A 57671-nucleotide genomic window follows, 5' to 3' on the forward strand; every position below is an offset into this window, starting at 1 on the left:
TTTCGCTATGTGTTTATTTTATATTTTTGTGCGAAATAAAGTATGTCTCGTGCAGGTCAAGTAAATTTGACTCCACGTGTGGCTTTCGTTAAGGTTCTGCGGAACAAGTTTAAAGTATCTTGAAAAATAATATTTATGGCAAAAATCAGATTTTCGGCATTAAAGGAGATGACCGGCCGTGGACCGGTTGAAAAGATAAAGAAGCAACGGGTAACGGAGGTGTACGGGATGGATGTGTTTACGATGGAAAAGATGAGGCATTATCTGTCAGTGGAGGCGTTCCGGAAGCTGGAGAAGATTATGTTTGAGGGGGGAAGTATCGACCGTATGCTGGCCGATCAGGTGGCAGCAGCTATGAAAGCTTGGGCTGTGGAGAAGGGAGCGACACATTATACGCATTGGTTTCATCCCTTGAACGGGGCTACGGCAGAGAAACACGATAGTTTTATCGATATTCTGAAGGACGGAGATGTGATCGAGGCATTTGACGGGAAGTTGTTGGTGCAGCAGGAACCGGATGCATCGAGTTTCCCGAACGGGGGAATTCGCAATACATTCGAGGCGCGTGGATATACGGCTTGGGATCCGGGTTCTCCGGCATTTATCAATAACAGCACCCTTTGTATTCCTACGGTGTTTGTGGCCTATACAGGGGAAGCGCTGGATTATAAAACACCGATGCTGAAAGCATTGGCATGGATAGATAAAGCTGCTGTCGATATATGCCAGTATTTTGATAAAGATGTGCAAAAAGTTATTGCCACTTTGGGGTGGGAGCAGGAATATTTTTTGGTGGATGAGGCGTTGTATAATGCACGTCCTGATTTGAAGTTGTGCGGATGTACGTTAATGGGACATTCGGCAGCTAAGGATCAGCAGTTGGAAGATCATTATTTCGGTGCGATTCCCGAACGAGTGAATGCTTTTATGGATGAATTGGAGTATGAGTGTTACCGTTTGGGAATTCCGGCAAAGACCCGTCACAATGAATGTGCCCCTAATCAGTTTGAACTGGCTCCGGTTTTTGAGGAGGTAAATCTGGCTGTGGATCACAATCAGTTGTTGATGTCGACAATGAAACGGGTGGCCCGTCATTATAAATTCCGGGTGTTGTTGCATGAGAAACCCTTTAAGGGGATCAATGGTTCCGGAAAACATAATAATTGGTCTCTATTGACGGATACCGGCGTGAATTTATTGTCTCCGGGAAAGAATCCGAAATCGAATATGCAATTTCTGGTATTTTTGGTAACGACGGTTAAGGCTGTTTTAGAACACGAAGCTTTGTTTAAAGCTTGCATCGTATCGTTGGGGAATGAACGCCGACTGGGTGGAGACGAAGCTCCTCCCGTAATTATGTCGGTATTTCTCGGACAGCAGCTCGATTCTATTCTGGATGAAATCGAGACGAAGGTGAGCAGTAAGAAAATGAGTCCGGATGAGAAAACCGAACTGAAATTGAATGTGGGAAAGATTCCTGAAATTATGCGGGATAATACAGATCGTAACCGTACGTCTCCTTTTGCTTTTACGGGTAACCGTTTTGAATTCCGGGCTGTCGGGGCTTCGGCGAATTGCGGAGCTTCAATGATCGTTTTGAATGCTGCAGTTGCCGAGCAGTTGGTGGCTTTTAAGCAGGAAACGGATGCGTTGATCGATAAAGGAGTAAAGAAAGACGAGGCTATTTTTCAGACTTTGCGGAGATATATCATTGCCTGTAAAAAAATCCGGTTTGAAGGTAACGGATACAGTAAGGAATGGAAAGAAGAAGCTCAAAAGCGGGGCTTATCTGTCGAGAGCGGTTGTGTGCGTTCGTTGAGGGCTTATCTGTCGACAAAGGCGAAGAAATTATTCATAGATAACGGTATTTTTACAGAACGGGAACTGGAAGCCCGTTTTGAGATTAAAAACGAGACGTATCTGAAAAAATTACAGATCGAATCCCGGGTATTGGGTGATTTGGCTTTGAATCATATTATACCTACAGCTATTGCTTATCAAAATACATTGATCGATAACGTAAAAGGTTTGAAAGATATTTTACCCGACGTGTATGCGGAAGTCGGGCATGTTCAGTTGGAGTCGATCAAGGAGATTTCCATGCATATTAAGGAAATCAAAACGATGGTCAATGATATGACAGAAGCCCGTAAGCTTGCTAATAATACGTATGAGAATGAAGTGGAGCGTGCGGAGTCTTATTCGGAAACCGTGAAACCCTATCTGGATAAGATACGCTATCATATTGATAAATTGGAATTATTGGTGGACGATGAGATTTGGCCTTTACCGAAATACCGGGAGCTTTTATTTTCTAAATAGAACAAAAAACAGGGAGGTTACTTCCCTGTTTTTTTCAAAGTTTTGTTTTTATTTGTCTTTCCGGACATTTTTATTTATCTCCAAAAACGGTAATATACTCCTAACGGTAAAGATTTGTCGAAATGATCCGTAAAATAGAGTTCTCCGAATTGTTCTCCGGTGCATGTTCCTATCAGTTGGCGCACGGCAGTACGGGCGAGTAATGCGGACAATCCCATGGAATAGAGATTCAGTACCAGAAAGCTGTTGTGGGAGGCCAGCAATTGACCGCACAGGCTTAACAGTTCGTTAATGTTTTCTTCCAATATCCATTTTTCACCATCCGGGCCTCGTCCGTAAGCGGGAGGGTCCAGGATGATGCCCTGATATTTTTTCCCGCGTTTTACTTCTCTGCGGACAAATTTCAGGGCATCGTCTACTATCCACCGGATGCCGTCTATACCGGAAGCTTCCATATTTTCCCGCGACCAACTGATAACCGGTTTTACCGAGTCTACGTGAGTGACGTCGGCGCCTGCACTGCGGGCTGCCAAAGAAGCTCCTCCCGTATAGGCAAAGAGGTTTAATACCCGGGCATTGTTACCGATTTTGTGGATTTGTTCATATATAAAGTCCCAGTTTGCAGCTTGTTCCGGGAATATACCGACGTGTTTGAAGGAGGTCAGGCCAAGCCGCATACGGAGTTTCATTTTTCCCTGGCTGTAGTTGACAAACCATTGTTGAGGCATTTTCGGCTTGCAGATCCATTCGCCGCGTTCTTCATTACGTTTGTCTTTGCGGAAATAGGCATGTGCCCGTTGTGTCCATTCCGAATCGGATAAGGATTTGTTCCAAATGGCCTGTGGTTCCGGGCGTGCTATGATGTATTGCCCGAAGCGTTCTAATTTTTCAAAATTGCCGCTGTCGAGCAATTCGTAATCTTCCCAATTGCCGGGCGTCTGTAATTTTATATCCATACATTCAGGAATAAGAGTTCATTTCAAGTAATTGGTCGATGTGTTTACGGTCGTTCCACAATCGGGGGACCTTATTCTGGCCGCCTAGTTTCCCCTGGCCTTTTAACCAGTCGTTAAATAAATTGGGGCGGGCCATATGAATTTTCAGTCGTTCCAGAGACAATAGCCGTTTGGCTTCATAGTCGGAATTCAATTTTTGAAGCTCTGTATCGAGTATGGATGCGAATTGTTCGATGTCGGCCGGTGGGGTTTCAAATTCGATCAGCCATTCGTGTGCACCTTTTTTACCTCCATTCATAAAAATAGGGGCTGCTGTGAATTCCAGTATATGGCAGTCCGTTTTTTCGCAGGTAATCCGTAAGGCTTCCGTCGCATTGTCGATGATCAGTTCTTCGCCGAAAGCGTTAATGAACAGTTTTGTCCGTCCCGTGATTTTGAACTTATAGGGATCGGTAGAAGTAAACATGATCGTATCTCCGATCATGTATCGCCAGAGTCCTCCGTTTGTCGTAATAACCAGTGCGTAGTTGACGTCTTTTTCAATTTCTTCCAGCAGCAGAGCCTGAGGTTGTGATTTACCCAATTCACTGGTTGGTATGAATTCGTAGTATACACCGTAGTCCAGCATGAGCAAAAGAGAGGTATCGTTCGGATCGTCCTGAATGCCGAAGAAACCTTCGGAAGCGTTATAGGTTTCCAGGTATTTCATTTTCGGATTGGGAAGTAGCTTCTTATATTGTTCCCGGTAAGGGATAAAACTGATTCCGCCGTGTATAAAAAGCTCGAGGTTCGGCCACACTTCATGCAGGTTGCTTTTTCCTGTTTTTTCCAGGATTTTATTGATCAGGGTCAAAAACCAGGAAGGTACTCCCGCCAGACAGCGAACGTCCTCTTTGATTGTCGTTTCGCATATCCTTTCGAGCTTTTCCTCCCAGTTGCTCATCAGCATGATGGAGACATCCGGTGTTTTCATGAAGTTGGCCCAAAAGGGGGTGTTGGAGATCAGAATAGCAGAGAGGTCTCCGTATTGGCAGTTGCTGTTCGTCGAGCTGATCTCGCTGCTTCCGCCTAAAGCCAGTGTTTTACCTCCGAAGACCTGAGCGTCCGGATACAAGCGATTGACAATACCTATGATGTCTTTCCCTCCCCGGAAATGACAGTTTTCCAGAGAAGAAGGAGAAACGGGGATGAATTTGCTTTTAGCGTCTGTCGTACCGGAGGATTTGGCAAACCATTTGATATCTTCCGGCCACAATATATTCTGTGTGCCTTCCATGGTTTGGGCAATCAGGTCTTTGATATCCTCATAATGGACAATCGGAAGCCTTTCCCGGTATTGTTCTGCCGTCAGAATGGATTTGAAATCGTATTTCTGTCCGTATGCCGTATTGGCTGCCATCAAAAGTAATTCCCTTAATGTATTGCGTTGCGTTTCGGTCGGATTGGCTTTGAAATTGTCAATCTGATTTAAGCGCTTTTGCATGAACAGTGAGATGAGTGAATTGATAAACGCCATAAATAAATAGGTTGAGGGTTAAAAATGGTTTTTGCCCTTTCGGTTTTATTCAATCTTCAAAATTCAATTTTAATTGTGGGTCTGCTAAATTAAAACTTTTTCGGTGAAGATCAGTGATCCCGAATTGTTTTATTTTTTCCCGATGTTCCAGGGTCGGATAGCCTTTATTTTGTTTCCAGTTATACATTGGAAATTCTCTGTCCATTTTTTCCATATATTCATCCCTGTGGGTTTTGGCTAAAACCGAAGCGGCGGCAATGGACATGTATTTACCGTCTCCTTTGACGATACATAAATGAGGAATGTCCCGGTATTTTTTGAACCGGTTTCCGTCAATGATGATATGTTCCGGGCGTATGTGCAATTGATCCAGGGCTTTATGCATCGCCATGATCGATGCATTCAGGATGTTTATTTCATCGATTTCGTGATTGTTGATGGCTGCTACAGCCCAGGCTACTGCTTCTTTTTCGATGATGGGCCGGAGTTGGTTGCGCTGTTTTTCTGATAATTGTTTGGAATCATTTAACAGTTCATTATAGAAATTGTCGGGTAGAATGACTGCCGCTGCAAATACCGGCCCGGCCAGACATCCTCTTCCGGCTTCGTCACAACCGGCTTCGATGGCTTCGCCTTTGTATTTCAATTGTAACATAACTTGAGGTTTACATGATTATTTTGTCGCAGAGCGATAAAATAATTCATATTTTTGCAAAAATAATATTTTCAAATTTTAATCTCAGGTTTTCTGTCGAATTATGTTGAGTAAGGAAGAAGTAAAAGAATTGCGGATAAATTTCTGGAATGGTTTCAAACGGTATTGTGCTAAGCGCCGGGTTAACCGGCATTGGGTTTTGACGGGTGTGAAAATAAAATGTACCCAGTTGAAATTTTATGCCGACCGGGAAAAAGCTTTGGTGTTGTTTCAAATTGACCATAAAAATCCATTGAGACGCTATGAGGTGTATGAATGTTTTCTTTCTTACCGTAAGTTGATGGGAGAAAGTTGCGGGGAGGATTTAAAATGGGAGGAAGATTATGCCGGAATTGATGACCGGACTGTCAGTGCTGTTTATTTTGAGTTGGCAGGAGTGGATGTCTTGCGTGCGGAAGATTGGGAGGGGATTTATGCGTTTTTTGTGGAGAAGATGATATTGCTGGAGGAAGCCTATTGGGAATACCGGGATTTGATAAATGAACGGCTTAAGGGGAATGTGGGGAATAATTGAGGATTTATGATTTTAGATTGACGATTTCTTTTTTCCAGGGGAGGGGTGTGGGTATAATCTAAAATCGTCAATCTAAAATCTACAATTAATAGGTTTCGTTTCTTATTTAGAGTGGTTCAGCTTATAAATTAAATTGAAGTCCGACACCCAGAATTTCTTTGAATTGTACGCGGGGACCTGCACTGCCGTTTTTTTGAGTGATTTTTACGTCGTTGTCATAAATGAGGTTGGTGGTCAGGTTTGTCGAGAACCAATTGTTGATTTTCATGTTTAGAAGTACATCCCATCGGACGTCGATATTTTGCGGTTGATCCAGGTAGTTGCAATAAAGATCTACCCGGCTGTAGATCGTCATATTTTTCAGAAATTCGTATTGAACTTCGGCTTTTAGATTGGCTCCGAATTCGGAAAGAAGGTGTTTCCCTTTTTTGACACCGAATGCCCCTGCATCCGATAGCCGGTTGTTGGCGACAAAGGTGCCCCGCCAGGATGCCGGCGAAAAAGTAGCTGTAAAATAGGGTTTGGGAGTCCAGGTGACACCGGCTCCGATCATCAGATAGGCCGGAGCCATGAATTTTGAAATGAAGGAATCTCTGGAAACCTCATAGTTGTAACCTTTGGCGAATTGGGTCTGGAAGGTAAGCAATCCGCTGAGGTAAAAATTTTTGGCCATTTGGTAGCCGTAGGTGGAAGAGAGGTATATTTTATCATTCGTTTTGCGTGTGCCGTTGCTTTCAGTCCTGTTTAATCCGTAAGCCAGTTCGAGGCGATTATTTAACAGATGCCGTTCTTTTTTGAAATCAGCGGAATAATTCAGCAGGGCATCGAGTCCCAGGGCGGATTCACCCCCGGCAGACCAACTGCTTAGGCTTGCCTGCGAAAGATTGAAGGCTGTTATTCCTTTCCGTTCCCAGTAAGGGTTTTGTCCGGGCTGGGCCAAAAGTGTACAGTAATTCCCGATGAGGAAAAAAATAATATAGATACTTTTTTTCATAATTGTAATTTTTATAAGTCAGAGTTTTTTACTCCTACGAATCGGGAGGTGGGAAGGTTAGGAATAAATGCAGGACTTGTGTATGGAGGTATAAAAAAACAGAGGAGCAACTGAACGGCCCCTCTGTTTTTTTAGTCTTTGTCGATTTCTTCGGCTGGAATGGGAAGCTGATACCTGGTTTCTATGATTTCTTTATCGGAAAAGAAAAAAGAGGCTTCCCAGGCTGCGTTTTCGTCGCTGTCTGAAGCGTGAATGGCATTACGGGTTTTGCTTTCTGCAAAATATTTACGGATGGTATGTTCTGCGGCTTTTACCGGGTCGGTAGCACCGATTAGGGCTCTGAAGTCTGCAACGGCATTTTCTTTTTCGAGTACGGCTACTACAATAGGGCCGGCAGTCATAAAGAGACTCAACGTACGGAAGAACGGACGCTCTTTATGTATGTGATAAAATTTCTCGACGTCGGAACGGCTGAGGCAAACCATTTTAAGGGCCAGAATACGAAATCCCGCTTTTTCAATGATTGTCAGTATTTCTCCGGTATGTTGCTGGCCGACGGCATTGGGTTTGATAATGGTGAAAGTTCTGTTCGTCATAATTTTCAGTTTTAATTGTGTAGCTAAGATAAGTAAAATAAAGAAACCGGGTTTAATTTATGTGGATGTTATCCAGAGAATCTGGTATATAAGGAAATAATTAGAACAAATCTAAATTAGAAAAAAATGTTTTAAATAATTCATTTTTTCTGGTAATGTTTGTAAATTTGACAAAAATCGATATAGGTGTATAATATTTAACAACAAACTTATATAATAATAGGCCATGAACAAATTTATATCAATTGAAAAGGCTGTAGCACAGGTGAAAGATGGGATGACGGTTATGGTAGGCGGTTTTCTGGCTAACGGAACCCCTAACGCAATCGTTGACGCTCTGGCGAAAAGCGGAGTAAAAAATCTGACCTTGATTTGTAATGATACGGCTTTCCCGGATAAAGGGGTGGGACAATGGATTGCCAATAAGCAAGTGAAGAAATTGATCGTTTCTCATATCGGTACGAATCCGTGTACCAGTGAGCAGATGAATAGCGGTGAATTGGAAATTGAATTTGTTCCGCAGGGGACACTTGCAGAGCGGGTGCGTTGCGGAGGGGCCGGTTTAGGCGGTTTTTTGACGACGACAGGTATGGGAACGATTGTTGCGGAAGGAAAGCCGGTTGTTCAGGTCGATGGGAAAGAATATTTGTTGGAGAAACCTTTACGGGCAGATATAGCCTTGGTTGGTGCCAGTTTGGGAGATAAGAGCGGGAACCTGGTATATAAAGGTACTTCTCAGAATTTTAATCCTTTAATGGCGAGTGCTGCGGATTTGGTTATAGCGGAGATAGAGGATTTGGTAGAAGTCGGGGAATTGTTTCCGGAATTAGTGAAGACACCGGGAATTTTTGTCGACTATATTATTGAGAAGTAAAAACGCATGTACAATTTTAAGCGATAGAGAATATGGAAAAATCATTGATAAGATTGAGAATGAGTGCACACGATGCCCATTACGGCGGTAATTTGGTCGATGGTGCACGTATGTTGCAATTGTTCGGAGATGTAGCTACCGAATTGTTGATAAAGCATGACGGGGATGAGGGATTGTTTGCCGGTTATGACAATATCGAGTTTTTAGCGCCGGTGTATGCCGGAGATTATATCGAAGCTACAGGGGAAATTGTACATGTCGGAAATTCTTCCCGTAAGATGGTATTTGAAGCCCGTAAGGTAGTAATTACCCGGACGGATATATCAGAATCTGCTGCGGATTTCCTGGAAGAACCTGTCGTTGTATGTCGGGCGAGCGGTACTTGTGTCGTTCCGAAAAAATGTCAACGGAAAGGATAAATAGTTCGCTTTGTAGAGATTAAGGAAGAAATAAATTAAAGGATAAGTTATGGAAAAATTGATTATAACTGCTGCCATTTGCGGAGCTGAAGTATTGAAAGAACATAACCCGGCTGTTCCCTACACTGTGGAGGAATGTGTCCGGGAAGCCCGTTCGGCTTATGATGCCGGAGCAAGTATCATTCATTTGCATGTCAGATATGACGATGGAACACCGACACAGGATAAGGCTCGTTTCAAAGTGATTATGGATGCTATTCGGGAGGCATGTCCGGATGTGATTATTCAGCCTTCAACGGGGGGTGCTGTGGGAATGACTGACGACGAACGTTTGCAACCGACGGAGTTACATCCTGAAATGGCTACTCTGGATTGCGGAACGTTGAATTTCGGCGGGGATGAGGTGTTTATGAATACCGAGAATACGATTCGTTATTTCGGACAACGCATGATTGAGTTGGGGATTAAGCCGGAATTGGAAGTTTTTGATAAGAGTATGATAGAAATGGCTTTGCGGATGCATAAGAAAGGGTTTATCAAGGCTCCGATGCATTTTGATTTTGTGATGGGCGTGAATGGGGGAATCGGCGGTGACATCCGGGATTTCGTTTTTTTACGCCATAGTATTCCTTCTGATGCAACTTATACCGTTGCCGGGATCGGCCGGTACGAATTTCCTTTGGCGGTTTGCGCAATCGTTGACGGCGGGCATGTCAGAGTCGGTTTTGAAGACAATGTATATTTGTCGAAAGGTGTATTGGCTAAATCGAACGGGGAACTTGTCGGGAAGGTGGTGCGTTTGGCAAAAGAGTTCGGACGTGAGATTGCGACACCTGATGAAGCCCGGCAGATATTGGGCTTGAAAGCAAGAGTGTAATCATTTTTCAATTGAATTTTAACTATTAAACTTATATATTGTTATGAAAAAAGGAAATAAATACGGAACCCACAGAGTGATTGAACCGAAAGGTGTGTTGCCTCAACCGGCTAATAAGTTGGACAACAATATGGATGAAATATACGATAACGAAATATTGATTGATGTTCAGACGTTGAATATTGATTCGGCCAGTTTTACTCAGATTCACGAGCAGGCAAAGGGCGATAAAGCGAAGATTGCGGAGATTATGCTGGATATCGTAGCCAAGCAGGGAAAACACCGGAATCCGGTAACCGGTTCGGGAGGTATGTTGTTGGGAACCGTGGAAAAGATCGGAGATGCTTTGATCGGAAAAACGGATTTGAAGGTCGGAGATAAAATTGCCACTTTGGTGTCTCTGTCATTAACTCCTTTGAAAATTGATAAGATCAAAGAAATTCGCGCGGATGTGGATCAGGTGGACATCGACGGAAAAGCTATTTTGTTCGAGAGCGGTATTTATGCTAAAATTCCGGCTGATTTACCTGAGAAACTGGCTCTTTCTGCATTGGATGTGGCCGGGGCTCCTGCCCAGACGGCCAAATTGGTAAAGCCGGGAGACACCGTATTGATTATCGGTGCCGGCGGTAAATCGGGTATGTTGTGCTGTTATGAAGCTAAAAAGAGAGCCGGAGTGACCGGTAAAGTGATCGGTTTGTGTCATAGTCAAAAGAGTACGGAGCGTTTGCAAAAGCTCGGTTTCTGTGATTATGTATTCTCTGCCGATGCGACACAACCGGTTTCGGTGATGGAGAAAATCTCAGAGTTGACCAATGGAGAAATGTGTGATATTACTATTAATAATGTGAATATTACGGATACGGAAATGACCAGTATTCTTTGTACGAAAGATACCGGATTGGTTTATTTCTTCTCTATGGCGACAAGTTTCACGAAAGCAGCTTTGGGAGCAGAAGGGGTTGGTAGTGATGTAACGATGTTGATTGGTAACGGATACACCAGAGGACATGCTGAAATCACTTTACAGGAACTGCGTGAGAGTGAGGAATTGCGTAAAATTTTTACGGAATTGTATGCTTAAGAATTTAAAAGTCTGGGGTTAGAGATTGTGGCCGATAGCTTCGTGCTATCCGGATTGTTTATAATGGTTGAGCCGGAGCGGATCAGAACAAGGTAAACGGATAGTATGGTTGCTATCGGGCAATTTATTTCGGACCGGATTGGATTGAATGGAACATTATTATTAAAACAAAGTGCTATGACAAGCCGACGAAAAGAGTTTTTTCCGGAAGTAACCGATGAACAGTGGAACGACTGGCATTGGCAGGTAAAAAACAGAATAGAAACTTTGGAGCAGCTAAAGAAGTATATCCGTTTGACAAGAGAGGAAGAGGAAGGGGTACGCGAGTCGTTGAAAACGTTACGTATGGCGATTACTCCTTATTATTTGAGCTTGATTGATCCGGACAATCCGCATTGTCCGATCCGTAAGCAGTCTATTCCGACCATAGAAGAGCTACATAAATCACCGGCAGATTTGCTGGACCCCTTGCATGAGGATGGGGATTCTCCAGTACCGGGGTTGACACATCGCTATCCGGATCGGGTATTGTTTTTAATTACGGATCAATGTGCGATGTATTGCCGGCATTGTACCCGGCGGCGTTTTGCCGGGCATCATGACTGTGCTGCCCCTTCGGAGCGTATTGATAAGGGAATTGAATATATCGCGGCTCACCCGGAAGTAAGGGATGTGTTGTTGTCGGGAGGAGATGCTTTATTGGTGAGCGACGGGCGTTTGGAAGATATTATCAAGCGCTTGCGGGCAATTCCACATGTTGAAATCATCCGTATCGGGAGCCGTACTCCGGTAGTTTTACCTCAACGTATTACAGAAGGATTGGTAAATATGTTGAAAAAGTATCATCCGATTTGGTTGAATACGCATTTCAATCATCCGAACGAAATCACGGAGGAATCTTCAGCAGCGTGTGCCCGTTTGGCAGATGCCGGGATACCTTTGGGAAATCAATCGGTATTATTGCGGGGAATCAATGATTGCACTCATGTCATGAAAAGATTGGTGCAACAACTGGTACGTATTCGGGTACGACCTTATTATATTTATATATGTGATTTGTCGATGGGGATCGGACATTTCCGCACCCCGGTATCGAAAGGTATTGAAATTATCGAAAATTTGCGCGGTCATACTTCCGGTTATGCCGTACCGACATTCGTTGTGGATGCACCGGGTGGAGGCGGTAAGATTCCGGTTATGCCGACGTATATGATTTCTCAAAGTCCGAATCGGGTCGTTTTACGGAATTTTGAAGGAGTTGTGACGACTTATACGGAACCTTCCGATTACAAAGACGAATGTTATTGCGAGGAATGTGAAAAAGTCCGGAAAACGGAGGGGGTTGCGGAGTTATTGAAAGGAACAAGGTTGTCGATAGAGCCGAACGATCTGGATCGGAAGAACCGGAATTTGTTGGCGAAAGGATGATTTTTTCATTGTTGCAGTGATTCCTGACGGAGGAGAGCAGATGATGTCTTGGATAGAAGATATATTGAGATGTAAGAGTTTGTCGATTATCGGTTTGGAGAAGAATACCGGTAAGACGGAAAGCCTGAATTATATATTACAGGAATTGAAGGATTCGGGCAGGACGATTGCATTGACTTCTATCGGTATAGATGGAGAGAAGAGGGATCAGGTCTGTCAGATAGCGAAGCCGGAAATCGAACTTTACGAAGGCATGGTTTTCGTAACGACCGAGCAACATTATCGAACAAGACGGTTGGTAGCCGAGGTGCTGGATATCAGTGACCGGCGCACTTCACTGGGACGTTTGGTGACAGCCAGGGCTAAAACGGGAGGTAAAGTTTTACTTTCAGGACCGCCCGATACTGCCGGTTTGAAAGAATTGATTTCGGGAATGGGGAGATGGGAGGTCGGTCTGACAATTGTTGACGGGGCATTGTCCCGTTTCAGCCACGGTTCGCCTGCTGTTTGTGAGGGACTTGTTTTAGCTACAGGTGCAGCCGTTTCCGGAACGATACCCCAGTTGGTCAACAAGACCAAATATGTGTATGATCTGATTTCTTTAGAAGAGGTTGAGCCGCAAATCGGCCGGCAATTGGAAGAAAAGGAAAGCGGTATTTGGGCGGTTGACGGGCAGGGCGTTGTCAGAGATCTGGGAATTCCCTCGGCATTGATGTTGGAGCGGTATAAGGCAGACGTCTTCCGATATGGGAGGTGTCTGTATGTCGCCGGGATTGTAAGTGATAATTTGTTGAATTTTTTACGGACGCAAGCCTTGCCGGTAGAATTGATTATTCAGGATTTTACCCGCATGTTTGCTTTACCGGAAACTTATAATTTTTTTGTGCATAAAGGGAATCGTGTAAAGGTCCTTCGGCGTTCCAGGCTTCTGGGAGTGACGGTAAATCCAATGTCGCCTTCAGGTTTTTGCCTGAATTCCGTTCGTCTCCGGGAAGCTTTGGAAGCCGCTTTGAAAATACCGGTATACGATGTGAGAACTATGAAAAGTAAGTGATAGAGATGCAAGTAAGGGAAGCGATAAAACAAATCAGCGGATTCCGTTATCTGATTGACAGGCTGGAGCTCCGTTCCGGTGTCGGCAGGGAGAGGATATTGCATCAGCCATGGATGGAATGTTCTGAAACAATCGAAAAAGAATTGGAGAAGACGGAGCAAATTATCCGGGTAGCCGCTACAAATCCGCCTTTGACTTGTAAGTTCCGGAAGGCACTGGAGCGTGTTAAAAATATCAGAGGTACGATTAAACGTTTATCGGAAAATACGGTATTGGATGACCTGGAGCTTTTCGAAATCAAAAATTTTGCTTCGGCAGTTGTTGAGATCAGGGCATTTACAGAATATTGTCCGGTGGTAGAATTACCGGATTTGACGGCTGTTTTTGTTTTGCTCGATCCGGAAAATACCGGAATATCCCATTTCTATATTTATGATGTTTATTCTCCGGATTTAGCGGCTTTAAGGAAGGAGATCCGGCTGAAAAAATCAGCAGGGGAAGAAGAGGTGACAGAAGCTTTATATTTTAAAAGTGTGGAGATTGAAGATCGGGTCCGGGGTGAATTGACTGTAAAACTTCAGGTATATAAAGAGTCGCTGTCCAAAGCTTTGGAGGGAGTTGCTCATTTGGATGTTTTGCAGGCAAAAGCTTTGTTGGCGGTGCAATTGGACCTGTGTCGTCCGGAAGTTTGTGTTGAGGGGGGTGAAGTTTATACAGCTTATGAAGGTTTGTTTCATCCGGAAATTAAAGATAATCTGCAACGAAACGGTAAGGATTATCAGGCTGTGGACATAGTTATCCGTCCGGAGGTCACTTTAATTACCGGAGCCAATATGGCCGGTAAAACGGTTTTGTTGAAAAGTGTGGCTTTGGCCCAATGTCTGTGTCAGTTCGGATTTTATGTTCCGGCAAAATGTGCCCGGGTGGCTTCCGTGGCGGGAGTTGCCATCAGTAGCGGGGACGGGCAGGATGAGTTGAGCGGTTTATCTTCCTTTGCCGCGGAAATGTTATGTGTGGACAGGATTATCCGGGAAGTTAAAGCAGGAAGAAAAATATTGGTGTTGATAGATGAATTGGCAAGGACGACGAATCCTGCGGAAGGACGTGCTCTTGTTTGTGGGGTGGTAGAACTATTGGCGGGAGCCGGTGTTCCGGTGTTGATTACGACTCATTACAGCGGTATTGAAGGGAGATGCAGAAGATTGCGTGTCAGAGGTTTTCGGGAAGAAAAGATAGAAGGTGCTTTGACATTAGCGAATGTTACTTCGTTTATTGATTATTCATTGGTGGAAGAAGAGCGGGAAGAAGTTCCCCGGGAGGCGATTCGGATCGCCGAGATATTGAGGGTCGACGGAGAGTTGCTTGAAAAAGCAAGGCGGGTTATGGAAAAAGAAAATAGAATTAAAAAATAAGATATTCGGACTATGGAGAGTAAATTAGGACTGGATTTTAAGAAGGTCGGCCATGCCAAGGAACTGGCCAGAAAGATTGCCGACGGTGTACAAGGGTTCGTAGAGCAATATACGACTGTCGCTGTCGAAAGAACTTTATGCCGTTTGCTTGGGATAGACGGTGTGGATGCGAATACCGTACCGTTGCCGAATGTATTGGTGAGTGAATTGAAGGAAAAAGGTGTCTTGGGGCAGGGCGTGTTGTTTTTTCTGGGGAATGCAATTATTTCTACGGGTAAAGATCCGCAGGAGATAGCTGAAGCTGTGGGTGAAGGAGAGTTGGATATTACCCGTTTGCCGTTTCATTCGGCAGAGGAGATCCAAAAGGCTTTGGAACCTTATGTTGATTCGACGATTGAAAGAATCAGTAAACGGAAGCAAAAGCGGGCAGCTTATCTGGAAAATTTAGGAGAAGGCCCTAAGCCTTACTTATATGTGATTGTAGCTACCGGTAATATTTATGAAGATGTTGTTCAGGCGCAGGCAGCAGCCCGTCAGGGTGCTGATATTATAGCCGTGATCCGGACGACGGGACAAAGCTTGTTGGATTATGTTCCTTATGGAGCAACGACAGAAGGGTTCGGAGGAACGTTTGCTACGCAGGAAAATTTCCGGATTATGCGTAAAGCGCTGGATGAAGTCGGAGAAGAGGTCGGACGTTATATACGTCTTTGTAATTATTGTTCGGGTTTATGTATGCCGGAAATTGCGGCAATGGGAGCTTTGGAAGGGTTGGATGTAATGCTGAATGACGCTTTATACGGAATATTATTCCGGGATATCAATATGCAACGGACACTGGTGGATCAGTATATGTCCCGGGTTATCAACGGTTTTGCCGGCGTGATTATCAATACCGGCGAAGACAATTATCTGACGACGGCGGATGCCGTGGAACAGGCTCATACCGTATTGGCTTCGGATTTGATTAATGAGCAATTGGCTTTATTGGCCGGTTTACCGGAAGAACAGATGGGGTTGGGACATGCCTTTGAAATGGACCCGGAGTTAGAGAACGGCTTTTTGCTGGAGTTGGCACAAGCTCAGATGATCCGAGAGATTTTTCCCCGTGCTACGTTGAAATATATGCCTCCGACCAAATTTATGACGGGAAATATTTTCCGGGGACATATACAGGATGCTTTGTTCAATATGGTCGGTATATGGACTTCTCAGGGTATTCAGTTGCTGGGAATGCCGACGGAAGCCATTCATACGCCTTTTATGTCGGATCGTTATCTTTCCATAGAGAATGCCCGCTATATATTTAATAATATGCGGAATATCGGGGATGAGATCGAATATAAGAAAGACGGTATTATCCGGAAACGGGCGGCGGAGGTGCTGGATAAAGCCATTGCTCTGTTGAAGGAAATGGAGACGGAAGGATTGTTTACGGCGCTCGAGAAAGGAATTTTTGCCGATGTCAAGCGTCCGAGAAACGGCGGAAAAGGATTGGACGGCGTAACGGAAAAAGGAGGTAATTATTATAATCCGTTTGTAAAGATCATGAAACAGTGATATTTACAATTTGAGGAAGACGGATGAAGTTGTAAATCTGATACGTCTACTGGCATATTAAACTTTACGCTTCAATACTGTAATTTACTAAAATAAAGATTATTACGATATTTGAATATATCGGTTAATTATGAATGGGGTATTTATTATTAAAATATAAAATATGAGCGGAGGATTATATTCAACAGAGGTGAATGATTTCGATCAAACCCTGGACCTGAAAAAGATAAAACCCTATGGGGATACGATGAATGACGGTAAAACGCAGATTAGTTTTACCTTGCCGGTTCCGGATGGGGAGGAAGGCATTGAAGCCGCCAAACAATTGATGAAGAAGATGGGATTCGAAAATCCGTTGGTTGTATTTCATAAAGAGTTGACGAAAGGATTTACTTTTTTCAATTGTTACGGTAGTTGTACCCATACGGTGGATTATACGAATATTCATGTTCCGAAGGTGGAATCGACACGTTGGAGTATGTCCGAAACCGACGATTTTATCCGGACCCATATCGGTCGTAAAATTGTGGTTGTCGGTGCAAGCACCGGAACGGATGCCCATACGGTGGGAATTGATGCAATTATGAACATGAAGGGGTTTGCCGGACATTACGGATTGGAGCGTTACGATATGTTCGAGACGTTGAATATGGGAAGTCAGGTACCCAATGAAGAGTTTATTGCCAAAGCCATTGAGCTGGGAGCCGATGCTTTGTTGGTGTCGCAGACGGTGACGCAGAAGGACGTGCATGTTAAAAATCTCACGGAATTAGTTGAGATGCTGGAAGCCGAGGGCTTACGGAGCAAACTGCTGTTGCTTTGCGGAGGGCCTCGTATTTCTCATGAGTTGGCTAAGGAGCTGGGATATGATGCCGGTTTCGGCATGAATACTTATGCTGACGATGTGGCTTCGTTTATTGCACAGGAATTATGGAACAGATTGCAAAATAAAGAGTAATTTAAAACATACAAATTATGGAAAAAGATCAGATAAAGCAGGTCATAGCCAAGCGGGTTGCTATGGAACTGAAAGACGGAGATGTCGTTAATCTGGGAATCGGAATCCCGACACTGGTACCGAATTATTTGCCGAAGGAGGTAAATGTAATTTTGCAGACGGAAAACGGTATGCTGGGAATGGGACCGGCTCCGGCAGAAGGTGAAGAAGACCCGGAATTGACCAATGCAGGAGGAGGATATATTACGGCTTTACCCGGGGCTTCCAGTTTTGACAGTGCCACTTCTTTCGGCATTATCCGGGGAGGTCATGTGGATGTCAGTATATTGGGAGCTTTACAGGTTGACGAAAAAGGTGATTTGGCGAACTGGATGATTCCGGGAAAGAAGACGCCGGGTATGGGAGGGGCGATGGATTTACTGGTCGGAGCAAAAAAAGTGATTCTGGCTATGGAGCATACGGCGAAAGGAAATCCGAAAATCATGAAAAAATGTACGTTGCCTTTAACGGCAGCCGGACAGGTCGATTTGATTGTGACGGAGATGGGGGTGATTGAGGTAACTCCTCACGGCCTTGTATTGCGTGAAATACATCCGGAATTTACCGTAGAGCAGGTGCAGGCAGCAACGGAGGCAGAATTGATCGTTACGCCTGATTTGAAGCTGATGGCAAATTAATATGTGAGAAAGTTTGGGTGTTTTATCTTGCAAATTTTCAAATCTTCAAAATATAAACTATGGATTTTTCATTATCAAAAACAGAGATATTATTTCGGCAGATGATTCGGGAGTTTGCCGAGAAAGAGGTGAAGCCTTTGGCAGCAGAAATCGATGAGGAGGAGCGTTTTCCTTTGGAAACCGTAGAGAAAATGGCCAGGTTAGGTATTATGGGTATTCCTTTCCCCGCGGAATATGGGGGTGCCGGCGGAAATAATATATTATATACAATGGCTGTGGAAGAGTTATCCCGGGTATGTGCCACAACGGGAGTTATCGTTTCTGCTCATACTTCTTTGTGCGCAGCTCCTATTTACGAGTTCGGAACGGAAGAGCAACGGAAGAAGTATTTACCGAAGTTGTGTTCCGGAGAATGGATCGGTGCTTTCGGGCTGACAGAACCGAATGCGGGAACGGATGCCTCGGCCCAGCAGACGATGGCGGTTTTGGAAGGAGACCATTATGTGTTGAACGGGACGAAAATTTTTATTACGAATGCAGCTTATGCAAATGTATATATTGTGATGGCAATGACGGATAAGTCGTTGGGGACCAAAGGTATTTCTGCCTTTATCGTCGAACGGGATTTTCCGGGATTCTCGATCGGGAAGAAAGAGAAGAAAATGGGTATCCGGGGATCGGCTACCTGTGAGTTGATTTTCGAAAATTGCATTGTACCGAAAGAAAATCTGTTGGGAAAACCCGGCGGGGGATTCGGAATAGCCATGAAGACGCTGGATGGCGGACGTATCGGAATCGCTTCGCAAGCTTTGGGAATTGCACAAGGAGCTATGGATGAAACCGTGAAATATGTAAAAGAGCGGAAGCAGTTCGGAAAATCCATCGGAAAATTCCAGAATACCCAGTTCCAACTGGCTGATTTGGAAACGAAAATACAGGCTGCCCGTCTGTTGGTACGGATGGCTGCTTATAAGAAAGATCAGAAACAATCTTATTCTGTGGATGCTGCCCAGGCAAAACTTTTTGCTGCGGAGACGGCTATGGAAATGACCACAAAAGCCGTACAATTTCACGGCGGTTACGGATATACGCGTGAATATCCGGTGGAACGCATGATGCGGGATGCCAAGATCACAGAAATCTACGAAGGCACTTCGGAGGTTCAGCGGATGGTTATTGCAGGTGCATTGCTGAAATAGCAGGTGTTGCATGCGGTTGTTTTGAGAAATAAATAGAATAACATTAAAGAACGAAATATGAAAATAGTAGTTTGTATCAAGCAGGTTCCCGATACGACGGAGATAAAGCTGGACCCGGTAACGGGAACATTGATTCGGGATGGGGTTCCGAGCATAATGAATCCGGACGATAAGGGTGGTTTGGAGATGGCTTTACAATTGAAAGATAAATATAATGCTCATGTAACGGTGATAACTATGGGACCGCCCCAGGCCGACGATATTCTGCGGGAAGCTTTGGCTATGGGAGCAGACCGGGCGATTCATTTGAGTGACCGGAAGTTTGCCGGTGCGGATACATTGGCGACCTCCAATGCTATTGCAGGGGCTTTGCGGGTACTCGAATACGATCTGGTGATTACCGGACGTCAGGCTATAGACGGAGATACAGCACAGGTAGGGCCGCAGATTGCCGAGCACCTCGACTTACCGCAGGTGACTTATGTGGAAGCATTGAAGTATAACAACGAAGCCGTGACATTTACTATCCGTAAGTCGACGGAAGAAGGTTATGAAATGCTCGAAGTACCTGCTCCTTGTGTTATAACGGTACTGGCAACGGCAAATAAGGCCCGTTACATGTCGGTTCGTGGTATTGTAGAGTCCTATAACAGGGAGGTCGAGGTTTGGAATTATGGCAATATAAGTGTCGACGAGCAGAAGTTAGGGTTAAACGGTTCTCCGACACGTGTATTCAAGTCTTTCACGAAAGGTGCTAAAGCTGCGGGCAAGGTATTCGAAATTGAACCGGCGGAAGCGGCAGACTTGATTGTAGAGAAACTGAAAGAAAAGTTTATTATTTAATTTACGGTTTTGATTTCAGATTGAGGGTTAAAACTCACTTATTCGGCTTTGTGAATAATCTAAAATCTAAAATCTAAAATCTAAAATCTAGAAAGAATGGATAAGACTCAATATAAAGATGTATATGTTTTTGCCGAACAACGGGAAGGTGTTATTCAGAATGTAGCATTCGAGTTGTTGGGGAAAGCCCGGGAATTGGCTGATCGGTTAAATCAGAAGGTTGTTGCTATTTTGGCCGGTAGCGGAATAAAAGAAAAAGCGAAGGAGTTGATTGCTTACGGGGCAGACTCCGTTTTGTGTGTGGATGCTCCGGAATTGAAGCAATATATTACAGAACCTTACGCACAGGCGGTTACTCAGATTATCAGAGAAAGAAAACCGTCGATTTTACTAATCGGGGCAACGACCATCGGACGGGATTTGGGACCTCGTTTGTCTGCCCGTCTGGAGACAGGATTGACGGCAGATTGTACGGGTTTGGATATATCGGAAGAAGGAGATTTGTTGATGACCCGTCCGGCATTCGGGGGTAACCTGATGGCCACGATTATTTGTAAGGAGCATCGTCCGCAAATGTCGACAGTACGTCCTGGGGTGATGCGTATGGGGACAGCCAATGAAAAAAGAGAAGGGACGATTGAAGATATTACCGTACATTTTGATACTTCTAAATTTAAAGTGCGTATATTAGAGGTAGTGAAAGAGCAACGTAATCTGATTGATATTACGGAGGCTAAAGTATTGGTATCCGGTGGTCGTGGAGTTGGTAACACAGAAGGTTTTAGAATGCTTGAGGATATGGCGGGGGCAATCGGTGCTGAGGTGTCTTCTTCCAGGGCGATGGTTGACGCAGGAATTATGACACATGACAGACAGGTGGGGCAGACGGGGAAGACTGTGCGTCCGAATCTTTATTTTGCCATGGGGATATCCGGGGCTATACAGCATTTGGCCGGTATGGAAGAATCCGATTATATCATTGCTATTAATAAAGATAAGTATGCTCCGATATTTCAGGTAGCGGATTTGGGTATTGTGGGGGATGTCAGAAAGATTGTTCCGCTGTTGACTGAAAAGTTAAAGAATGAGAGAAATAAAGTTAAATAAATATGATGGAGTTTAAAACACTTCTTTTCGAGAAACAAGGTCCGGTCGGCATTTTGACGATTAATCAGCCGGAGACATTGAATGCTTTGAATACCTCTGTTTTGAAAGAATTGGGACAGGCTTTCGATAAGTTTGCGGAGGATGCGGAGCTTCGTGTAATCGTACTGACAGGAGCGGGACGTTCATTCGTTGCCGGAGCGGATATTGCTGAAATGAGCGGATTGGATGCAGAAGCGGGGAAAATTTTCGGGCAGTTGGGTGCTTCGGTGTTCCGGAAGATCGAATTGTCGGAAAAAATTGTTATCGCCGCAGTAAACGGGTATGCTTTGGGGGGAGGATGTGAGTTGGCATTAGCCTGTGATATTCGCATGGCTTCCGAAAAGGCGAAGTTTGCCCAGCCGGAGACAGGATTGGGTATTGTGCCCGGTTTTTCCGGCACGCAACGTTTGCCTCGTATCATCGGAGTGGGTAAGGCGAAGGAGTTGATATATACGGGGCGTGTTATCGATGCAGCGGAGGCTTGCCGGATCGGATTGGTCAATTCGGTGACGGAACCCGGAATGTTGCTGTCCGAAGCTGTAAAGATGGCGGAGCAAATTGCTTCCCGTTCGCCTTTGGCGGTACAGTATGCCAAGGAAGCCATAAACCGAGGGATAGAAACCGATATCGATACCGGTATAGCTATCGAAAACGGTTTGTTTGGGCTTTGTTTCGCTACGGAAGAACAGAAGCAGAAAATGAGAGCTTTTTTGAATAAGTAGATATTTACAATGGCGTATTTGTTTTAATTGTAGAGATTAAATGAATCGCGATAGTGAATTCCTTTGTGAGGTAATTTACAATTTAAAATTTGTATATAGGTTTAAGCCGATGGATTTAAGAAAAAAGAATCGGTGGAAGAATTAACTAATGGAGGTAGCCGAAAGTTATCGGATATCATTAAAACCAATAATTTATGAAAATATGTGTAATTGGAACGGGTACAATGGGGAACGGAGTTGCCCAGGTATTTGCCCAGGCAGGATTTGACGTTTTGTTGAAGGGGCGTTCTGATGCTTCTTTGGCTAAGGCTCACAAAGCGATGGAAAAAAATCTTTCCCGTATGGTAGAGAAAGGAAAACTGGAAGCAGCAGAGAAGGATGCCGTACTTTCCCGGATCCGGGATACGCAGGTGTACGACGATTGCCGGGATGCTGACCTGGTGATTGAAGCTGTAGCAGAAGATATGGAGGTGAAATGTGAGATTTTCCGTTTGTTGGACGGGATTTGCAAGCCGGATGCTATCTTGGCGACAAATACGTCTTCTCTGTCGGTGACAGAGGTGGCTGCTGTGACTTCTCGTCCGGAACAGGTTATCGGAATGCATTTTTTCAACCCGGTTCCGGCTATGAAACTGGTTGAAGTTATAAAGGGGCAGATGACTTCTCCGGAAGTACATGACCGGGTGTTTGAGATTGCCCGGCAACTTGGGAAAGTGCCGGTGAGTGTGAATGAGGCTCCGGGTTTTGTTGTAAACCGGATTCTGATACCGATGATTAATGAGGGAATCGGTATTCTGGCCGACGGAGTCGCTTCAAAGGAGGAAATAGATGAAGCTATGCAGTTGGGGGCTAATCATCCGATGGGGCCTTTAGCGCTTGCTGATTTAATAGGTTTGGATGTATGTCTGGCAATTATGGAAGTATTGCATGATGAATTCGGAGATTCCAAGTACCGGCCGCATCCACTACTCCGTAAAATGGTCCGGGCAAATTTGCTGGGACGTAAAACCGGAGTGGGCTTCTACGATTACCGAAAATAGGTTTCGATAAAGTTACTCTGTTGTCATCCTGAGTGGGCAATGCGGGTTTATTTTTAGGCTGTTTGGGACTCGCTTGTTACTTCCAGGGTGACAACAGATTTTTTTTGTGGAATTTTTCCTCATTTTTTTAATCTTTTCCCCATATTCCCCAATCGGGGTGCATGTTGTTTCTTTTATAATAATCTGATTGTTAGTTGATTGTGGTTTGTGTGCTTTTTGGTATGTAGATTGCTTCATTTTATAAATAAATGAGAAAAGATATAATTAATCACTAAAATCAGATCGTTATGAAAAAGTTTGTCATTGGAACAGTCAGCGTATGTGTCTTGTTTTTCCTTGGTGGCTGTGTAGAAAGTTCGCAAAAATATAAAGATTTACAAGGTCGTTTGGATTCTTTGAGTGTCGCTTATAATAATCAGAATGCCGAGATGGAAGGTTTATTTGCCGATTTGAACGATATTTCTGCCGGTATGCAGTCTATCCGGGAAGCCGAAAAATTGTTGACATTGGAGGCAGAAGAAAATGCCGGAGCCAGTAAGTCTAAAAAACAAATTGCTCTTTTAAAAGCCGATATTAAAGCGATTACCGAGGCTATTGCAGGTTACAAAGATCAAATTAATAAATTGGATGGCCGGAATAAACGTCAGTCTGCAGAATTTAAAAAATTGATCGCAAGTCTGAATGAAGAATTGGAAGTCCGGACGCAGAAGATTGCTGAGATTACGGCACAGCTTGCTGAAAGAGATAAGCAGTTGCTGGCAAAAACACAGGAGGTTGAAAATCTGAATAAGGATGTAGCTGATTTGAATCAGCAATCGGCTGCTCAGAAAATGACAATTACCGAACAGGATCAGGCTATCCATACGGCTCATTATTTGGTTGGCAGTCGGAAAGAGTTGAAAGATGCGAATGTGATAACCCGTCAGGGAATATTCTGTCCGCCGATCGTATCATCCCAGGTACAAAAGGCTTCTTTTAAGGATGTTGATATCCGGGAAGCAAAATCGATAGCGTTGAATGGCAAGAAAGCAAAGGTGTTGTCGGTGCATCCTGAAGATTCTTACAGCCTGGAAGCCGGTGAGGACGGTGTGTTGAATCTGGTAGTAAAAGACGAGAATGCATTTTGGGGACAAACGAAATATTTAGTAGTTATGGTTAATTAGACACATATACCTGGTTCCCGGTAGTTTCAAATTCTTTCTCCCCTTCATGGATTTGGAATTCCGGGAACATTCAGAAGGCTACCTGATTTTTCAGGTAGCTTTTTTTACGTAAAAAAAACCGGGAACATATTTCCCGGTTTTTTCAGAGTAAGGTGAGAAAAAAGGTTTGTATTTGTTTAAAAATTTGTATCCCCTTTTTTATCCGGCTTTACGGAAGTGTTTTATTTTACGCTTTCGATATTGTCCATTCCCGTACGGATGGCTTCGATATTCATAGGTATCATAGAATGGTGTCTGGCCGGTAAGGATTTTTGAAGTCCTTTTTCTACGTTTTCCAATTTAACAATCGGTTTTACTTTCAGAAAGCCTCCTAGAATAATCATGTTGAAGATTTTGGGATTTCCGCTTTCTGCAGCCAGACGGGCACCTTCTATGCGATAGATATCGATGTCTTTCCGGGTCGGGTGGTGTGTGATACCGTTCGGATCGTAAATTAATGTGCCTCCGGGTTTAACCTGGGATTCGAATTTATCCATGGATTGTTGGTTCAGGATAATAGCGGTGTCGAAACGTGTCAATACAGGAGAGCTGATGCGTTCATCGCTGATGATAACGGTGACATTGGCTGTACCTCCACGCATTTCAGGGCCGTAAGAAGGCATCCAGGATACTTCCTGATCCTGCATAATTCCGGAATAGGCCAGGATCTTTCCCATAGAAAGTACTCCTTGTCCTCCGAAGCCTGCTATAATTATTTCTTCTGTCATAAAGATAATATTTACGATTTATGATTTATGATTTACGATTCAGACCGGAAAAGTCTGAAATCGTAAATCTGAAATCTACAATGTTATTAAATGTCTTTGATGTCTCCCAACGGATATTTTTTGAACATGTGTTCGCGCATCCAGTTGTTGGCTTCTACCGGGCTTACTTTCCAGCCTGAATTACAGGTAGCTACCACTTCTACAAAAGAGGTTCCTTTGCCGAGACGTGTATTTTGAAATGCTTTTTTAATTGCATTTTTGGCTTTGCGAACGGCACCCGGAGTGTCAGCACTTTGTCTGGTGACGTAGCAGGTTCCGTCTAATTGAGCGATCAATTCCGTCAGCTTCATCGGGAATCCGTTCAATTTGACATCCCGGCCGTAAGGTGTCGTAGCCGTTACCTGTCCGATCAGGGTGGTCGGAGCCATTTGTCCACCTGTCATACCATAGATGGCATTGTTGATGAAGATGACAACGATATTATCGCCCCGGTTACAGGCATGCATGATTTCGGCACATCCGATAGAAGCCAGGTCGCCGTCTCCCTGATAAGTGAAAACATATTTTTCGGGATGCAGACGGCTGATAGCCGTAGCAACGGCCGGAGCCCGTCCGTGAGCAGCTTCTGCCCAGTCGATATCAATGTAATTGTATGCGAAAACACTGCATCCTACCGGTGAAACACCAATGGTTTTATCCTGTATTTCCAATTCTTCGATAACTTCTGCAACCAGCTTATGGACTACTCCATGAGTACATCCCGGACAGTAATGCATGACGTTGTCGGTAAGCAGAGAGGTCTTCTTATAAACAAGATTCTCCGGTTTTACTATATCCTTTATATCAATCATTGCGTTTTAATTTTAAATTTTAAATTGTAGATTTTAAATTGACAACTGTGAGAGATTACAATTTAAAATTGTCTTTCAGTGCATCGATAATTTCTTCCGGGGTCGGAACAACTCCACCCATACGTCCGTAATGTTCAACCTGTATTTTGCCGTTAACAGCCAGACGAACATCTTCTACCATTTGACCGGCACTCATCTCGACAGTCAGCATGCCCTTTACCTTTTCGCTCATTTCGGCAATGGCCTTTGTCGGGAACGGGTATAAGGTAATAGGACGTAATAATCCGACTTTAATGCCTTGTTGACGAGCCAGTTCTATTGATTTCTGACAGATACGTGCGGATGAGCCGTAAGCGATAATGAGATAATCGGCATCGTCACATAAGATTTTTTCGAATCTTACTTCATTTGCTTCGATTTTCCGGTATTTGGCCTGTAGTTTTTCGTTAAAGGTTTCTTGCCGGTGTGCATCCAATTCCAAAGAGGTGATGATATGTCCGTTCCGGTTTTTCTTTTTACCGGTCAATGCCCAGCTACCCGAAATTTTTTCGATTTCTTCGTCCGTCCATCTCGGTTTATACGGGGAAAGTTCTACTTTTTCCATCATCTGTCCGATTACACCGTCAGACAGGATCATCGCCGGATTCCGGTATTTAAAAGCCAGTTCGAATCCCAGATCGACAAAGTCATTCATTTCCTGAACAGAAGCCGGGGCTAATACAATCAGGTGATAATCACCGTGTCCACCGCCTTTGGTCGCCTGGAAATAATCGCTCTGTGCCGGTTGTATCGTTCCTAAGCCTGGGCCTCCTCTGACAACGTCTACGACCAGACAAGGCAATTCGGCTCCTGCAATATAGGTCATACCTTCCTGCATTAAGCTGACACCGGGACTGGAAGAAGAGGTCATTACTTTTTTACCGCAGGCGGCACCGCCATATACCATATTGATAGAAGCAATTTCACTTTCTGCCTGCAAAACGACCATCCCGGTTTCTTCCCATGGCTTACGTACCATGAGGGTTTCCATAACTTCCGATTGGGGGGTAATAGGATAACCAAAGTAACCGTCACAGCCACATCTGATAGCAGCTTCGGCAATTACTTCATTACCCTTCATTAATTTTACTTCAGACATTTTCAAGTAGTTTTATTTATTCTACATTCATTTTATAAACACTGATTACAGAATCGGGGCATACCAAGCCGCAGCTGGCACAACCGATACATGCTTCGGGATTTTTCATATAGGCATAATGATAGCCTTTACCGTTTACATCAGGATTGAGATCGATTACTTTCGTCGGGCAGGCTACGACGCATAGGCCGCATCCTTTACATTTTTCGTTGTCCACAACGATTGCTCCTCTGAATTTTGCCATATCTTAAAAAGTTATAAATTATATAATATTATCGTCTTTTTATTAATTATTGTAACTATTATCGGGGTATAAAATTACATTTTAAAATCAAAAGTACCAAAAAAGGTTTCTTTATTTTGTTCTCAAATTCAATATTTGCACATATTTTTTTTCTGTGTGTAAGGTTCATAACCCGATTTTTCACAATTCCTTATTTCATGTGCAATTTTAACCGCTCTAACGGTTAATGGCCGTGATCTTTTTTAAAAGCTTCCAATCTTTCTTTTAAGGTACCCATTTTGTCCAGGCCGATTTGTGAAACACAGGCTCTCAAGCCCGGCCGGTTGCTGCCACACCCTTTCAGCGGAAGAGAGGATATGCCGTAAAACAGGAGTTCTTTGGCAAGGTCACCCCCGCTAAATCCGGGATAACCTATGGTAAAATAAAATCCGTCACTTATATCTTCATTGCCGTCTTTATCATATACAATCCTGAAACCGGCTTCCTGAAAAAGTTGCTTCATTTCTTTTGCCCGGGTTTCGTATTCCCTGACTCCGGACAGAATGTTCTGTTTTCCTTCGTTGACTGCTTTTAAGATTGCTGCAACGGCATATTGGGGAGAATGGGCCGTTCCTGAAGTTTGGGTATAAATCAATTTATACACCAAGGTGTAACCTAATTCTTCCGAACCGTATCTTTTTTTCAGGTTTTCGTATTTTTTCCGGTATAAACTATCCGATATGCAGAGTAATCCCAAACGTTGTCCGGCGTAACTGAACAGTTTCGAACTGGAGATCATGAAGATGTAATTGTCCGTGTATTTGGCAACCGTCGGCTGGAAAGGAGCCTGTCCCGGATGTGAAAGATCCTTCCGGAAATCCATGGCGAAATAAGCGAGATCTTCCAGGATGATGGTATCGTATTGTTTGGATAATTCTCCGATGACCTGTAATTCTTCTTCCGTGAGACAAATCCAGGCCGGGTTATTGGGGTTGCTGTAAACGATTGCACAGATGTTCCCTTTTTTTAAATATTCTTCCAGCTTAGCACGTAGTTTTTTCCCTCTGTGTTCGTAAATGTCGAATGTAATATAAGGTTTGCCGATAACGTCCAGTTGGGTTTTTTGAACGGGAAATCCGGGATCGATAAACAGCACCGTATCTTTACCGCTTTTACATTCGGTAAGGGCCATGAATGCCGTATAAGAGGCTTGCATCGCGCCGACAGTCGGAATGATGTGTGCCGGATTGATGTCGATATCCATGAAATTTTTTACGAAACGGGCTGCTTCTTCCGAAAGTTCCGGATAACCTTCCAGCATGGGATAATATTGTGCAACCCCTATTTTCAGAGCGTTGATCTCTGCCTCGGTACCGATTTGGGCAGGCGGGAGTCCGGGTACACCCATTTCCATTCGGATAAATTGAATACTGCTCGCCTTTTCTAACAGATTGGCGACTTTTACAACATCCCGGATCGAAGCATGCTCGAGGTCCGATATACCGGCCTCAGCAAGTTTGTTTTCTACAACTTGAATGTCAATAATATTGTTTTGCATGATTAGTGAGTAGTTGCTTACATTTTGAAACAATATTAGACAATTTTCTTGAAAAAACATAACTTTTCTTCCATTTTAATTTATAAATATTATTTCTTCCTGTATTTTCTGATTTCCGGGAATTGTTCCCGTTTATTTTTTACTTTTTACTTTTTACTTTACTTTTGTACGGGTATTTTGCCTTAAGCGCAGTAAAGTATCGCGCAACTGAATTTGAGATTACGGATAAACGGGAGAAATTGCTGTTGAAGTGAGACAAAAGGTGTTTTTCTCGTTTAAAGTTTGTAAGGTGTAATTCTGATTTCGTATCGGTTGTGTAGGATGCTTTAATTTTAATAGGGAGAAAGAAACGTGAATTTAGAATTATACATAGCCCGGAGATTGCTGAAAGGCAAGGAGAATAGTACGGTGTCCGTTCCTATTGTCCGGATTGCTTTGGTCGGGATTGCTTTGGGGGTATGTGTGATGTTGCTTTCCATATTTATTATTACCGGTTTCAAAAAAGAGATTACGGATAAGCTGACCGGTTTTTCCGCTCATTTGAATGTCGTTGCTTACGGGAATTATAATTCTTACGACGCAGCGGAGAAGGTCCGGGTATCGGATACGCTTTTGTTTGAAATCGCAGAACTGCCGGAAGTAGCGACGGTTTATCCGTATGTGGCTAAGCCGGCGATATTGAAAAGCAAAAAGCAAATCCATGGGGTTGTGTTGTACGGTGTCGATTCTCTTTATCCGGGAGATTTTATCCGGAAACATGTGGTGTCCGGGGACTATCCGGATTTCAGTACGGCTAAAGCTTCCGACGAGATTTTGATATCAAAGGCCGTGGCTTCGCTATTGGAAGTGGGGGCCGGAGAGAAGATAAATGCTCATTTTGTGCAGGATCCGCCCCGGGTAAGAGTATTTACCGTGAAAGGTATTTATGACACCGGATTCGGAGAGTACGACAACATATATGTTTTTTGTGATCTCCGGCATTTGCAGCGGTTGAACGGCTGGCAGTCCGATGAAGTGTCCGGAATTGCCGTAGATTTGAAAGATATCGGTTTGTTGCCTGTGGCGGAGGAAAAAGTTTATGATTTGCTGCCTTGGGAGGATTCCGGAAATATGTGTAAGGTTACGACATTGTATGATATGGCTCCCAGTTTGTTCGATTGGCTGGGGATGCTGAATACGAATGTATGGATTATTTTAGTGCTGATTCTTGTGGTTGCCGGATTCAATATGGTATCCGGCTTGCTGATACTGATATTGGATAAAACTTTTTTGATCGGAATCTTGAAAGCTTTGGGTTATACGAATGTTAACTTACGCAAGTTGTTTTTGTATATAGCGGCAGGTTTGATCGGCAGAGGAATGATCTGGGGGAATATCCTGGCTTTCGTATTGGCCGGGATACAATATTTTTTTCAGGTAATACCTCTGGATCCGGTGGCCTATTATATGGATACGGTACCTATTCATTTTAATTTTGTGTTTGTGATTCTACTTGATATAGGGGTGTTGGTGATATCTACATTGATGCTGGTTGTTCCGACGATGTTGATATCCAGGATCAGTCCTATTCGTGCAATCCGTTTTGAGTAGTCGGAAAATGGGGATAAGGATGAACTTTAAAAAATATATTATACAGCAGTTTTATGCTCATCAAACGGGAATTTTGGGGACAATAATTTTTCATTTATTGCTTGCTATTTTTCTGTTGAGTATGGGGATTGCCCGGCTGGAGGTGCCTTTGGGTACAGAAATCGAGTTGGCGGCATCGTCTCCGCAGGAGTTGGAAAAAATACTGGAAGAGAAGCAGCAACGGGAAGAAATCCGTAAAAAAGCATCAACGGAAGAGGTACAGGCGATGTTACGCTCTATTGCGGTTAATGAGAATGTCCGCGAGAAATCGAATAAAACACCGAATGTACAGTCTTATATTGATGAAGTGATGGAGGAGTTGGAGGCGGATGAATATAGCGGTCGTTATAAGGCCCGGAAAGATGAAAATTACAAGAAAGACAGTTTGCAATATGACCGGGATAAAAAGGAACAGTTGCTGGATTCTTTAAAATCGACATTTTATTCAGGGAAAAGCAGTGTTTCTTATAATCTGCCGGAGCGTTATGCGCGTTTTTTGCCGATACCTGTGTTTAAATGCGAATTTGGAGGACGGGTTGTGGTAAAGATAGTGGTCGACCGAAAGGGGAGGGTGCAACGGGCAGAGGTGGTTGCAACAGAATCACAGCAGGACGATTGTTTGCATGATGTTGCCGTGGATGCTGCTTTGCGTTCTCGCTTTAATGAGAAACCGGGAGCTCCGGCTTTGCAAACGGGAACAATAACTTACAATTTCGTTAAGCAATAATGGAATTTTGAATGTAAGGTTTTAAATTTAAAATTATTGCATTAACTTTGCTTTATTTAAGATATGTGTTTGACTAAACCAGGGGTGGTGGTATTGATTTGCTGGAAGTCCCGGATGATTAGCATATAGGGTGTAAGATTACTAAATTCAAGTGGATTATGGGATTGTTTTCGAGAAGTAAAAAGGTTCGTACGACAGCTGATGCAGAGACATTAAGGAAGGTTTTTGACGAAGATTACGCCTTGTACCGAAAGGTGGGAGAGAGTGACGACTTGAAGCGTTTTTATGAGTTGGATGAATATGTAAACAGTCCTGTATTTAAGAATAAGCGGAAACAAATCGAACATTTAAGGTATAAGGAGAGTGAATATTACAACCGGGAAAAAGACTATAAAAAGTTGCTCAAAGCCGAGAAGCTAAAGAATTATTATCTGATTAAGGAATCTCAGGAGTTACAAGGATATTTAAAAGTAAAAGAAACCGATGAATATGCGCAATATGCCCGTTTGCGGGTGATTGTGACGACTCCGGGGTTCGATAAAAAGCTGCGGCCCGAAGAGTATATGGCTTATCGGAATATAGTTGCTCATCCGAAGGTCAAAGCCTTGATATTGTTTGAGAAAAATAAGAAGTTCAGGCATTATGCAGAAGTAAAGGCTACGACTTTACCTCAGGAGTTCGAGAAGCTTACAGCTTATATTAAATCGGATGAGTTCCGTAAAAACCGGGAGTATCTGTTGAATAAACGACGGTATGAGACAACGGATGATTATAAATTGCTGTGTGAGTATGAAGCTTTGAAGAAACGCCCGGATATTGTAAAGTATTTTTCATTGCAGTCTGATGTGCATTTTAAAAATATGTGTCGTTGGGAACCGGTGTTTGAAGATACATTCAGAGGCGGAAGTCTGAATGAGCAAAAATGGATTACCCGTTATTATGCCGGAGAACGTTTTTTAAACGATACTTATGGTGTCGGAAATGATGTTCAGTTGTTTTTACCTGAGAATATTTCATTTACTGAAAAGTCGGTGCAGCTGAATTTTAAGAAAGAGCAGATTATCGGTAAATATTGGGATGCTTCTTTGGGTATCCGGGAAAAGAAATATGAATATACTTCTGCAGCATTGAGTACGGCTTGTGCGTTCCGGCAGTGTTTCGGCCGTTTTGAAGCCAAAATAAAGCTCAATCATTCGTCGGTAGTGCAATGCTTCGGGATGCGCGGAGACCGGGATATGCCGCATATCGAGATCATGAGATCCGGGGCAAACGGCTTGCAAATGGGAAAGATTTATACTTCCAAGGGTAAGGTTGTAAATGAAATTATGCCGTTAAAAGATATACATCTGTCCAATGACTTTTATATTTTTACATTGGAGTGGACCCGTGAAAAAATGGTATGGATGGTCAATGATACGGTTGTTAAAGAAGTGCACGAAAATATCCCGGATATCCCGATGTATGTATTTTTCAGATTGGGATGTAATCAGGAACCGGGAGGAAAATGTGTGCCGTCCCGTATGGAGATTGAATGGGTACGTTTTTATAAAATGAAAGAAGAGAAAGGGGCGGATGTGAAATTAAAATGAAAAATGAGGGCAACCGCATTTTTCAGTCCATAGTCCGTTTATTTTATCCCCCGCTTTGCGTGGTGTGTAAGGAGGCTTTGGTAAGGGGAGAAAAGTATTTATGTTCGCCTTGTCTGGCCGATTTCCCTTTGGCCGATCCCGCTTATCAATCTGTAGATATCCGGTTATTGATGGAGGATGAGGTTGTTGATGTCGGGTCATTGTATGCGCTTTTCTATTATAATAAATACAATGATTATAAAAATCTGGTGTATGCGGTGAAGTATCGTTCCGGTAAGGAGCTTTGCGTATACCTGGGGCGGATGCTGGGCGGGAAGATCGGTGACCGGTCCGGCGTCCATGCTATTGTTCCCATCCCTTTGCATCCGAAAAGAGAAAAACGAAGGGGATATAATCAGGCCCGGCAGATTGCAATGGGAATGGCGGAAGCGATGAAGGTTCCTTTGTGGGATGATATCGTTTGCCGGGTTCAGGACAATGCTTCTCAAACCGGGAAGAGTGCCGGTGAACGTCAGAAAAATGTCGAGAATATTTTCCGGTTGAAGAAAACGGACGTGCTTTACGGTAAGCATCTTCTTGTCGTAGACGATGTTATTACGACCGGGGCAACAATAAAATCCTGTATACGTACATTGGCAGAGGCAGGTCATGTAAGATTCAGTTTGGCATGTTTGGCGAGGACGGAAGTCTGAGTTGTTACAAAATGAGATTTTTATACGATTAAGGCTGAATTCTTATGTGTCTGCTTGTAAAACATAGTTACAGAATCCTTATGTAGGATAATTTTTATAACTTTGTTGATTCAATGCCAATGAAGAGTCAGAGATGGGGAAGATTGCCCGTTTTTTGAAGCATAAATTTTAATATTTGTTTTATGAATAGATCTCGTTGCTTTACGGCCTGTTTGTGGGGATTGGGAATATTGTTCATCATTATTGTGATGCATTCCTGTGCGAATAAGGGATATCCCGAGGGAGGACCTAAAGATGAGACTCCTCCTCGTGTGATAGCAGAACAGCCGGCTTCGTTCAGTACAAATTTCAATAAGAAAAGTATTAATATTTATTTCGATGAATTTGTCGCTTTAAAGAGTGTCAATGAGAAATTTATTATTTCTCCGCCTCAGGCCAAGAAACCCCGGGTGCGTTTGAGAGCGAAATACATTATGGTTGAATTTCAGGATACATTGCGGCCGGAGACGACTTATAGCCTTGATTTTGCCGATGCGATAGTAGACAATAATGAAGGTAATCCGTTAGGGTATTACCGGTATGTGTTTTCTACGGGTGCAGTGATTGATACCCTGGAATTGAGCGGAAATGTCGTGAATGCGGAGACGAATGAGCCGGTTGTAAACAGTTATGTTTTTCTGTATGAGAATACCGCAGACTCTGTGCCTTTGAAGGAGATTCCCAGTTATATGGGACGTACGGACAGTTCCGGATTTTTCCGGATAACGAATTTGCGGGAAGCGGATTATAAGGTTGTGGCGGTTATGGACGAAAACCGGGATTATAAATATGCGCCGGAAGGAGAACAGGTCGCTTTTTTGGATACATTGGTACGTCCGGTTGTATTTTCTGTCAGCCGAACGGATACGCTCGGAGGGGATTCTATCGTAGAACGTTCTTATTTGGCTTACGGGCCGAATAATTTGTATATGAGGATGTTTTTAGAAACTCCGACACAGCTGTATATGGTTGATGAGGCAAGGAAACAGCGGGAGTTATTGAGTTTTGTATTCAGTGTCCCGGGGAAGAATGATTTTGCTATTCAGCTATTGGATACGGTGACTGAAGGGAAATGGTATTTTCCAGAGGTGTCCCCCGGTGGAGATACCATTAATTTATGGATAAAGGATTCGACCGTGTATAAGCGCGATACGCTGCATTTTCAACTGTCTTATTTGCGAACGGACAGTACGGGTATGCAATCGCCTTATCTGGATACTGTAAAGATGGTGTTTACGGATAAAAAGGTAAACGAGAAGGCGAAGCGAAGGAAGAAAGACGCGGAGAAACCTGTCATCGACTTTTTAAAAATGACGGCCAGTGTCGATCGGGAACAGGATGTAAATACCGGTATCTTTCTGGAATTTGATCGTCCGGTGACTCAGGATATAACAGAGCATGTTCAGTTATTGGAAAAAGTCGATACACTATATGTCCCTACCGATTTTAAAATTGTGCCGGACAGTGTCCATATACGGCGTTTCCGCCTGGAAAAGGAATGGAAACCCGAGGCGGAGTATGAACTGTTGGTCGATTCCGCTGTGATTTCCGATATTTATGGGCGGCATAACGATAAATTGGATAAGAAGTTCAAAGTCCGCCCGCTTGAATTTTACGGTAAATTGCAGCTGCATCTGGAAGGGGTAGAAGGGCAGGTTATCGTACAGCTTTATAAGCCGGATAATAAAAAGACAGAAAAAGGACAGAGAATTTTTAACGTTGTTGCTGAAAAAATCGTAGATAAATCCGGAGATCTGGTTTTTGACTTTTTGCATGAAGGGAAGTACCGGCTTCGGGCAATATTGGATGAAAACCGGAATGGGATCTGGGATCCCGGTTTGTATTTGAAGGGGAAGCAGGCGGAAGTTGTCCGCTATTTACCGACAGAAATCAGTATCAAACAAAATTTTGATATAGAACAAACCTTTGATTTGAAAAGTTCATATATCGGAGGGGAGCTGAAGGAAGAAAAAGATACGAAGAAGAAAAAATAAACAGGCATGTAAGTGGGAATAATATACTGAGTCGGGACGACCGGGAAGCAGGAAAGCGATATATGCCGGAAAAAAAGAGTGTATGAAAAGAGTGATAGCCATAATAATTGTGTTATATACATTTTTCCCTTTATCGGCACAGCAGAAATTGCCGCCGATAGAGAAACTGGTATATACCGGTTATTATAATTGGGGAATTATATGGATCAGGGCCGGATTGGTCGAGTTTACAATGGGCAAATCTGAAAAATATCCGGAAGCTGTTTTATTGAATGCTGTCGGGTATTCATTACCTTCCTGGGATTGGGTTTTTAAGTTGCGGGATACGCTGACATCTGAGTTTCATTCCGATACGTTTCTGCCTTATGAATTTTCCCGAAAAGCACATGAAGGAAATTATCATAAGACGTTTGATTACAGTTTCGATTACACGAATCAAAAAGCGTATGGTGTAATAAATAAGATCGGTAAATATATCCGTCAGGATACGATAGAGTTACTGCCGGAGACTTACGATATGCTCTCTGTGGCCTGGATGGCGCGAGGGCTTGATTTCGATAAGCTGAAGCCCAAGGATACCGTGCCGATAAAGATTTTAATCGACAGTAAGATTTACAATTTGTATATTCGTTATCTGGGAGTAGAGAAAATAAAAGTGGGAAAGAAGAAATGGGATTCTTATGTGTTTTCTCCCTTATTGGTGGAAGGAGATGTCTTTAAAGGCGGGGAAAATATGAAGATATGGGTGAGCAAGGATGAAAACCGGGTGCCTTTGATGGTTGAAGCCAAAATCCTGGTCGGTTCGGTGAAAGGAATTCTGGATTTGTCGGAGAGTAAATTCGGAGATTGAAAAATGTTTATTTTATTATTATATTAGAACTGAAAAATAATATAAATCCGCGCTTATGAAAACAACACCTTTATTGAAAATTGCCGTTATGGTAATCTTGCTGGTTACTGTCGTATCTTGTAAAGACAAAACGACCACCGGATTATCGAATCTTGCCGGAAGTATGAATGAGGTTTTAGTCGTGATGGACAAAGATCTATGGAACGGTCCGGCCGGAGATACCGTAAAAGCTTGGTTCTCGCAGGAGCAATTGGGTTTGCCGCAACCGGAACCTGTTATGGATATATTGAATTTGCCTTTGGCTTCTTTCGATAAGAATGTAAAAGGGTATAGAAATGTTTTGTTGGTTCGTATTTCTCCTAAAATAGATTCGACGGCAATTCGTTTTAAAGACAGTCCCTGGGCAAAAGGGCAAAAGTATTTTGAGATACAGGCTCCGAATGAGACTGATTTTGTGAATGTATTTGATGCGAATAAACAATCGATACTGGATGTTTTTATGAAAGCGGAGCAGGAACGTCTGATCAGTGTCTATAAAAAACAGCCGAATTCGGCCGTATACAATCTTTTTAAAGACAAATACCACATGTATGTGGCTTGTCCGGGAGATTATATTGTCAATAAAGATATTGACGGTTTTGTTTGGATTTCCCGGGAAACCCGGACCGATGGCCGGGGAATTATCTTTTTTGAAAAAGAATATAAGGATGCTTCACAATTCCATGTTCAGGCTATTGTAGATACGGTAAATGCAGAGTTAAAACGCAATATACCGGGACCGTTGGCCAATACCTATATGGCCTTGGATACAATTGCGCCGACAGAAACGAAGATATTTAATTATAACGGGGATCATTATGCCGTAATGATGAGAGGTTTGTGGACGGTTGTAAATGATTATATGGGAGGTCCTTATGTTATGAATGTTATATTGGATGCTAAAAATAACCGGATTGATTATATGATGGGATATGTTTATGCTCCCGATGATAAAAAGCGGAATCGGCTTCAGCGGGTAGAGGCTATATTGAATACGGTTAAGTTGGATTATCAGGAATCGGGAAAATGAATTAATTCCGGAAGAGGTCGTTGTTGAGATATGAGTATAAAATTTGGAATTCTTTTTATCGCATTTTGCGGGCTTCTGTGTGTAGGGATGGGACAGGAAAAAGTATTTCCCGGAATTATGGATTTCGGGAAATATGAAATGCTGTTGAAAGGTAAAAGAGTGGCTTTGGCTGCGAACCAGACTTCTGTTGTAACGACTTATGATTGGGTTGGTGAACGTAAAAACGAACCAGCCTTGTCGTCTCATACATTGGATTTTTTGCGGGCAAAGGGCGTGCATGTCGTAAAAGTGTTTTGTCCTGAACATGGTTTTCGGGGGGATGCAGATGCCGGAGAGAATATCGGAGATTATACCGATCAACGTACAGGGCTTCCGGTGGTGTCTTTGTATGGAAAGAAAAAGAAGCCGGCTCCGGAAGATTTAGCCGGTGTGGATATTGTCATTTTTGATATGCAGGATGTCGGTGTCCGTTTTTATACGTATATTTCAACGTTGCATTACCTGATGGAAGCTTGTGCAGAGAATGATTGCCGGCTTTTACTGATGGACAGGCCTAATCCGAATGCTTTTTATGTGGATGGGCCGGTGTTGGATTTGAAGTACCGTTCTTTTGTCGGGATGCATCCGGTTCCGGTGGTGTACGGAATGACGATCGGGGAGTATGCGATGATGATCAATGGAGAAGGATGGTTGAACGATGGAAAACGGTGTGATTTAACGGTGATCCGATGCAGGAATTGGAAACGGGAGATGGTAGTTGCTTTACCTTGCCGGCCTTCGCCCAATCTTCCGGATGAGGTGTCGGTACTGCTTTATCCGTCGGTATGTTTTTTTGAAGGGACGGTGGTTAGTGAGGGCAGAGGTACTGCGACGCCTTTTCAGGTATTCGGACACCCGGATTTGACGGATATGCCTTATCGTTTTATACCGGAAAGTATTCCGGGTATGAGTAAAAATCCGAAATGCCTCGGAAAAGTATGTTATGGAATGGATCTTCGGGAGGAGTTCAATGAAGTAAAGGATGGTAAAAAATTGCGTTTGGATTGGTTGATGACGGCTTATCGGAATTATACGGGTAAGGATGCTTTTTTTACTCCGTTTTTTGAAAAACTGGCAGGAACTTCCGGGTTGCGGGAGGCTATTGTTGCCGGAAAGAGTGAAACGGAGATTCGGAAAATGTGGCAGACCGGATTGGAACATTTTAAAATCGTCCGGGCAAAATATTTGTTGTATTGAATTGTGAATCGGGAAAATATCGGAGGTGTTGTGTGTTGTAGGAGCATCGGTTGATTATGCGGGCAATGGATTTCGGATTGGCATTTACAGCACATGATATATGATCTGAAATTTACCATGTAATGATTTGATTATGTCTGAGAAAAAGAAAAAATCCAGGTGGAAAAAGGGGTTAAAATGGTTTTTATGGACTGTTTTTACGCTTGTTGTGCTTTTATCGGTAGCTATAGGTGTCGTACTCAATTTTGTATTTACGCCTTCGAAGTTGACGCCTAAGGTAGAGCAATTGGCCCGGGAATATTTGAATGCGGATGTGCGTGTCGGTGAAATAGAGCTGACTTTTTTCTCAACTTTTCCGGATTTCGGGCTAAAAGTATCGGATGCTTCGGTTATTTCCTGTAAATTCCGGGATACGACCCGGTTGGCAGCGACCGAGGATTCTTTAATGGTCGTGAAGAAGTGTTTGATAACGGTGAATCCGATGGCTTTTTTGAAGAAGAACCGGATTATTGTAAAAGATTTGGTCCTGGAGCAGCCCCGGATTTATGCCTATATAGACACTGCCGGACAAGCGAATTGGGATATATTGCAGTTACCGGCAGATACGACTGATGTTGCCGAAACTGTAACGGATACTGTAAATGAGGGTTTTAATTCTGCTATCCGGCTGAAAAATATCCGCATTCAGAACGGTAGGATGGTTTTTGACGACCGGAGTACTCAGATTTATACCCGTATGAGTAATTTGGAACTGGCTTTGGACGGTTTTCTGGGGAAACACCGTTCCAGACTGAATATGGATTTTTCAGCTAAAAACATACTTTTCTGGCAAGAAGGAAAGTTGCTGGTGAGTCGTTTGAATTTCGGGGTAGAAACCGGTATGAAAATAAACAGGGATTCTTTGCTTTATACCTTGGAGAAAGCTGTTTTCGATGTCAACGGTATTCGTTTCGGTGCAGGAGGGACATTGCGGGGGGATACCGTTAACCGGACGATGGCCGTTAATTTGAAATACGGTATTCACATTCCTTCTTTGGCGACGTTGATAGAAATGATTCCGGATGCTGTGTTACAGAAGGACCGGAAAGCCGATATCCGGGGAGATGTTTTGTGTACGGGAACGGTAACCGGCGTTTATGGAAAAAAGAATGTTCCTTTATTGACTTCACAATTTAAAATTACGGACGGCTATATCGCTTATGAAGGGATGCCTTCCCGGATTGAGGAATTGAATACTGATTTTTTTGCGAGGATTGATTTACAGAGGGAGGAACCGTCCTATATAAAACTGAATAATTTTTGTATAAAGGGGGGAAAGACCGATATCGATCTGGCCGGAGACGTGGAGAATGTACTGAGGGATCCGGTGATAAAAGCAAAGTTGGATGCCAATATCGACTTTGATGATTTAACCCGGATATTTCCATTGACGGATGGAGTGACTTGTACCGGAAAAATCGGAGCTTCTTTGAAAACAAAAGTACTTTTGTCGGATGTGATGAACGGAGATTATGGCCGGATAAAAGTAGGAGGATGGTGTAAAATGAATGATGTTGCCTTATTTATACCCAAAGACAGTATTGTGATGAATGTCCGTTCGGCGGGAGTCGGTTTTGCGACAAACCGGAAGAATACGGAGGTTGTACAGGGAGTCGATTTCCTGAACGGTGTTGTCGGATATTCGGGGTTAGATATTCATGTGAAGGATAAATTGCGGGTATTGATGGATACGACTTATCTGACATTGAAGACAACTCCTTTGAAGGATACGTCGGCAATCGCTACCGTGAATTCCGGGATACACATCGGTAAAACGATTGTTATCGTACGGGATACGTTGTTATTGGGTGTGAAGCGGATGGATGCCAAAGGGAGCCTGAAGCCGACAAAACGTGACAAGTCGGTTCCGCGTATAGAAGCCGATTTCCAGGTCGATAGTTTGCGTTTGAGGGCATTGAATAATCGGTTGAATATAGCGAAAGCTGATATACATGTGGAAGCTTCGCGTAGCCGGCGGGACGACCGTATCTGGTTTCCGACCGGATATGTTGATTTTAAAGGATTACGGGCTTATACACCGTTTTTCCCGTTGCGGCTCAGGATGCCGGGGACACGTATTCACTTCAACCGGAAAGAGATCATGCTTGATTCGGCTGTGTTGAAGCTGGGAAAATCAGATGTACGGTTGACCGGGAGTATAACGAATCTGACCCGGGCATTTTTTAAAAAGGAAGACTTGTTTGCAGAATTGACGGTACAATCGAAGATGATCAATTGCAATCAGATCATGCGGGCATTGGATATGGGTACGGCTTATATGGATAAGGTAGCCGCCGGTTATAAAGAAGAGATTACAACAGAGGATGACGATATGGATAACGTAGCTGTTGTGAGTGATTCGGCTTCGTATGAAGGTGTTTCTTCTGTGTTTGTTGTACCTGCCGGGATCAATTTTGTTTTCCGGACAAATATAGAGAAAATGTTGTTCGGCAATTTATTGATGGAGAACATACACGGAGAAATGGTTATGAAGAATCAGTGTATTCAGGTTTCCGATTTGGATATGCGTTCTTCGGCGGCTAATATGGAGGCTTCTCTGATTTATAAAGCATCCGATACCTTGCGGGCTTATACGGGCTTTGCATTGAAAATGCATGAAATCCGGATTGATAGTCTGGTAGAAGTAATACCGGCTCTTGATACTTTGTTTCCTATGCTGCGCTCCTTTGAAGGAGTCGTGGATTTCAATATTGCAGCTGAGACCTGGCTTGATTCGACGATGATGGTCGAACTCCCGACTTTGCGGGCTGCGGCTTATCTGGACGGACATAATCTGGTGCTGATGGATGGTGAGACTTTTGCTGAAATATCCAAAATGCTGATGTTTAAAAATAAGAAGCGGAATTTGATCGATAGTATATCGGTTGATGTAGCGATAAAGGACGGTATTGTGGAAATATTCCCTTTCCTTTTGGAAATAGACCGTTATAAAGTGGCTGTCGGCGGGGAACATAATATCGATATGAGTTTTAAATATCATATATCACTTTTGAAATCGATTTTGCCTTTCCGGGCCGGAGTCGATATTTCCGGTACACTGGATAAGATGAAGTTCCGGATCACGAAGGCGAAGTACAAGGATATTTTTATGCCTTCCCGCAAAACGAAAGTTGATAGTACACAATTGAACCTGCGGAAGCGAATGCGTGAAATGTTGCGTGAAGGTGGCCGTAGGGAGCAGGTAGATACAATATAGAAGCAAATTCGTCACTATAGTTAGGTGCCCGGAGTTTATTCTCCGGGCACTAAATTTTTATTTTCGGTGAAGGAATGGAAAATAAATACTATCTTTGCGACGTTTTGTTCCGAGCCGTAATTCTACGGTTAGGATTAAATGGGAATCGGGTGAGAATCCCGGACAGTCCCGCTGCTGTAAGCCTATAAAGGGTCAGGCACTACTTTAGCCACTGTTTCTTTGAAATGGGAAGGCGCCTGAACCGGGGTAAGTCAGAAGACCTGCAAAACATTTTTTCAATAGCTTTCGAGGATTTGGCTGTAGGAAACATCATGTTGTGCTGCTGCACGTTTGGCATCTTGTATTTTACGGATAAAGAGACAGGGAAAAGACGGACGGTTTCCGGGTTTTCGGAAGCGTGGTTTAATCATTATAATGAATCACGATTTGGGACGTTGGGTATGTTATAGGCTTTGGTTAACAGGGATACTGGCAACGGTATGCTATAGCAGTGTATATGCTCAGCTAGATACGACCCGGATATATGAACTGCAACAAGCTGAGGTTTCGGCAGGGAAACGACCGGTAGTGGTGAAGGCGGCAACTCCTTTGCAAGTGGTGAGCGGTCAGGATATTGTGCGTTTGGGGTATCAGAATCTGGCTGATGTTGTCAAGCGGTTTAATGGGGTGACGGTCCGGGATTACGGTGGGATCGGCGGTTTGAAAACGGTTTCAGTACGTAGTTTGGGGGCTCATCACACGGGAGTGATATATGACGGCGTAGCGGTAAGCAATTGTCAGGCCGGGCAAATCGATATCGGTCGTTTTTCACTTGATAATGTGGCCCGGGTTTCGTTAGCCGTAGGACAGGAGGATGGTATTTTCCAACCGGCTAAAATGTTTGCTTCTGCCGGTGTACTGAGTATTCAAACCGAACGGCCCGTATTTGTTCATAATCGGAAATATAGCCTGCAAGCCCGGGTAAAAGGCGGTTCTTTCGGAATGGTGAATCCTTACCTTCGGTATGCCGCTAAGGTGACAGACCGGACAACTTTGTCCGTCGACGGTAATTTTCTGCGGGCAGACGGTGCATATCCTTTTACTTTGGAGAACGGCAAATTGGTCACCCGGGAGAAACGTTACAATTCGGATATTTTGTCCTGGCATACGGAAGCAAATCTTTACACGCTATTGAGAGATAGCAGCCAGTTGACGGCTAAGGCTTACTATTTTCAGTCGGAACGGGGACTGCCGGGAGGTGTGATTTATTATAATCCCTATAATAAGGAACGGTTGTGGGATCAGAATTTCTTTGCCCAGGCCGGGTATGAAAAACGTTTTAACCGGGCATGGACATTGAAAGCGGCATTGAAATACAATTATTCCTGGAATAAATACAAGGACGTCAACGTAAAATATGAGAACGGGGAACAGATCGACCGGAATCGCCAGCATGAATATTACGGGACGGTTACCGCTTTATATCAGCCCCGGAAAAATTTATCCGTTTCATGGGCTACCGATTTGTCTGTAAACAAATTGTGGAATAATCTTCCGGAATGTCCTTTCCCGACACGTTATACTTTACTGTCAGCATTGGCCGTCAAATATCAGTATCGTTTTATGTCATTGACGGCTAATTTGCTGAATACGTATACGATAGATGACGTGAAAAGCGGGAAACGACCTAAAAACCGGGAAAAACTGACTCCAGCGGTAAGTTTGTCACTACGACCTTGGGAGAGAGAGAATTTGTATTTCCGTTTTTTGTATAAGAGTACGTTCCGGGTACCTACGTTTAATGATTTGTATTACCTGCGTATGGGAAATACCGGGTTGAAACCGGAATTGGCGAAAGAGTTCAATGCCGGAATAACCTGGAACGGGAGTTTGACGGAAATTGTTCCTTATGTATCACTGACTGTCGACGGGTATTACAACCGGGTAGAGGATAAAATTGTCGCCCGGCCGACGACCTATGTATGGAAGATGATGAATCTGGGAGAAGTGGATATTACCGGTGTGGATGTCGCTTTAGCCGTAACGTTGGCTTTCAGGGAGGATATCCGGTTGCGTATATCGGGCGGTTATACCTATCAGAAAGCGATCGACGTTACCAATCCGAAAGACAAAAATTATAAGGACCAGATACCTTATACACCGAAGCATTCCGGAAACGGAGCTCTGAATCTGGAGATGCCTTGGGCGAATGTGGCTTATACCGTTATGGGAGCCGGAGAACGCTACAGTTTGCCTCAAAATATCCGGGCCAATCGTATCGATGGGTATGCAGAGCATTCGGCTTCGGTATCCCGGGAGTTTGTGTTGAAGAGTTGCCGGTTGCGCATCCAGGCTGAGTTAATCAATTTTACGGATAAGCAATACGATGTGATTCAGTTTTACCCCATGCCGGGACGATCCTATCGTTTGGGTATGACCTGGGTGTTTTAATTTTAGATTGATGATTTTAGATTGACGATTTTAGATTATACCTATAATCCTCTCCTGCAAAAAGGAGGAATCGTAAATCAAAATCGAGGTAGGTATGGATTTTAAATTGTTTGACAAACTGATTCGTTATCCGATTTGTTTAATCGTCAATCTAAGATTTTAAAGGTATGGTTTGGTTTTAATAGTATGGTTTAATTTAAATAGAAAAAAATGAAATTCAGAAGTTTATTTTTGAGTGCTTTATGCCTTTTATCCGTCAGTTGTTTTATATCCTGCAGCGATGATGACGACGATGACGATGATATTACGTCAGGAATATTGATTCTTAACGAAGGAAGTTATCAGGGAAATAATGCCAGTATTACGGCCTATAATCCGAAGACGGGAGGAATAACTGCCGATTTGTATTATGCGCTGAACGATAAAAAATTGGGGGATGCCGGTCAGGACATGATTACCTATGGAAATCGGGTGTATGTAACAGTGTACGGTTCGAGTCGTTTGGTGAAATTGGATAGCCTGGGCAGAGAATTGAAAGCGATTACGTTCTCTCCGGCTGATGGTCAGCCCCGGTATATGGCGGCAGAAGACGGAAAATTATACGTTACGCTTTGGAGCGGCCAGGTGGCCCGCATAGATACGACTGATCTGACGATTGAGAAGTATGTTACTGTTGGTGCTAATCCGGAACAGATTGTAGAAGAAAATGATAAATTGTATGTGGCCAATTCCGGTTATGGAGCCGGTACGACGGTTTCTGTCATCAATTTAGGTACTTTTACGGTTGAAAAGATAATCACGGTTGTCCTGAATCCGAATCTTATCGTCGAGGCTGCCGGTGATATTTATGTACTTTCTTATGGGAATTACGGAGATATCCCTTATGCGTTGCAGCGTCTGAACGTTGCAAACGGCACCTGTGATAATATTGCTGTTGCCACAAAAATGACAGCGCATGGCGATATAATATATTTGGTAAACTCCGTTACCGACTGGTCTGTTAAGCCTTATGTGACGACGAATAACTTTTTCACTTACAACGCGAAGACAAGGAAATTGAACGAAAACTCTTTCCTGACCCTGACCGGAGATGCTGAGTCTTTGAAAACCGAAAGTATTATGATGATGGAAATAGATCCGTATACCGGAGATATTTACATCGGTACTTCCGATTATACCAATACCGGTGATGTTTATCGTTTTTCCAGGAATGGAAAGTTGATTAAAAAATTCGGTAGTGGTGGTATTTCACCTAATAATGCCGTATTTTTCGAATGAGACGATCCGCATTTTGTCTGATATCGGTTTTTATCTTTCTGCTTGTATCTTGCGGGCAGAAAGGTAAAACACAACAGGAAGGTAAAGAAAATTGCCGGGTAGAATACGCTACGGGGTATACGGTACGTCGTGGTGCTGATTATACGGAGGTGAGCATTCGTGATCCCTGGGATACGACCAAATTATTGGCACATTATGTTCTTGTAGCCCGGGATCGTGAATTGCCGGCGGATTTACCGCCGGGGATTGTAGTACGGGTGCCTTTGGAAAGAGTCGTTGCAGCGACATCGGTACATTGCGGTTGGTTGGAAATGTTGGGTGTACGCGATGAATTAATCGGGGTTTGTGAATCGCGTTATATCGATTTGGATTTTGTGCGCCGGGGATTGGCGGAGGGTAAAATTACGGATATCGGTGAAGCTTCCGCCCCCGATGTGGAAAAATTGATTGAATTGGAGCCGGATGCTATGATTACTTCTCCTTTAAGCAATGCTCCTTATGGACGGGTGGAGAAAACCGGAATTCCACAGATCAAATGCGTGGATTATATGGAGTCGACTCCCTTGGGACGGGCGGAATGGATTCGTTTTCAGGCTTTGTTTTTTGGAAAAGAGGCTTTAGCCGATTCGCTTTTTAAAGAAATTGTTGAGTCATATAATGCCGTAAAAGCTTTAGTAGATAGCGTTGAGGAGCGTCCTTCTGTGGTGACGGAAATGAAATACGGCTCTATGTGGTATATTTCCGGAGGCCGCAGTTATATGGGCCGTTTCCTTCAGGATGCCGGAGCCGGTTATTGCTGGAAAGACGATGAGCATGCCGGTTCATTTCCCTTGTCTTTTGAAAGTGTTTTTGAACAGGGGGGTGAGGCTGACTTTTGGTTGATTAAGTACAACCGGGCACAGGAAATGAGTTACGAAGATTTGAAACGGGAATATACTCCCTATGCTAATTTTGCAGCCTGGAAAAAACACAATATCTTTACCTGTAATACGGGAGTTGTTCCCTATTATGAAGAGGTTCCGATTCGTCCGGATTATCTGTTGAAGGATTTGGTAAAGATTTTTCATCCCGAACTTTTGCCTGATTATCAATTGAGGTATTACAGCAAGATGAAAGAGTGAGGGAGGGGGATTTTAGATTTTAGATTTTAGATTTTAGATTGTAGATCGGGATATAAGGTTGAAAAGAGTTTTGGGTTTACGATTTACGGTTTTGATTGAGATACGAATCGGAACTGTAGTTTCGTTAATCTGAAATTAAAAACTGGATAAATGAAGTATCGTATCGTCTGGTGTATATTATTACTTTTGGGTATTTTATTCGCTGCCAATCTGTTCCTGGGATCGGCGAAAATTCCTTTTCGTTCGGTCTTGTCCATATTGATGGGTGAAGGGACGGAAAAGGATACCTGGATGTATATTATTTTGCAAACCCGTTTGCCGCAGGCTGTAACGGCCATGTTTGCCGGAGCTGCCTTGGCTGTAGCCGGTTTGATGTTACAGACGGTTTTTGCCAATCCGTTGGCCGGGCCTTCTATCCTGGGTATTGATTCGGGGGCGAGTCTGGGAGTGGCTTTGGTGATGCTGCTGTATGGAGGTACAGTCGGAGGTGTAGTTGTCGGGCTTTCTTTTTCAGGTTATATGGCGGTTATATTCGGTGCATTTACCGGAGCCATTACGATATTGGGTATCATTATCTTTTTTTCGACTTTGATTCGGAGTAATGTGATGCTTCTGATCATCGGAATCATGATCGGCTATATCACTTCTTCGGCAATCTCTTTACTGAACTTTTTTTCTACGGCCGAAGGGGTATTTTCGTATACCATGTGGGGTATGGGCGATTTTTCGGGTGTATCGGCCGAACAATTGCCTTATTTTTGCGGTATACTGGCCTTGGGATTGCTATTGGCTTTGGTGTTGATCAAGCCTTTGAACGCTTTGTTGCTGGGAGAGCGGTATGCGGAGAATCTGGGGGTTAACGTAAAGCGGGTACGTATATTGTTATTGATCAGTACGGGTATATTGACGGCTGTCACGACGGCATTCTGCGGTCCGGTTGCTTTTATCGGTTTGGCTGTGCCCCATATTGCCCGGTTGATGCTGGGTACCTCAAATCACAAATTATTGATGCCGGTGACCTTGTTATGCGGTTCTTTCATAGCTTTGTTGTGTAACTTATTGAGTGTGTTGCCGGGAAGTGCCGGAGTGATTCCTTTGAATGCCATTACACCGGTATTAGGAGCTCCGGTTATTATTTATGTGATTGTCAATCAGAAAAAGATACAATATTTCAATTGAGTTAAATCAACGGTTAGAGGCTTGTAAGCCTTCGGTTAAATATATGCAGCGAGATTCAATGATAGAAGCCAGGAATTTATCCATCGGTTACCGCTTGGGAAGACGAGGGAGAAAAGTATTATATACGGAGCTTTCTTTCGGACTTCGTCGTGGAGAATTGACCTGTTTATTGGGGCCTAACGGAGCCGGAAAGTCTACATTGCTGCGGACTATCAGTGGATCGCAGCGTCCGTTGGGGGGAAGTATACTGTTGGAAGGGAGGGAATTGTCTGTCTGTACCGAACAGGAAATTTCCCGGAAAATAGGCCTTGTATTGACAGACAAGACGATGACCGGCGGCTTGACGGTATTCGATCTGGTGTCTTTGGGACGTCATCCGCATACCGGTTTTTTCGGACGTTTGAAAGAAAAAGATTACACAATTATCCGGGATTCTTTAGATGCAGTGGGAATCGGTGCGAAAGCGGATCATTATGTGGCGGAACTGTCTGATGGGGAACGTCAAAAGGTGATGATTGCAAGGGCATTGGCACAAGAATGTCCCGTACTTTTGTTGGATGAACCGACGGCTTTTCTGGATGTTGTCAGCCGGATCGAAATTATGAGTTTGTTACATAAATTGGCGGCAGAGCAGGGGAAGACGATTCTGCTTTCGACGCATGATCTGGAGCAGGCGCTGTTACTGAGTGACCGCCTGTGGCTGCTTTCCCGGACAGAAGGACTCCAATGCGGCATTACGGAAGAGTTGGTATTTCGGGGAACGATGGATCATTTTTTTGCCCGCAATGAGATTGTCTTTGACAAAACGAGCGGTAGCTTCCGGCCTTTGCCATCGCAAGGAATACAAGTGCAGGTGGAGGCATCCGGCGAATTGTTGTTCTGGGTGAATAATATTTTGATGCGTAACGGATTTTGTTGTGCAACGGAAGGGAAAGATGTAGCCTTTCTGCTACAAGCTGGTGCTCCGGATGATTTTATCCTCCGTTTCCCGGATGGAAGAATAGATAAGTTCACTTCTTTTGCTGAATTGGATACTTACCTGAAAAATGTGTATAAATTGTAGATTTTAGATTTACGATTTTAGATTGTGCCTCCATTTCTTCCTTGTAAGAAAACTGGGAACTTTGAAGTTTTAGCGATATATCGGGTCTATACTAAAAGCGTTTTTGTGAATTTTAGATTAAAAAATCTGATACCGAATCCGGTTTCCGGGCAATTTAAAATTTACAATTATATGAACGAATGGATAGCGGGAGACATTAGTTTTTGGGACTTGTATTCGGTTTTAATATTCTTTTATGGGAAAACAGATAAGTTCTGATCTGTGTTTTATGAAAAATTGAATTTTGATATTCTTTTATTCTAAACAGTTTTTTTGACGTGATAATAAATAAAAATGACGGCTTAAAAAGGCATTTTCAAGTTTTAAGAAGTTGAAAAATGAAATGAATGTTTATATTTGTTATCAAAACTGTTTAAAATCGAATATGTTCCGGATTATTTTTCTGTTGTATATTGTTACAATATGGGGGTGCGGTAATGATCGTTCGGCTCTGGAAAAGAGACGGATAGACTTAGGTGTGCTGAACCGGGTAGAGGGAATGGCTGCTGAACATCCTGACAGTGCTTTGGTGTTGTTGCATACTGTCGACGAGTCGAGTCTGATGAAACGGCAGGAACGGGCACGTTATTCTTTATTATTTTCTGAATTGTTGGATAAGAATTATATCGATTTGGAAACCGATTCTGTGATTCGTCCGGCAGTGGAATATTTTTCGCAAAACGGTAAGTATGAAGATCGGGCAAAAATGTATTATTATCTGGGAAGAATTCATGAAAATGCCGGTCGTACAGAAGAAGCCGTGGCTGCTTTTGTGTCAGCGGAAAAATATGTCGGAAAAGAGCAGTATAATTTGCAGGGGTTGATATATAGCCGTATGGGGTATCTATACGATACTCAGGCAAATGCAGAAGCGACTGTAAGAATGTTTGCTAAAGCCAGTGATGCTTTTCGAAAAGGCGGTAAGTTAAGAAATTTGAGTTATACATTGAGAGAGGAAGGTAGTGCTCTTATTCTTCTGGAAAATAAAGAAGCAGCAAACCGGCTGTTTTATGAGGCTTTAGATATTGCCTGCCAGTTGAAAGATACGCTGAATGTATTATCACTTGTTCAACAAATAGGTACTAATTTCGTTTTTTATTATAAAGATATAAAGAAAGCCAAGGACTTGTTGAGTGATATATATAATAGATATTGTGGCGGAGAGATTCCTGAAGGTCATTTTGCTTTGTGGGGGTATATTTGTTTACAGGAAAAAGATTTGCAGAAAGCAGAATATTATCTTATGCATGACACAGGGCCGGATTCCAGTCCTTACGCAACGATTGGCACGTATGAGATGTGGAGTATGTTATATGAACAAAAGAAAGAGTATCGGAAAGCATTAGATTATGTCAAGCGGGCAGGGGAGTTGAGGGATAGTATTTATGTTGTAGAAAAAGATAAGTTGGTACAAAATCTGGAACGGCAATACCGGACTGAATTGCTTCGGGCAGAAAATGAAGAGTTGCATACGATAAATGTGTATTTGTTTATTATTTTTCTTTTGATCTTTTTCTTTTTTGTTTGTGTATTGACTCTGTTTGTTTATAGGGCCAAGCGGAAAGAACGGGAAAAAGAGGAGAAAATCAACTCTTTGAAGTGTGTATTGGATGACTGGATCAATTTTCTGAAAACATTGGCCGATATGGCGATTAAGATGAAAAAAAAACCAGAACAATTTTTGGAAACATTTAAAGAAAATCTCAATCTCAAGACCGGTAAGGAACGTTTTTTCTCAAATCTGCATGCATGGGTCAATCAGTCGCACAATGGTATTGTGGATTACCTGAAGCGAGAGTATCCCCATTTAACCGATGAAGATTTGGATTTTTGCTGTCTGCTTTATTTGAAAATGCCGGTTGACGTTATGTTGCAGATGTATGATCTTACCAATAAAAATTCCCTTTACAATAAACGTTCGGATCTCAGAAGAAAGATGGGGCTTTCTCCGGAAATTAATCTGGAACAATATCTGGATGGATTGTTAGTAAATCTGGCCCGTTGATTTTCTGACGTTAAATTTCAATTTTATATTTTGAAGGTATGCGTTCTGAAAATAGCTTTTTTAGATCGTAATGATATTGATTGTCATTCTGTTAGTAATATGTTTCTTTTCGATCAAAGTGTAATGTATTGATTTTCATATGTTTGTGTGATGTGTTTTATATGGATGAGATCGGGATGATATACTTTTTTTAGTAACGATTTCATTGTCAGTTGTTTCACGTTTGTTCTGATGAGATCGAAAGGGATGTATTTTTTTGTTTTTTAGGGGATAGGTGTGTTAGATTTGTAATAAACAGATTAAAAATAATTTTGAAATGTGTTCAACGTGAATAAAATCTTCAGACGGTTTTAACCCTTTAAAAACGAATATTATGAAAAGGTTTGTTGTTGTTTTATTTTTTATAATGCCTTTCAGTCTGGTAACTCAGGCACAAGAGTGTAATTTTACCGGTGGAGTGAGGACCGATATGTCTTTCAGTAGTTCAAGGTTTAAACCTTTTGAAGTAGGTATCGATTTGGGTTATTATGTCGTTCATAATTTATTTGTATCGACACATATTGAAAGTTCTGTCGGGCTTTTTAAGATCGATGGTTTAAAAACTTATTATATGAACGAAACGCTGGGAGTCGGTCTTGGATATAATGTTTTATCTTTTGATAACGGTGTCTTGGATGCTAGGGGGAAATTCGGGACAACTCTCGAAAATAAAGACTGGAAATATACGTATTATGATGCCGGTGTTTTTTATAATTTGGGCAAACAAAAGGTAAAGCCGACATTCGGTATAGGAGTCAGGTATTACGATTCGAGTAATGATCATGTGGATAATTATTTGAGATTGTATGTCTCTTTGGGATTTAAGTTTAATTGATTCTTTAAATAAAAGGAGTATCTTTTATCCGGTATTGAAATAAAAGTGCTCCTTTTGTATTTTAAAAATGTTGTTTCCCACCTTGCAATTTATTTTTATGGACTAAAACAGATCTGTAAAATTGAAGTGATAGAGTTTGTCATTATCGGATTGCTTGTCGATTCATTTTGGATTATAGGAAGTAAATCCTTGCGCGAATAATATAAAACGTTTATTTTAGAAAAAAATGCCGATTTTTCAACATATTGTTATTTTAATATGAGTGAAGAAATTAAATCAATTGTAATATCGTTTATTCTCGGCTCTATAGGGGGGGGGGATCGCGGCAGAATGTCTCGGTTATTATTTAAAAAAACGGAAGGAAAAGAAGGATAAATCTTCTGTCGATAAAGGGAATGGCAAAAAGGATGGGGGATAATCGTACCGGGGAATGTCTTTTCTTTGGTATAATCGACGGTATTGGAACGATAATGTTAATAGAACTAATTTTACGACTTTAGATTAAAAAATCTGATACCGAATCCGGTTTCCGGGCAATTTAAAATTTACAATTATATGAACAATATTTCTCGTTTTTCATAAGGAGTTTCTTTTTTCTTAAAGGTAAAAAAGCTGCCGAAAACGGCAGCTTTTTTAGGGTCTTCATTTTTATTGTGCTTTTTTCTTAAAGATATCGAAGTTGACACCTATGGAAAATTGCAGGCTGTTTTTTATCGGATTGTTGTCAGAGATTCCGGCAACATAGGAGAAGTCGGCCAACAGGTTGTAGTAGCGTAATCCGACACCGGTGCTGAACCAGGTCGGGTGGCCGTTATCATTGTTCCCGTGGTGGTATCCGGTTCTGAGGGCTACTGTCTTGGCATACCAATATTCGGCTGCCAGGGCCCACATGATATTGTCGGACTGGATATCGCCGAAAGAGGAAAAATATCCCCCTACTCCGGATTTATCCGGTTTTTCATTGTCCTTATACCGGGGTGTCATCAGGGCATCGGCTTCGAGGGCAACCATCAGTGAATGTTGGTTGTTGAAATTGAGTTCGTAAGATGTACCTAACCGAAGATCTCCCGGCAGATAGGATTCGTTGTCTCCTCCGTATTTCAGTTTCGAGCCGATATTTGCCAGTGTCAGGCCGGCCCGCCATACGGCATTTTCTGTCAGGAAATTGACATTTTTATTGAAAAACAATGAGATGTCTGCAGCTACAGCATTCGCCGGATCTGCCTTGACGTTTCCGACCATCTGCCCCATTCCGAGTTCTGAACGGATGTATTTTAAAGTAACGCCGGCAGACAGGTATTGGCCCAATTTGCGGGCATAGGCAATATCGATACTCATTTCGTAAGGGTTTTGTTCCCCCATATTCAGACCGTCTTCGCCGATAAACATGACATCTCCGAAGGAGAAATATCTGAATCCGGCAGAAATGGTTTGCATATCGTCGAGTTTATAAGAAAAACCGATACTTGACAAGTTGATGTCTTTGACCAGGTCCCGCATCCAGGGGCTGTAGGTGTATGACAACTCGGCTTTGGTTTCTGTAAAGGCGGATTTTGCAGCATTCCAGAAAATAGAATAGGGATCGGCTGAAGTTGAAGCTCCGATTGAACCCAAAGCTCCGGCACGAGCGTCAGGAGCGATGGATAGGAAATAGGCCCCGCTATACAAAGAGGATATTTGGGATTCCTGGGCTCTGGCTCCGAGTGTTGAGAGAGCCGTGAGAGCTATAATGGATATTTTTCTGATCATATTACCAATTTAATAGAGGGGAGAGAGGTCGTCTCTCCCCGGATAAAACTTATTGTTTAACTACTTTTGAGGTGATTTTAGCCCCTTTATGTTCTACTTCCAAAACATACATACCAGCAGGTAACGCAGTGATATCTATCGCTTTAATAGAACCGGCAGTCATCGCTGTTTTTTCGGTATATACCATGTTACCGCCCATATCGTAAAGCCGTATGATTACTTCTCCTTCCACATCATCGGAACATTGTACGTTCAGGATGTTGCTGGTCGGGTTCGGATAGGCTTTTACCTGGGCTTCGAAGATTCCGCTTCCGTTGCTTCCGCCTTCTACAGTCACTTTAAAAGTGGTTGTCGCCTGCAATAGAGCAGGATCTTGTGCTGTCAATGTAATGATTGCTTCTCCTTCAGCTTTGATTACAAATTCAATGGCATCTCCGTCGGCAACAAGAGCTTTTACGGCGTCAGGATTGGAAGAATGAGCCGTGTAACTCAATTCGTCACCGTCCGGATCAGAAAATACCGATGATAGTATCAGACTCTCAATGATATCACCTACTTTTTGAGTTTTGTCTGTCGGTTGCAGAATAACGATTGGTGCACGGTTCACTTTTTCAACGTAATAGTCAACGGTTAATGTACTTGCATTGTCGAATACATCTTTTGCTTTTAGAGTGAATGTGTGATTTCCGTTGTCCCCGTATTTCGGAGCCAGGGTCACGCTAACATTACCATTGTCTTCATTTAAAGTTGCTATTCCGGACTCGTCTTCTACGGTAACTTCGAAATTATCGTTTTCATTATCTACGACAGTAAATCTGGCGGTGGTTTCCTGTTCTTCTTTAACACTGATCTGTTTATCGATTCGGGTGATTACCGGTGCAGTGTTTTTATTCAAAGTTACAGGAATACTTACTTCCGGATTTTCCGGGTCGTTGCTTGCAATTTTGATAATGGCTTTGTTGTTGTTTTCATTTCTGGCTTTGCTGGCGTCAACGTGGAAGTTGACAGCTTCGGTTTCGTGAGCGGCAACTGTTCCTGTTTCCGTATTCAGTGTTATCCAGGAGGAACCGGCTTCTTGCTGATACAATAAAGTCAGGAATCCCAAAGAGCCGTATTGCTCTGATAATTCGGTTACATCAGCCCATTCTCCTTTGAGTTTTAGCATATAACGCAGGGGAGTAGCTACATCTTTGGTCGGAACAAAAGCAATAAATGCTTTCTCGGGTATATAGATGTAAACCCAGAATTTTTCATTCGGGTAGATGTATACCGGATTTTCAAATTCGATCTCTTTGGCCGATACACTGATTCTGTCGCCTTCTGCTTCAGGTCCTCCTGTGATCACTTTGCTGGCGCGTCCGGCAACGGTATTATTATTGAAAGAACTACCCGTTCTGACTTCGATGATAAATTCTGCATTTTCCTGTTCTCCCAATGAAGCCATAAATTTGATTTTGGACATGTTAAATCCTCCTTCAGGAGCTGTAAATTCGGTACATGCAATATAAGGATCTTCGCCTGTAGCCGTGCCGATGACAATCATTTGTCCCTGGAGATTGAAGTCATAGCCGAGGCTGTCCGTATACTCTCCTGTTGCCCTGGTAACAGGTAGCGACTGGAAACTTGCATTTTTAACTTTTGTATCCAGGCCAAGAGCCGTCAGGGAGATGTCGTTAGCGGCCTGAATCGCAGTAAGTGCATTTACTTCATCATTATAAGAGATACTGACTTTGTAATCCAGTTTATAGTTTCCGTTATTTATAATCCGGATATTTGTATCAGTACTAAAGTGTTTGTCGGGAGCATACAAATCCATTTTTTCCGGATTTACTTCAATGACAGGAGCTTCGACGATATTATACTTTAACGGAATTTTTATCGTTTCGTATCCGGGTAGATCGGTTGTAAATACTAATGTGTCGGTAACTTCCATTAAATCCATGGTATTCAGGAATGAAACGGCGAATTTTTGAGCCTCCTTGCCGACTTCCAGGGGATTGAATTCGTTTATAGGTACGTACAGTCCGCTGGCCCAGTCGCCTTGATTTCTGGGTTGTACATTCAATGGACCGACACCACCTCCGGCTTGAGTACTCCAGTAAAGGACGTCGAATGTCGGAAAGAATGGGGTTTGCCAGTCATTGGGATCATACTGGGACTGTTCATTCCAGGTTAAGCCGGTAATGTGATATGCGGCGGTACCGACATTGCGGAATGTAAAGACATAATTATTGGGGTAGGATTCGATAAAGATATCCGGTAATGCCAGTTCTTCCGGCCATTCTCCGGAAGGTGTTCCGGTTACCGTCAGGTTCAGGGGAACGGTAATTTCCGGTTTTGTCGGAACATTGGTCTTTACAAGGTTTGTAGTCTGATAAGTACCGGCCAACAGACCGTTTGCCGAAGCTTCCATTTTCAGGTTGGCCGTTTCATTCGGTTGTAATTCGGATGTTTTTACCGGATAGAATTCGATAGCACTGCTCATATTCAGGTATCGGCTTCTTAAAGTAAGTCTTTGGGATTCTTCGGCACCTTCATAAGCCAAACCGTTGATTCCGTATGCACTCCATTGAATACCGCCTTCAAGTAATTTGTATTGGAATTTAATATTACCGTTTTTATAAAGAATGGCCTGGAAACACAATCCCAAACTCATTTGGTTTGAGAAATCGATAAAGGATACGATCACCCGGTCGTCTTCAGCTTTATAGTAAATACCGACGGGTTGAGTCGGATCTAATGCATATTCAGCAGGAGATGGGGTGTGGTGTCCCCAATACGGTGCTATATACGGCGTGAAGTCGGCGGAAAAATCTTCCGGCCATGAATCTACTGCCGGGAATTTCTTAAATGTAATGAAGCCCGGACCGTAAACATATATTTTGTTATAGGTCTTTCCATAGAATGTGAATTCAAACGGTAATTCCTGTTCGAAACTGACATGGGTATAGAAATACTCTTCTTTGTAATGAATCGGAGAATCTGTAATGTCCTCCCATTGATACAGGATATTGTCGTCGTCGATGGAAGAACTGTAGATGTAATCCAGCGATTCATTTGCTTTTAACGTATCATTAACCGGATATAAAATCGTAGTCGGAGTGATCGAATACTTTAATATACTTTCTCCGGTATTTTTTATGCTCATATCCAGTTGTTTGGCTTTACCGCTTTCGAGGGTTTCCGCGTATTGTGCCGGAGTAATTTCGATGTCGGGAGCATCAATAATTGTCGAAAATAACCGGGTTGTCAGTATTTGGCTTCCGGCTGTCGTAACGGACATAACGGATTCATAAGAACCTTTTGTCGTAGATACGGCTGTAATATAAATGTCTTCAGACGTACCGGCTTCCAGCGTGAAAGGTAGTGGTTTGCCTACCGTGTAAGTAAAAGTCGGATCTGCGATTTCAAGCCGGGTGATTTCGATGGGGGCATTTCCTTTATTCAGGAGGCTGATTGTCGATACGGCCCGGCCTGTTTGGAAAACTTCACCGAATAAAAGCGTATCCCGATCGAGTTCTACCACGGGTTGATAATAGTCACCGGTAATGTTGGCATCCAAACGGATTATAGAAGTCGAATTATTGGGATCGTTGCTCAATAGTACCAGTAAATTCGTTAAATCACCTTTATACATGGACGAATCGGCGGCCAGACTGATATTGACGGTTTCAATTTCATTGATGGCTACCGTACCGCTTTTTTTGTCTATATCCCGGATCATATTTTTACCCGGAGCAACGATTTTGATTGCCGTACCACTTTGAATGTGTTCCCATATATCGATGTTGTCTTTGTTGACCATATCGACATCCGTGATTACGAATGGGTCCTTCACCTCATAATCGATACAACCGATAAAAATATTTTGGGGTTGGCTGATCATGAACGGATCGTAATCTTTATAGAACATTTCGACATCTCCGTTCGGAGAGAGTGCTATGCGGAAAGATACATCGGTTTCTCCGTCTCCGTCAGCATTGAAAACCCCTACATTTTCAAAACTAACGACGAATTTGCCGTTTTGTTTGGCGTAGGCGATTTTACTTCTCGGACTGATAGAAAGTTGATAAGCCATTGGCGTAATCAGGTCCAGGTGATCGCTGCATGAAGTGGAAGCCGGCATGCAGGCATGTAGTGAACCGGTTTCACCGCTGAATGAAAGTATACCTAATTTGCCGATGTAGACTTGTTCGAAGTCTTTACCGAAGAATGGGAATTTAAATCCGATGTTGACAGCTTCCGT

At 43.0% G+C, this 57671-nt stretch carries 46 protein-coding genes and 1 riboswitch (1 of these 47 running past the window's edge); of the genes, 34 read left to right on the forward strand and 12 right to left on the reverse strand.

The genetic code is table 11. The annotated features are described in order from the left end of the window. Positions 1–135: 135 nt before the first annotated feature. Positions 136–2322 carry a glutamine synthetase III family protein gene (locus DD657_RS09315; protein WP_287049654.1) on the forward strand — a complete coding sequence of 729 codons (2187 nt, stop codon included), beginning with the start codon at positions 136–138 and terminating at the stop codon, positions 2320–2322. Between the two features lie 74 nt (positions 2323–2396). On the opposite strand, the gene DD657_RS09320 is transcribed toward DD657_RS09315, so the two are convergent. From DD657_RS09320 to rnhB, 3 genes are read right to left on the reverse strand one after another with little or no spacing between them, the layout of a single operon-like run. Further along, positions 2397–3278, reverse strand: coding sequence for a class I SAM-dependent methyltransferase (locus tag DD657_RS09320; protein WP_187373431.1), 882 nt, complete (start codon positions 3276–3278; stop codon positions 2397–2399). Between the two features lie 4 nt (positions 3279–3282). After that, positions 3283–4794, reverse strand: a complete 1512-nt coding sequence (locus DD657_RS09325; protein WP_287049655.1) for a GH3 auxin-responsive promoter family protein — start codon at positions 4792–4794, stop codon at positions 3283–3285. 49 nt (positions 4795–4843) lie between these two features. After that, on the reverse strand, positions 4844–5449 hold the full coding sequence (rnhB, locus tag DD657_RS09330; RefSeq protein ID WP_021987069.1) for a ribonuclease HII: 606 nt from the start codon (positions 5447–5449) through the stop codon (positions 4844–4846). Between the two features lie 103 nt (positions 5450–5552). Between rnhB and DD657_RS09335 the strand changes: the two genes are divergently transcribed. Continuing rightward, positions 5553–6023, forward strand: a complete 471-nt coding sequence (locus tag DD657_RS09335; protein WP_287049656.1) for a DUF4268 domain-containing protein — start codon at positions 5553–5555, stop codon at positions 6021–6023. 121 nt (positions 6024–6144) lie between these two features. Here DD657_RS09335 and DD657_RS09340 read toward each other — a convergent pair whose 3' ends face one another. Together DD657_RS09340 and ndk are read right to left on the reverse strand one after the other, a co-directional pair. After that, the gene (locus tag DD657_RS09340) at positions 6145–7017 is read right to left on the reverse strand and encodes a DUF3078 domain-containing protein (protein WP_068690849.1); all 873 of its coding nucleotides are present in this window, start codon (positions 7015–7017) and stop codon (positions 6145–6147) included. Positions 7018–7148: 131 nt separating this feature from the next. Then, a complete protein-coding gene (ndk, locus tag DD657_RS09345; protein ID WP_021987072.1) occupies positions 7149–7613 on the reverse strand; it encodes a nucleoside-diphosphate kinase in 465 nt (154 codons plus the stop codon). Between the two features lie 226 nt (positions 7614–7839). On the opposite strand from ndk, the gene DD657_RS09350 reads away from it, so the two are divergent. The 16 genes from DD657_RS09350 to DD657_RS09425 all read left to right on the forward strand — a co-directional run bounded on the left by DD657_RS09350 (position 7840) and on the right by DD657_RS09425 (position 24069). Continuing rightward, positions 7840–8487, forward strand: coding sequence for a CoA transferase subunit A (locus DD657_RS09350; RefSeq protein WP_021987073.1), 648 nt, complete (start codon positions 7840–7842; stop codon positions 8485–8487). Between the two features lie 32 nt (positions 8488–8519). After that, positions 8520–8906, forward strand: coding sequence for a 3-aminobutyryl-CoA ammonia lyase (gene kal / locus DD657_RS09355; RefSeq protein ID WP_021987074.1), 387 nt, complete (start codon positions 8520–8522; stop codon positions 8904–8906). Between the two features lie 49 nt (positions 8907–8955). After that, positions 8956–9783: a 3-keto-5-aminohexanoate cleavage enzyme gene (kce, locus tag DD657_RS09360; protein WP_287049657.1), complete on the forward strand. Its 828-nt coding sequence runs from the start codon at positions 8956–8958 to the stop codon at positions 9781–9783. Positions 9784–9826: 43 nt separating this feature from the next. Continuing rightward, positions 9827–10867, forward strand: a complete 1041-nt coding sequence (gene kdd, locus DD657_RS09365; protein ID WP_287049658.1) for an L-erythro-3,5-diaminohexanoate dehydrogenase — start codon at positions 9827–9829, stop codon at positions 10865–10867. 177 nt (positions 10868–11044) lie between these two features. Beyond that, a complete protein-coding gene (gene kamA / locus DD657_RS09370) occupies positions 11045–12295 on the forward strand; it encodes a lysine 2,3-aminomutase (RefSeq protein ID WP_068692270.1) in 1251 nt (416 codons plus the stop codon). A gap of 40 nt (positions 12296–12335) precedes the next feature. After that, positions 12336–13349: a lysine 5,6-aminomutase reactivase subunit KamB gene (gene kamB, locus DD657_RS09375; protein ID WP_353745293.1), complete on the forward strand. Its 1014-nt coding sequence runs from the start codon at positions 12336–12338 to the stop codon at positions 13347–13349. 5 nt (positions 13350–13354) lie between these two features. Continuing rightward, entirely contained in the window at positions 13355–14761 is a 1407-nt protein-coding gene (gene kamC, locus DD657_RS09380) for a lysine 5,6-aminomutase reactivase ATPase KamC (RefSeq protein WP_287049659.1), read from the forward strand. A 12-nt stretch (positions 14762–14773) separates the two neighbouring features. Further along, positions 14774–16321: a lysine 5,6-aminomutase subunit alpha gene (gene kamD, locus DD657_RS09385; protein WP_287049660.1), complete on the forward strand. Its 1548-nt coding sequence runs from the start codon at positions 14774–14776 to the stop codon at positions 16319–16321. 163 nt (positions 16322–16484) lie between these two features. Next, positions 16485–17279 carry a lysine 5,6-aminomutase subunit beta gene (kamE, locus tag DD657_RS09390; protein ID WP_287049661.1) on the forward strand — a complete coding sequence of 265 codons (795 nt, stop codon included), beginning with the start codon at positions 16485–16487 and terminating at the stop codon, positions 17277–17279. 17 nt (positions 17280–17296) lie between these two features. Continuing rightward, positions 17297–17956, forward strand: coding sequence for a 3-oxoacid CoA-transferase subunit B (locus DD657_RS09395; RefSeq protein WP_021987082.1), 660 nt, complete (start codon positions 17297–17299; stop codon positions 17954–17956). 59 nt (positions 17957–18015) lie between these two features. Next, positions 18016–19155 (forward strand): acyl-CoA dehydrogenase, encoded by a 1140-nt coding sequence (locus tag DD657_RS09400; protein WP_068690837.1) that lies wholly within the window; start codon positions 18016–18018, stop codon positions 19153–19155. A 57-nt stretch (positions 19156–19212) separates the two neighbouring features. Further along, positions 19213–19998, forward strand: a complete 786-nt coding sequence (locus DD657_RS09405) for an electron transfer flavoprotein subunit beta/FixA family protein (RefSeq protein WP_021987084.1) — start codon at positions 19213–19215, stop codon at positions 19996–19998. Between the two features lie 96 nt (positions 19999–20094). After that, on the forward strand, positions 20095–21105 hold the full coding sequence (locus tag DD657_RS09410; protein ID WP_118773415.1) for an electron transfer flavoprotein subunit alpha/FixB family protein: 1011 nt from the start codon (positions 20095–20097) through the stop codon (positions 21103–21105). Between the two features lie 5 nt (positions 21106–21110). After that, entirely contained in the window at positions 21111–21866 is a 756-nt protein-coding gene (locus DD657_RS09415) for an enoyl-CoA hydratase-related protein (protein WP_287049728.1), read from the forward strand. Positions 21867–22060: 194 nt separating this feature from the next. Next, on the forward strand, positions 22061–22906 hold the full coding sequence (locus DD657_RS09420; protein WP_021987087.1) for a 3-hydroxybutyryl-CoA dehydrogenase: 846 nt from the start codon (positions 22061–22063) through the stop codon (positions 22904–22906). A gap of 287 nt (positions 22907–23193) precedes the next feature. Continuing rightward, the gene (locus tag DD657_RS09425; RefSeq protein WP_287049662.1) at positions 23194–24069 is read left to right on the forward strand and encodes a Cbp1 family collagen-binding glycoprotein adhesin; all 876 of its coding nucleotides are present in this window, start codon (positions 23194–23196) and stop codon (positions 24067–24069) included. Between the two features lie 221 nt (positions 24070–24290). On the opposite strand, the gene DD657_RS09430 is transcribed toward DD657_RS09425, so the two are convergent. The 5 genes from DD657_RS09430 to DD657_RS09450 all read right to left on the reverse strand — a co-directional run bounded on the left by DD657_RS09430 (position 24291) and on the right by DD657_RS09450 (position 28606). Continuing rightward, positions 24291–24836 carry a 2-oxoacid:ferredoxin oxidoreductase subunit gamma family protein gene (locus DD657_RS09430; protein ID WP_021987089.1) on the reverse strand — a complete coding sequence of 182 codons (546 nt, stop codon included), beginning with the start codon at positions 24834–24836 and terminating at the stop codon, positions 24291–24293. Between the two features lie 86 nt (positions 24837–24922). Then, positions 24923–25687 carry a thiamine pyrophosphate-dependent enzyme gene (locus DD657_RS09435; RefSeq protein ID WP_068690831.1) on the reverse strand — a complete coding sequence of 255 codons (765 nt, stop codon included), beginning with the start codon at positions 25685–25687 and terminating at the stop codon, positions 24923–24925. A 55-nt stretch (positions 25688–25742) separates the two neighbouring features. Beyond that, entirely contained in the window at positions 25743–26825 is a 1083-nt protein-coding gene (locus DD657_RS09440) for a 3-methyl-2-oxobutanoate dehydrogenase subunit VorB (RefSeq protein WP_021987091.1), read from the reverse strand. Positions 26826–26841: 16 nt separating this feature from the next. Further along, positions 26842–27069: a 4Fe-4S dicluster domain-containing protein gene (locus DD657_RS09445; protein WP_009137182.1), complete on the reverse strand. Its 228-nt coding sequence runs from the start codon at positions 27067–27069 to the stop codon at positions 26842–26844. Positions 27070–27292: 223 nt separating this feature from the next. Beyond that, a complete protein-coding gene (locus DD657_RS09450; protein WP_287049666.1) occupies positions 27293–28606 on the reverse strand; it encodes a pyridoxal phosphate-dependent aminotransferase in 1314 nt (437 codons plus the stop codon). Between the two features lie 351 nt (positions 28607–28957). On the opposite strand from DD657_RS09450, the gene DD657_RS09455 reads away from it, so the two are divergent. The 16 genes from DD657_RS09455 (at position 28958) to DD657_RS09530 (ending at position 51676) form a co-directional block, all read left to right on the forward strand. Continuing rightward, a complete protein-coding gene (locus tag DD657_RS09455; RefSeq protein ID WP_287049667.1) occupies positions 28958–30196 on the forward strand; it encodes an ABC transporter permease in 1239 nt (412 codons plus the stop codon). A gap of 19 nt (positions 30197–30215) precedes the next feature. Beyond that, positions 30216–30962, forward strand: a complete 747-nt coding sequence (locus DD657_RS09460) for an energy transducer TonB (protein WP_287049668.1) — start codon at positions 30216–30218, stop codon at positions 30960–30962. Positions 30963–31120: 158 nt separating this feature from the next. Continuing rightward, entirely contained in the window at positions 31121–32551 is a 1431-nt protein-coding gene (locus DD657_RS09465) for a glycoside hydrolase family 16 protein (RefSeq protein WP_287049670.1), read from the forward strand. Then, positions 32548–33243, forward strand: a complete 696-nt coding sequence (locus tag DD657_RS09470) for a ComF family protein (RefSeq protein ID WP_021987096.1) — start codon at positions 32548–32550, stop codon at positions 33241–33243. The genes DD657_RS09465 and DD657_RS09470 overlap by 4 nt, the downstream gene beginning before the upstream one ends. Positions 33244–33425: 182 nt before the next feature. After that, positions 33426–35276, forward strand: coding sequence for an Ig-like domain-containing protein (locus tag DD657_RS09475; RefSeq protein WP_021987097.1), 1851 nt, complete (start codon positions 33426–33428; stop codon positions 35274–35276). Between the two features lie 82 nt (positions 35277–35358). Further along, entirely contained in the window at positions 35359–36126 is a 768-nt protein-coding gene (locus DD657_RS09480) for a DUF3108 domain-containing protein (protein WP_287049673.1), read from the forward strand. 55 nt (positions 36127–36181) lie between these two features. Beyond that, entirely contained in the window at positions 36182–37195 is a 1014-nt protein-coding gene (locus DD657_RS09485) for a DUF4837 family protein (RefSeq protein WP_287049675.1), read from the forward strand. A gap of 30 nt (positions 37196–37225) precedes the next feature. Next, the gene (locus tag DD657_RS09490; RefSeq protein ID WP_287049677.1) at positions 37226–38431 is read left to right on the forward strand and encodes an exo-beta-N-acetylmuramidase NamZ family protein; all 1206 of its coding nucleotides are present in this window, start codon (positions 37226–37228) and stop codon (positions 38429–38431) included. 133 nt (positions 38432–38564) lie between these two features. After that, on the forward strand, positions 38565–41687 hold the full coding sequence (locus DD657_RS09495; protein WP_287049679.1) for an AsmA family protein: 3123 nt from the start codon (positions 38565–38567) through the stop codon (positions 41685–41687). Between the two features lie 87 nt (positions 41688–41774). Continuing rightward, positions 41775–41969, forward strand: a riboswitch (cobalamin riboswitch). Between the two features lie 132 nt (positions 41970–42101). Continuing rightward, positions 42102–44117 (forward strand): TonB-dependent receptor plug domain-containing protein, encoded by a 2016-nt coding sequence (locus DD657_RS09500; protein ID WP_287049681.1) that lies wholly within the window; start codon positions 42102–42104, stop codon positions 44115–44117. Between the two features lie 210 nt (positions 44118–44327). After that, positions 44328–45395: a YncE family protein gene (locus DD657_RS09505; RefSeq protein WP_287049682.1), complete on the forward strand. Its 1068-nt coding sequence runs from the start codon at positions 44328–44330 to the stop codon at positions 45393–45395. After that, positions 45392–46516, forward strand: coding sequence for an ABC transporter substrate-binding protein (locus DD657_RS09510; RefSeq protein ID WP_118773408.1), 1125 nt, complete (start codon positions 45392–45394; stop codon positions 46514–46516). Before DD657_RS09505 ends, DD657_RS09510 begins: the two co-directional genes overlap by 4 nt. 150 nt (positions 46517–46666) lie before the next feature. Continuing rightward, positions 46667–47695 (forward strand): iron chelate uptake ABC transporter family permease subunit, encoded by a 1029-nt coding sequence (locus DD657_RS09515; protein WP_021987105.1) that lies wholly within the window; start codon positions 46667–46669, stop codon positions 47693–47695. A gap of 43 nt (positions 47696–47738) precedes the next feature. Then, positions 47739–48758, forward strand: a complete 1020-nt coding sequence (locus DD657_RS09520; RefSeq protein ID WP_287049683.1) for an ABC transporter ATP-binding protein — start codon at positions 47739–47741, stop codon at positions 48756–48758. 424 nt (positions 48759–49182) lie between these two features. Beyond that, a complete protein-coding gene (locus DD657_RS09525; protein WP_287049684.1) occupies positions 49183–50802 on the forward strand; it encodes a tetratricopeptide repeat protein in 1620 nt (539 codons plus the stop codon). A gap of 373 nt (positions 50803–51175) precedes the next feature. Continuing rightward, the gene (locus tag DD657_RS09530; protein WP_082989254.1) at positions 51176–51676 is read left to right on the forward strand and encodes a hypothetical protein; all 501 of its coding nucleotides are present in this window, start codon (positions 51176–51178) and stop codon (positions 51674–51676) included. 648 nt (positions 51677–52324) lie between these two features. Here the strand turns inward: DD657_RS09530 and porV are convergent. Together porV and DD657_RS09540 are read right to left on the reverse strand one after the other, a co-directional pair. Continuing rightward, on the reverse strand, positions 52325–53425 hold the full coding sequence (porV, locus tag DD657_RS09535) for a type IX secretion system outer membrane channel protein PorV (RefSeq protein WP_287049685.1): 1101 nt from the start codon (positions 53423–53425) through the stop codon (positions 52325–52327). Between the two features lie 49 nt (positions 53426–53474). After that, positions 53475–57671, reverse strand: partial view of a S8 family serine peptidase gene (locus DD657_RS09540; protein WP_287049687.1) — the 3' portion only. 3477 nt of this gene lie beyond the right edge of the window; only the last 4197 of its 7674 coding nucleotides appear in the window; its start codon lies beyond the right edge, outside the window; its stop codon occupies positions 53475–53477.

Origin of the sequence: Culturomica sp. (assembly GCF_003524185.1) — a bacterium.
Classification (GTDB): domain Bacteria; phylum Bacteroidota; class Bacteroidia; order Bacteroidales; family Marinifilaceae; genus Culturomica; species Culturomica massiliensis.

What these genes read in the sequence shown, in the direction of transcription:
- DD657_RS09315 (WP_287049654.1), top strand. Translation starts at nt 136, where the DNA reads ATGGCAAAAATCAGATTTTCGGCATTAAAGGAGATGACCGGCCGTGGA.
- DD657_RS09320 (WP_187373431.1), bottom strand. Translation starts at nt 3,278, where the DNA reads ATGGATATAAAATTACAGACGCCCGGCAATTGGGAAGATTACGAATTG.
- DD657_RS09325 (WP_287049655.1), bottom strand. Translation starts at nt 4,794, where the DNA reads ATGGCGTTTATCAATTCACTCATCTCACTGTTCATGCAAAAGCGCTTA.
- rnhB (WP_021987069.1), bottom strand. Translation starts at nt 5,449, where the DNA reads ATGTTACAATTGAAATACAAAGGCGAAGCCATCGAAGCCGGTTGTGAC.
- DD657_RS09335 (WP_287049656.1), top strand. Translation starts at nt 5,553, where the DNA reads ATGTTGAGTAAGGAAGAAGTAAAAGAATTGCGGATAAATTTCTGGAAT.
- DD657_RS09340 (WP_068690849.1), bottom strand. Translation starts at nt 7,017, where the DNA reads ATGAAAAAAAGTATCTATATTATTTTTTTCCTCATCGGGAATTACTGT.
- ndk (WP_021987072.1), bottom strand. Translation starts at nt 7,613, where the DNA reads ATGACGAACAGAACTTTCACCATTATCAAACCCAATGCCGTCGGCCAG.
- DD657_RS09350 (WP_021987073.1), top strand. Translation starts at nt 7,840, where the DNA reads ATGAACAAATTTATATCAATTGAAAAGGCTGTAGCACAGGTGAAAGAT.
- kal (WP_021987074.1), top strand. Translation starts at nt 8,520, where the DNA reads ATGGAAAAATCATTGATAAGATTGAGAATGAGTGCACACGATGCCCAT.
- kce (WP_287049657.1), top strand. Translation starts at nt 8,956, where the DNA reads ATGGAAAAATTGATTATAACTGCTGCCATTTGCGGAGCTGAAGTATTG.
- kdd (WP_287049658.1), top strand. Translation starts at nt 9,827, where the DNA reads ATGAAAAAAGGAAATAAATACGGAACCCACAGAGTGATTGAACCGAAA.
- kamA (WP_068692270.1), top strand. Translation starts at nt 11,045, where the DNA reads ATGACAAGCCGACGAAAAGAGTTTTTTCCGGAAGTAACCGATGAACAG.
- kamB (WP_353745293.1), top strand. Translation starts at nt 12,336, where the DNA reads ATGATGTCTTGGATAGAAGATATATTGAGATGTAAGAGTTTGTCGATT.
- kamC (WP_287049659.1), top strand. Translation starts at nt 13,355, where the DNA reads ATGCAAGTAAGGGAAGCGATAAAACAAATCAGCGGATTCCGTTATCTG.
- kamD (WP_287049660.1), top strand. Translation starts at nt 14,774, where the DNA reads ATGGAGAGTAAATTAGGACTGGATTTTAAGAAGGTCGGCCATGCCAAG.
- kamE (WP_287049661.1), top strand. Translation starts at nt 16,485, where the DNA reads ATGAGCGGAGGATTATATTCAACAGAGGTGAATGATTTCGATCAAACC.
- DD657_RS09395 (WP_021987082.1), top strand. Translation starts at nt 17,297, where the DNA reads ATGGAAAAAGATCAGATAAAGCAGGTCATAGCCAAGCGGGTTGCTATG.
- DD657_RS09400 (WP_068690837.1), top strand. Translation starts at nt 18,016, where the DNA reads ATGGATTTTTCATTATCAAAAACAGAGATATTATTTCGGCAGATGATT.
- DD657_RS09405 (WP_021987084.1), top strand. Translation starts at nt 19,213, where the DNA reads ATGAAAATAGTAGTTTGTATCAAGCAGGTTCCCGATACGACGGAGATA.
- DD657_RS09410 (WP_118773415.1), top strand. Translation starts at nt 20,095, where the DNA reads ATGGATAAGACTCAATATAAAGATGTATATGTTTTTGCCGAACAACGG.
- DD657_RS09415 (WP_287049728.1), top strand. Translation starts at nt 21,111, where the DNA reads ATGGAGTTTAAAACACTTCTTTTCGAGAAACAAGGTCCGGTCGGCATT.
- DD657_RS09420 (WP_021987087.1), top strand. Translation starts at nt 22,061, where the DNA reads ATGAAAATATGTGTAATTGGAACGGGTACAATGGGGAACGGAGTTGCC.
- DD657_RS09425 (WP_287049662.1), top strand. Translation starts at nt 23,194, where the DNA reads ATGAAAAAGTTTGTCATTGGAACAGTCAGCGTATGTGTCTTGTTTTTC.
- DD657_RS09430 (WP_021987089.1), bottom strand. Translation starts at nt 24,836, where the DNA reads ATGACAGAAGAAATAATTATAGCAGGCTTCGGAGGACAAGGAGTACTT.
- DD657_RS09435 (WP_068690831.1), bottom strand. Translation starts at nt 25,687, where the DNA reads ATGATTGATATAAAGGATATAGTAAAACCGGAGAATCTTGTTTATAAG.
- DD657_RS09440 (WP_021987091.1), bottom strand. Translation starts at nt 26,825, where the DNA reads ATGTCTGAAGTAAAATTAATGAAGGGTAATGAAGTAATTGCCGAAGCT.
- DD657_RS09445 (WP_009137182.1), bottom strand. Translation starts at nt 27,069, where the DNA reads ATGGCAAAATTCAGAGGAGCAATCGTTGTGGACAACGAAAAATGTAAA.
- DD657_RS09450 (WP_287049666.1), bottom strand. Translation starts at nt 28,606, where the DNA reads ATGCAAAACAATATTATTGACATTCAAGTTGTAGAAAACAAACTTGCT.
- DD657_RS09460 (WP_287049668.1), top strand. Translation starts at nt 30,216, where the DNA reads ATGAACTTTAAAAAATATATTATACAGCAGTTTTATGCTCATCAAACG.
- DD657_RS09465 (WP_287049670.1), top strand. Translation starts at nt 31,121, where the DNA reads ATGGGATTGTTTTCGAGAAGTAAAAAGGTTCGTACGACAGCTGATGCA.
- DD657_RS09470 (WP_021987096.1), top strand. Translation starts at nt 32,548, where the DNA reads ATGAAAAATGAGGGCAACCGCATTTTTCAGTCCATAGTCCGTTTATTT.
- DD657_RS09475 (WP_021987097.1), top strand. Translation starts at nt 33,426, where the DNA reads ATGAATAGATCTCGTTGCTTTACGGCCTGTTTGTGGGGATTGGGAATA.
- DD657_RS09480 (WP_287049673.1), top strand. Translation starts at nt 35,359, where the DNA reads ATGAAAAGAGTGATAGCCATAATAATTGTGTTATATACATTTTTCCCT.
- DD657_RS09485 (WP_287049675.1), top strand. Translation starts at nt 36,182, where the DNA reads ATGAAAACAACACCTTTATTGAAAATTGCCGTTATGGTAATCTTGCTG.
- DD657_RS09490 (WP_287049677.1), top strand. Translation starts at nt 37,226, where the DNA reads ATGAGTATAAAATTTGGAATTCTTTTTATCGCATTTTGCGGGCTTCTG.
- DD657_RS09495 (WP_287049679.1), top strand. Translation starts at nt 38,565, where the DNA reads ATGTCTGAGAAAAAGAAAAAATCCAGGTGGAAAAAGGGGTTAAAATGG.
- DD657_RS09500 (WP_287049681.1), top strand. Translation starts at nt 42,102, where the DNA reads ATGAATCACGATTTGGGACGTTGGGTATGTTATAGGCTTTGGTTAACA.
- DD657_RS09505 (WP_287049682.1), top strand. Translation starts at nt 44,328, where the DNA reads ATGAAATTCAGAAGTTTATTTTTGAGTGCTTTATGCCTTTTATCCGTC.
- DD657_RS09510 (WP_118773408.1), top strand. Translation starts at nt 45,392, where the DNA reads ATGAGACGATCCGCATTTTGTCTGATATCGGTTTTTATCTTTCTGCTT.
- DD657_RS09515 (WP_021987105.1), top strand. Translation starts at nt 46,667, where the DNA reads ATGAAGTATCGTATCGTCTGGTGTATATTATTACTTTTGGGTATTTTA.
- DD657_RS09520 (WP_287049683.1), top strand. Translation starts at nt 47,739, where the DNA reads ATGCAGCGAGATTCAATGATAGAAGCCAGGAATTTATCCATCGGTTAC.
- DD657_RS09525 (WP_287049684.1), top strand. Translation starts at nt 49,183, where the DNA reads ATGTTCCGGATTATTTTTCTGTTGTATATTGTTACAATATGGGGGTGC.
- DD657_RS09530 (WP_082989254.1), top strand. Translation starts at nt 51,176, where the DNA reads ATGAAAAGGTTTGTTGTTGTTTTATTTTTTATAATGCCTTTCAGTCTG.
- porV (WP_287049685.1), bottom strand. Translation starts at nt 53,425, where the DNA reads ATGATCAGAAAAATATCCATTATAGCTCTCACGGCTCTCTCAACACTC.